The 57671-nt window shown below is 56.0% G+C and carries 53 protein-coding genes and 1 riboswitch (2 of these 54 running past the window's edge); of the genes, 22 read left to right on the top strand and 31 right to left on the bottom strand.

What is annotated here, in order from left to right; genetic code table 11:
* Both ACXI0A_RS07805 and ACXI0A_RS07800 read right to left on the bottom strand, forming a co-directional pair.
* A protein-coding gene (locus ACXI0A_RS07805; protein ID WP_224929839.1) for a methyl-accepting chemotaxis protein crosses the window boundary here: on the bottom strand, nt 1-685 show its beginning. Its footprint begins 1211 nt before the window's first position; the window shows 685 of its 1896 coding nt (coding positions 1-685); the start codon lies at nt 683-685; its stop codon lies beyond the left edge, outside the window.
* Between the two features lie 175 nt (nt 686-860).
* Nucleotides 861-1970 carry a suppressor of fused domain protein gene (locus tag ACXI0A_RS07800; protein WP_224929842.1) on the bottom strand — a complete coding sequence of 370 codons (1110 nt, stop codon included), beginning with the start codon at nt 1968-1970 and terminating at the stop codon, nt 861-863.
* A gap of 225 nt (nt 1971-2195) precedes the next feature.
* On the opposite strand from ACXI0A_RS07800, the gene ACXI0A_RS07795 reads away from it, so the two are divergent.
* A complete protein-coding gene (locus ACXI0A_RS07795; protein ID WP_476149528.1) occupies nt 2196-2489 on the top strand; it encodes a hypothetical protein in 294 nt (97 codons plus the stop codon).
* Nucleotides 2490-2491: 2 nt separating this feature from the next.
* On the opposite strand, the gene ACXI0A_RS07790 is transcribed toward ACXI0A_RS07795, so the two are convergent.
* Both ACXI0A_RS07790 and bglX read right to left on the bottom strand, forming a co-directional pair.
* Complete coding sequence (locus tag ACXI0A_RS07790) at nt 2492-3355, bottom strand: oxygenase MpaB family protein (protein WP_476149529.1); 864 nt, start codon at nt 3353-3355, stop codon at nt 2492-2494.
* Between the two features lie 170 nt (nt 3356-3525).
* Nucleotides 3526-5823 carry a beta-glucosidase BglX gene (bglX, locus tag ACXI0A_RS07785; protein WP_476149531.1) on the bottom strand — a complete coding sequence of 766 codons (2298 nt, stop codon included), beginning with the start codon at nt 5821-5823 and terminating at the stop codon, nt 3526-3528.
* A 155-nt stretch (nt 5824-5978) separates the two neighbouring features.
* On the opposite strand from bglX, the gene dld reads away from it, so the two are divergent.
* Nucleotides 5979-7688 (top strand): D-lactate dehydrogenase, encoded by a 1710-nt coding sequence (gene dld / locus ACXI0A_RS07780; protein ID WP_476149532.1) that lies wholly within the window; start codon nt 5979-5981, stop codon nt 7686-7688.
* Nucleotides 7689-7723: 35 nt separating this feature from the next.
* On the opposite strand, the gene ACXI0A_RS07775 is transcribed toward dld, so the two are convergent.
* The 3 genes from ACXI0A_RS07775 to ACXI0A_RS07765 form a co-directional block, all read right to left on the bottom strand.
* On the bottom strand, nt 7724-10168 hold the full coding sequence (locus ACXI0A_RS07775) for a DUF3772 domain-containing protein (protein WP_476149533.1): 2445 nt from the start codon (nt 10166-10168) through the stop codon (nt 7724-7726).
* 158 nt (nt 10169-10326) lie between these two features.
* Nucleotides 10327-11256 carry a D-alanyl-D-alanine endopeptidase gene (gene pbpG / locus ACXI0A_RS07770; RefSeq protein ID WP_224929862.1) on the bottom strand — a complete coding sequence of 310 codons (930 nt, stop codon included), beginning with the start codon at nt 11254-11256 and terminating at the stop codon, nt 10327-10329.
* 189 nt (nt 11257-11445) lie between these two features.
* Entirely contained in the window at nt 11446-12033 is a 588-nt protein-coding gene (locus ACXI0A_RS07765; protein WP_224929865.1) for a Yip1 family protein, read from the bottom strand.
* A gap of 168 nt (nt 12034-12201) precedes the next feature.
* On the opposite strand from ACXI0A_RS07765, the gene ACXI0A_RS07760 reads away from it, so the two are divergent.
* Entirely contained in the window at nt 12202-12777 is a 576-nt protein-coding gene (locus tag ACXI0A_RS07760; RefSeq protein WP_200538939.1) for a DedA family protein, read from the top strand.
* Here ACXI0A_RS07760 and ACXI0A_RS07755 read toward each other — a convergent pair.
* The gene (locus ACXI0A_RS07755; RefSeq protein WP_224929867.1) at nt 12774-13553 is read right to left on the bottom strand and encodes an SDR family oxidoreductase; all 780 of its coding nucleotides are present in this window, start codon (nt 13551-13553) and stop codon (nt 12774-12776) included. The genes ACXI0A_RS07760 and ACXI0A_RS07755 overlap by 4 nt on opposite strands.
* A gap of 118 nt (nt 13554-13671) precedes the next feature.
* Here ACXI0A_RS07755 and ACXI0A_RS07750 point away from each other — a divergent pair, with 118 nt between their 5' ends.
* Complete coding sequence (locus ACXI0A_RS07750) at nt 13672-15486, top strand: glycoside hydrolase family 15 protein (protein WP_476149535.1); 1815 nt, start codon at nt 13672-13674, stop codon at nt 15484-15486.
* A gap of 198 nt (nt 15487-15684) precedes the next feature.
* On the top strand, nt 15685-16767 hold the full coding sequence (locus tag ACXI0A_RS07745) for a L,D-transpeptidase family protein (RefSeq protein WP_476149537.1): 1083 nt from the start codon (nt 15685-15687) through the stop codon (nt 16765-16767).
* A 118-nt stretch (nt 16768-16885) separates the two neighbouring features.
* Here the strand turns inward: ACXI0A_RS07745 and ACXI0A_RS07740 are convergent, their stop codons facing one another.
* Nucleotides 16886-17911, bottom strand: coding sequence for a transporter (locus tag ACXI0A_RS07740; protein ID WP_224929876.1), 1026 nt, complete (start codon nt 17909-17911; stop codon nt 16886-16888).
* 165 nt (nt 17912-18076) lie between these two features.
* Between ACXI0A_RS07740 and ACXI0A_RS07735 the strand changes: the two genes are divergently transcribed.
* Together ACXI0A_RS07735 and ppk2 are read left to right on the top strand one after the other, a co-directional pair.
* Nucleotides 18077-19693, top strand: coding sequence for an inorganic phosphate transporter (locus tag ACXI0A_RS07735; RefSeq protein ID WP_476149538.1), 1617 nt, complete (start codon nt 18077-18079; stop codon nt 19691-19693).
* Between the two features lie 12 nt (nt 19694-19705).
* Nucleotides 19706-20626, top strand: coding sequence for a polyphosphate kinase 2 (gene ppk2 / locus ACXI0A_RS07730; protein WP_476149539.1), 921 nt, complete (start codon nt 19706-19708; stop codon nt 20624-20626).
* Here ppk2 and ACXI0A_RS07725 read toward each other — a convergent pair.
* Nucleotides 20623-21828 carry an MFS transporter gene (locus tag ACXI0A_RS07725; RefSeq protein ID WP_476149541.1) on the bottom strand — a complete coding sequence of 402 codons (1206 nt, stop codon included), beginning with the start codon at nt 21826-21828 and terminating at the stop codon, nt 20623-20625. The genes ppk2 and ACXI0A_RS07725 overlap by 4 nt on opposite strands.
* A gap of 543 nt (nt 21829-22371) precedes the next feature.
* On the opposite strand from ACXI0A_RS07725, the gene ACXI0A_RS07720 reads away from it, so the two are divergent.
* A complete protein-coding gene (locus tag ACXI0A_RS07720; RefSeq protein ID WP_476149543.1) occupies nt 22372-23502 on the top strand; it encodes a glycosyltransferase in 1131 nt (376 codons plus the stop codon).
* 7 nt (nt 23503-23509) lie between these two features.
* Here the strand turns inward: ACXI0A_RS07720 and dusC are convergent, their stop codons facing one another.
* The 3 genes from dusC to ACXI0A_RS07705 all read right to left on the bottom strand — a co-directional run bounded on the left by dusC (nt 23510) and on the right by ACXI0A_RS07705 (nt 26574).
* Entirely contained in the window at nt 23510-24466 is a 957-nt protein-coding gene (dusC, locus tag ACXI0A_RS07715; protein ID WP_224929893.1) for a tRNA dihydrouridine(16) synthase DusC, read from the bottom strand.
* Nucleotides 24467-24470: 4 nt separating this feature from the next.
* On the bottom strand, nt 24471-25880 hold the full coding sequence (gene rhlE / locus ACXI0A_RS07710) for an ATP-dependent RNA helicase RhlE (protein WP_476149546.1): 1410 nt from the start codon (nt 25878-25880) through the stop codon (nt 24471-24473).
* Between the two features lie 301 nt (nt 25881-26181).
* Nucleotides 26182-26574, bottom strand: coding sequence for a YbhQ family protein (locus tag ACXI0A_RS07705; RefSeq protein ID WP_034821088.1), 393 nt, complete (start codon nt 26572-26574; stop codon nt 26182-26184).
* Between the two features lie 178 nt (nt 26575-26752).
* Between ACXI0A_RS07705 and ACXI0A_RS07700 the strand changes: the two genes are divergently transcribed.
* From ACXI0A_RS07700 to ACXI0A_RS07690, 3 genes are read left to right on the top strand one after another with little or no spacing between them, the layout of a single operon-like run.
* Nucleotides 26753-27514, top strand: a complete 762-nt coding sequence (locus ACXI0A_RS07700; protein ID WP_224929898.1) for an endonuclease/exonuclease/phosphatase family protein — start codon at nt 26753-26755, stop codon at nt 27512-27514.
* Nucleotides 27511-28755: a cardiolipin synthase ClsB gene (gene clsB, locus ACXI0A_RS07695; protein ID WP_224929902.1), complete on the top strand. Its 1245-nt coding sequence runs from the start codon at nt 27511-27513 to the stop codon at nt 28753-28755. The genes ACXI0A_RS07700 and clsB overlap by 4 nt, the downstream gene beginning before the upstream one ends.
* Nucleotides 28755-29729, top strand: a complete 975-nt coding sequence (locus tag ACXI0A_RS07690; protein ID WP_476149548.1) for a lysylphosphatidylglycerol synthase domain-containing protein — start codon at nt 28755-28757, stop codon at nt 29727-29729. Before clsB ends, ACXI0A_RS07690 begins: the two co-directional genes overlap by 1 nt.
* 177 nt (nt 29730-29906) lie before the next feature.
* Here ACXI0A_RS07690 and ACXI0A_RS07685 read toward each other — a convergent pair whose 3' ends face one another.
* From ACXI0A_RS07685 to moaA, 7 genes are all read right to left on the bottom strand, one after another.
* A complete protein-coding gene (locus tag ACXI0A_RS07685; protein WP_034821101.1) occupies nt 29907-30614 on the bottom strand; it encodes a Bax inhibitor-1/YccA family protein in 708 nt (235 codons plus the stop codon).
* A gap of 57 nt (nt 30615-30671) precedes the next feature.
* Nucleotides 30672-31766 carry a DUF1615 family protein gene (locus tag ACXI0A_RS07680; RefSeq protein WP_476149551.1) on the bottom strand — a complete coding sequence of 365 codons (1095 nt, stop codon included), beginning with the start codon at nt 31764-31766 and terminating at the stop codon, nt 30672-30674.
* Nucleotides 31767-31848: 82 nt separating this feature from the next.
* Complete coding sequence (gene moaE, locus ACXI0A_RS07675; RefSeq protein ID WP_476149553.1) at nt 31849-32301, bottom strand: molybdopterin synthase catalytic subunit MoaE; 453 nt, start codon at nt 32299-32301, stop codon at nt 31849-31851.
* Between the two features lie 2 nt (nt 32302-32303).
* Entirely contained in the window at nt 32304-32549 is a 246-nt protein-coding gene (moaD, locus tag ACXI0A_RS07670; protein ID WP_224929914.1) for a molybdopterin synthase sulfur carrier subunit, read from the bottom strand.
* Nucleotides 32542-33027 (bottom strand): cyclic pyranopterin monophosphate synthase MoaC, encoded by a 486-nt coding sequence (gene moaC / locus ACXI0A_RS07665; protein ID WP_224929916.1) that lies wholly within the window; start codon nt 33025-33027, stop codon nt 32542-32544. The genes moaD and moaC overlap by 8 nt, the downstream gene beginning before the upstream one ends.
* Before the next feature lie 2 nt (nt 33028-33029).
* Entirely contained in the window at nt 33030-33545 is a 516-nt protein-coding gene (moaB, locus tag ACXI0A_RS07660) for a molybdenum cofactor biosynthesis protein B (RefSeq protein WP_476149555.1), read from the bottom strand.
* 17 nt (nt 33546-33562) lie between these two features.
* Nucleotides 33563-34549, bottom strand: a complete 987-nt coding sequence (gene moaA / locus ACXI0A_RS07655) for a GTP 3',8-cyclase MoaA (protein WP_224929921.1) — start codon at nt 34547-34549, stop codon at nt 33563-33565.
* A riboswitch (molybdenum cofactor riboswitch) is annotated at nt 34538-34673 on the bottom strand. It overlaps the preceding gene by 12 nt.
* A gap of 194 nt (nt 34674-34867) precedes the next feature.
* Here moaA and ACXI0A_RS07650 point away from each other — a divergent pair.
* Complete coding sequence (locus tag ACXI0A_RS07650; protein WP_476149557.1) at nt 34868-35767, top strand: uridine diphosphate-N-acetylglucosamine-binding protein YvcK; 900 nt, start codon at nt 34868-34870, stop codon at nt 35765-35767.
* Nucleotides 35768-35936: 169 nt separating this feature from the next.
* Here ACXI0A_RS07650 and uvrB read toward each other — a convergent pair whose 3' ends face one another.
* Nucleotides 35937-37958, bottom strand: coding sequence for an excinuclease ABC subunit UvrB (gene uvrB / locus ACXI0A_RS07645; protein WP_224929927.1), 2022 nt, complete (start codon nt 37956-37958; stop codon nt 35937-35939).
* 908 nt (nt 37959-38866) lie between these two features.
* Here uvrB and ACXI0A_RS07640 point away from each other — a divergent pair.
* Nucleotides 38867-39583 carry an ABC transporter ATP-binding protein gene (locus ACXI0A_RS07640; RefSeq protein ID WP_224929930.1) on the top strand — a complete coding sequence of 239 codons (717 nt, stop codon included), beginning with the start codon at nt 38867-38869 and terminating at the stop codon, nt 39581-39583.
* A gap of 134 nt (nt 39584-39717) precedes the next feature.
* Here ACXI0A_RS07640 and bioD read toward each other — a convergent pair whose 3' ends face one another.
* The 4 genes from bioD to bioB are packed head-to-tail and all read right to left on the bottom strand — an operon-like array spanning nt 39718 to nt 43307.
* The gene (gene bioD / locus ACXI0A_RS07635; protein ID WP_476149559.1) at nt 39718-40389 is read right to left on the bottom strand and encodes a dethiobiotin synthase; all 672 of its coding nucleotides are present in this window, start codon (nt 40387-40389) and stop codon (nt 39718-39720) included.
* The gene (gene bioC, locus ACXI0A_RS07630) at nt 40386-41141 is read right to left on the bottom strand and encodes a malonyl-ACP O-methyltransferase BioC (protein WP_476149561.1); all 756 of its coding nucleotides are present in this window, start codon (nt 41139-41141) and stop codon (nt 40386-40388) included. The genes bioD and bioC overlap by 4 nt, the downstream gene beginning before the upstream one ends.
* Nucleotides 41125-42276 carry an 8-amino-7-oxononanoate synthase gene (gene bioF / locus ACXI0A_RS07625; RefSeq protein ID WP_476149562.1) on the bottom strand — a complete coding sequence of 384 codons (1152 nt, stop codon included), beginning with the start codon at nt 42274-42276 and terminating at the stop codon, nt 41125-41127. The genes bioC and bioF overlap by 17 nt, the downstream gene beginning before the upstream one ends.
* Entirely contained in the window at nt 42276-43307 is a 1032-nt protein-coding gene (gene bioB / locus ACXI0A_RS07620; protein ID WP_476149564.1) for a biotin synthase BioB, read from the bottom strand. Before bioB ends, bioF begins: the two co-directional genes overlap by 1 nt.
* 87 nt (nt 43308-43394) lie before the next feature.
* Here bioB and bioA point away from each other — a divergent pair, with 87 nt between their 5' ends.
* Nucleotides 43395-44687: an adenosylmethionine--8-amino-7-oxononanoate transaminase gene (bioA, locus tag ACXI0A_RS07615; protein ID WP_476149566.1), complete on the top strand. Its 1293-nt coding sequence runs from the start codon at nt 43395-43397 to the stop codon at nt 44685-44687.
* A gap of 70 nt (nt 44688-44757) precedes the next feature.
* Nucleotides 44758-45234: a kinase inhibitor gene (locus tag ACXI0A_RS07610; RefSeq protein WP_476149568.1), complete on the top strand. Its 477-nt coding sequence runs from the start codon at nt 44758-44760 to the stop codon at nt 45232-45234.
* Nucleotides 45235-45278: 44 nt separating this feature from the next.
* On the opposite strand, the gene pgl is transcribed toward ACXI0A_RS07610, so the two are convergent.
* Entirely contained in the window at nt 45279-46274 is a 996-nt protein-coding gene (gene pgl, locus ACXI0A_RS07605) for a 6-phosphogluconolactonase (RefSeq protein ID WP_476149570.1), read from the bottom strand.
* Between the two features lie 149 nt (nt 46275-46423).
* Between pgl and ACXI0A_RS07600 the strand changes: the two genes are divergently transcribed.
* Nucleotides 46424-47242 (top strand): pyridoxal phosphatase, encoded by an 819-nt coding sequence (locus ACXI0A_RS07600; RefSeq protein ID WP_224929954.1) that lies wholly within the window; start codon nt 46424-46426, stop codon nt 47240-47242.
* 54 nt (nt 47243-47296) lie between these two features.
* Here the strand turns inward: ACXI0A_RS07600 and modC are convergent, their stop codons facing one another.
* From modC to ACXI0A_RS07580, 4 genes are all read right to left on the bottom strand, one after another.
* Nucleotides 47297-48355 carry a molybdenum ABC transporter ATP-binding protein ModC gene (gene modC / locus ACXI0A_RS07595; protein WP_476149572.1) on the bottom strand — a complete coding sequence of 353 codons (1059 nt, stop codon included), beginning with the start codon at nt 48353-48355 and terminating at the stop codon, nt 47297-47299.
* The gene (modB, locus tag ACXI0A_RS07590) at nt 48355-49047 is read right to left on the bottom strand and encodes a molybdate ABC transporter permease subunit (protein WP_224929960.1); all 693 of its coding nucleotides are present in this window, start codon (nt 49045-49047) and stop codon (nt 48355-48357) included. Before modB ends, modC begins: the two co-directional genes overlap by 1 nt.
* Nucleotides 49044-49817, bottom strand: a complete 774-nt coding sequence (modA, locus tag ACXI0A_RS07585; RefSeq protein WP_476149573.1) for a molybdate ABC transporter substrate-binding protein — start codon at nt 49815-49817, stop codon at nt 49044-49046. The genes modB and modA overlap by 4 nt, the downstream gene beginning before the upstream one ends.
* A gap of 129 nt (nt 49818-49946) precedes the next feature.
* Nucleotides 49947-50105, bottom strand: coding sequence for an AcrZ family multidrug efflux pump-associated protein (locus ACXI0A_RS07580; protein ID WP_013508338.1), 159 nt, complete (start codon nt 50103-50105; stop codon nt 49947-49949).
* A gap of 117 nt (nt 50106-50222) precedes the next feature.
* On the opposite strand from ACXI0A_RS07580, the gene modE reads away from it, so the two are divergent.
* The 6 genes from modE (at nt 50223) to gpmA (ending at nt 56951) form a co-directional block, all read left to right on the top strand.
* On the top strand, nt 50223-51005 hold the full coding sequence (modE, locus tag ACXI0A_RS07575) for a molybdenum-dependent transcriptional regulator (protein ID WP_476149575.1): 783 nt from the start codon (nt 50223-50225) through the stop codon (nt 51003-51005).
* A gap of 76 nt (nt 51006-51081) precedes the next feature.
* Complete coding sequence (gene modF, locus ACXI0A_RS07570; protein WP_476149577.1) at nt 51082-52554, top strand: molybdate ABC transporter ATP-binding protein ModF; 1473 nt, start codon at nt 51082-51084, stop codon at nt 52552-52554.
* A 271-nt stretch (nt 52555-52825) separates the two neighbouring features.
* Entirely contained in the window at nt 52826-53869 is a 1044-nt protein-coding gene (galT, locus tag ACXI0A_RS07565; protein WP_476149579.1) for a galactose-1-phosphate uridylyltransferase, read from the top strand.
* Entirely contained in the window at nt 53870-55018 is a 1149-nt protein-coding gene (gene galK, locus ACXI0A_RS07560; RefSeq protein WP_476149581.1) for a galactokinase, read from the top strand.
* Nucleotides 55012-56046 (top strand): galactose-1-epimerase, encoded by a 1035-nt coding sequence (galM, locus tag ACXI0A_RS07555; protein ID WP_224929981.1) that lies wholly within the window; start codon nt 55012-55014, stop codon nt 56044-56046. The genes galK and galM overlap by 7 nt, the downstream gene beginning before the upstream one ends.
* 152 nt (nt 56047-56198) lie before the next feature.
* Entirely contained in the window at nt 56199-56951 is a 753-nt protein-coding gene (gene gpmA, locus ACXI0A_RS07550) for a 2,3-diphosphoglycerate-dependent phosphoglycerate mutase (RefSeq protein WP_100702433.1), read from the top strand.
* 63 nt (nt 56952-57014) lie between these two features.
* On the opposite strand, the gene aroG is transcribed toward gpmA, so the two are convergent.
* Nucleotides 57015-57671: the 3' portion of a 3-deoxy-7-phosphoheptulonate synthase AroG gene (gene aroG / locus ACXI0A_RS07545; RefSeq protein WP_200538905.1), read on the bottom strand. It continues 396 nt past the right edge of the window; 657 of the gene's 1053 nt are visible here — the last part of the coding sequence; the start codon falls outside the window, past its right edge; it ends in the stop codon at nt 57015-57017.

Here is a 57671-nt window from a genome sequence, read left to right as displayed (position 1 = left end):
CGGCGTTACCCACCACTTTGCCATCCGCTTCGACGATTAACACGCGACCCTGAATCGCATCGCCCATCTGTTTCGCCAGCTGATTGAAGAAGCCGAGCGTCACGTCGATGGTCGCCACGCCCCATACGGTGCCGTCGCGATAAATCGCCATCGCACAGTTGGTACGCGGCTGCGGGCTGGCCGCATCCTGATAGGCTTTGGCCCAGGCACACTGACCTTTGGCAGCCGCCATGCCGTCTTTGTACCACGGCTGCTCCCAGTATTTGTCGGCCGCATCCGAATTCCAGTAGGTATTGACCTGCAACTGATTGCTGGCGTTACGGGCAAAGAATGAGCTGTCTTTCTCTTTCGCCGGATCGCGACGATTCGGCAGCGGCCAGATTCCGCCACCAAACACGTTACTGTCCTGATACTGGTTCACCAGCGCAGGCAGCAAGGTATCAATCGCCGCGCTATCCATCACGCCTGCGGCCTCGGTGATGGCACGCTGCTGCGCCTGCACGCGGTTCATCTGTTCAACGATGCGTCCTGCCAGGCCGTCCACTTCATAACGCACCAGACGGCTCTCATTTTGCGTTAACTGCGGAGCGATAAACTGATTGATCACCACCACGGTAACCAGCATCAGGACCACGAAAAATGCGACCAGCGTCGCGGTAAAACGAGATTGTGTAGTTTTTAACATCAGTGTGCCCTTACCCTGGTTGGCGAGTTGCCTGATCGAGGTTAACGGCGTGTTACAGAGGAACTTGAGGTGAGCAAGATCACAAAAATGCAAATAGTTGATTTAGGTGATCATTAGGAGGGTGACTAACGTTGCGCTTACTGCTCAGCGTGCGGGCAACAGCCCGCAAAGAGGACTATTGCGGCGGCTCCACCACTTCCTGACGTGGCCGAAACACATGGTCATTGCCCTCCGCCTGTAGGCGCTGCAGCAGCTGTTGTCCACCGCGATCGTCAGCCTGAGCAAACTGGCGTTCCGCTTCGGTGATCGGCGTCGCCCACAGCAGATTCGGGCGATCGCCATCGCGCTTGGGCAAACGGAACTGGGCCGCTTCCGGTGCCAGGCCATTGGCCAGCAGGAAACTCTCGAAGCCCACTGGCGCCACTTCTGATGCCAGCGTGTGCCCTTCGCCAATCCACGTCAGACGCGCCCACGGCAAGTGCGCGAACTCGGCCAGCGCGCTGGCCATCTGCACCGCGTTGGCTTCCGTCATCACTTCGCCGTCCACCGCCATCGCCAGTTCAACACGGCGGTATTGCGGGGCCAACTCATCAAACAGATAATCCACCTGCGGCATGGGCCGAATTCCCATACCGAGGGTGAGAAAATACCACACGCCATTATGCCAGTGCTGGGAAATGGCCATCGGCGGCCAGCTGCCTTGATCGATGGCGTAATACTTCACTGACTCACCAAACTGTGCCTGATAGCACTGTGTCAGCTCGCGCTGCACCACATCCCACAGATGGCCATCATGCCAGTCGCGCCAGAAATGGCGCTGCTGCTCGGCGCGCGCGTAGTAATCATTGGTGGAGGCCGAGCCGAGTGGTGCAGTCAGACGATTCTCTTTGATACAGGCTGCAGAGAAACTTACCTGCTTGTCCTGATACAGACTCCAGCCGGGGATCACCGCCAGCAGTTGACCGTAGTACCACAGCGCTGCACCGTCATCGCTCGGCTCCCACAATATTTGCAAACCAGCTGGATCGAGCATCGGTTCGGCTTCCAGCGTGCGGCAGTATTCTGCGCTCAACAGGGGTGCAATGCCCTGCTCCATCGCTTCGCGATCTTCACGCGCCGGTGCTGGCAGCAGATTGCGCAGCCAGCAGCCGCGCACCGCGTACTGGCTGCGAAACAGATCGTTCGGCCAGATGTAAAAGTAGGCCGTGCGCGCATCCTGTTCGACGATGGCGGTGAGTGTGTTTTGCTGATTTGGCACCTCAGCAATCAGAGGTTGGTGTGTCATAACGCCTCGACAAAGCCTTGAGGGATCCATTTTCCCTGAGAATAGAGCAGGATCGGCACTCGCACCACGTGACACAAGGGTAAAACTCTCAAAGTGCAGTCATGAAGCTTGAGAATGACTGATGAATGCCAGCACAACGCCCTGACAAACTTCAAATTAATTCGCGATTCATTTGCCGCTTCGCATGCTATTGTCTGCACATTCCTCCTTACGGAGCTGCCCAGCATGGTGTTGCAAAACCTCGATTTGAACCTGCGCGATGTCGTTATTTTCGCGATTTTGGTGTGGCTGTTTATCCGTTACACCTGGGTGATGTCGGCACTGACGATAATGCTGGCGGGGGGCGCACTGTTGCTCTTATTGCCTGTCGATATTTACTACAGCTTACTGCCGCTAGCCCTGCTGGGATTGGGTCTGGGAATGCTGTTCCACTATTATCAGCAGCGCCAGCTCACGCTAAAACGCGAAGCCCGCACGCCACGGACTTACACCAAAAAGCAAGACGAGCTGCATTTGTAGCCTTAGCGTCCCATACGTTGCATCGCGCGGGAATAAGCCCCGCGCTGAATCGACCAGCGCAGCAAACCGGCAATCACCGCCATTTCTTTATCCACGCGCCACTGCGTGAGCGGCCTAGTTGGCTGCTGAATTTGCTGTTGTGCCCAATCGGGTAGCAAGCCCATACCGGCTTTTAACATCGTCTTCATCGCCGGTTTGGCCTGCCAGCTGGGAGCCGGCGCGTTGATCAGCAGCTGCATCACTTCCTGCGTGCGTTCATCGCAGATTAATTCCGGGCGCATCGCCTGCAGATAATCTTCCACCGCCTGAACCGTTTTGGGCACTTTTTCCGCACCTAAAGCTTCGGCGATGATCGCCGCTTCCTCGTAATAACGATCCTGCTCGGCCAGCGAGAGCTGTGGATTTTTGTAGCGCAAATGGGCGGCGAGAAAACGGCTGGTTTCAGCGACGTGTACCCAGGTGAGCAGATGCGGATCGCTGGCTGCGTAAGGATGCCCCGCGTTATCAATGCCGGTGACACGCAGATGAATGCGTTTGACACGCTCAATCAGGATGTTGGCGTCTACCGTGTTACCAAAAGTGGTGACGGCAATAAACTGGCTGGTGCGCCGCAAACGGCCCAGCATGTCCTGACGAAAGTTGGAGTGATCCCACACGCCTGCCAGCGCGGCCGGATGCAGCATTTGCAACATCAAGGCGCTAATGCCACCGCACAGCATCGATGGGAAATCGCCGTGTACGCGCCAGATAACATGATCAGGCCCAAACAGGCCCGGGTCGCCCAGCGGTTGCGAGATATCGAATTCATTGAGTGCAAGGCCGTTAAGGCGAAAGACTTGCTGTTGGATGCGGTTACGGAGATTCATGTCGTCTGGATTATGTGCTGATTGACGTGGTCGGCATAAATGCCAACCCTACGAAACCTGGCAAGCTGAGCGTTGTAAGGTCAGCATTCCGGCCAACCCTACAAAACCCTGCCAGCATAGCACTGTAAGGTCAGCATTCATGCTGACCTTGTGCCAAATCGCACTCATGTTTACAGATAATCAAACTGCCCGTCTTGGGTGCGTACCGAATCGAGGCCAATCATCACGTTAAATTTGCCCGGCTCAGCCACTTGCTGCATCTTCTGATTCCAGAATTTCAGCGCATCCACGTCAATCTTAAAGCTCACGGTTTGCGATTCGCCGGCTTTCAGCATAATCCGTTTAAAGCCACGCAGCTCCTGCACCGGACGACTAATGCTGGCCACCGGATCGTTGAGATACATCTGCACCACCGTGGCACCATCACGCTTGCCGGTGTTGGTGACGGTAACGCTCGCTTCCACCGTGCCGGTGCGCGGCATGGTTTTCGCAGACATCTTCACCGGAGACACCGTAAAGGTGGTGTAGCTCAGGCCGTAACCAAACGGATAAAGCGGGCCGTTCACCGCATCGTAGTAATGCGAGGTGTACTTGTTTGGTTTAGCAAAGTTATACGGACGGCCGGTTGGCAAGTGGTTGTAGTAAATCGGCAGCTGGCCCACAGAGCGCGGGAAGGACATCGGCAGCTTGCCCGATGGGTTGTAGTCGCCAAACAGCACGTCGGCAATCGCGTTGCCGCCTTCGGTGCCGCTAAACCAGGTTTCCACCATCGCATCAGCGATTCGGTCTTCGTTCACCACCGTCAGCGGACGACCGTTCATCAACACAATCACCAGCGGCTTACCGGTGGCCTTAAGCGCCGCCAGCAGTTTTTGCTGACTTGGCGGGATTACCAGATCGCTACGGCTGGAGGCTTCATGCGCCATGCCCTGCGCTTCACCCACGGCGGCGACCACTACATCGGCCTTCTTCGCCTGCGCGACAGCCTCATCAATCAGCTCCTGCGGTGAGCGTTTATCCACGCTGACCGCCTGCTCATACAGGTTGAGGAAGTCCTGAATGCCTTTGTTATCGGTGATGTTGGCCCCTTTGGCATACAGCACCGTGCCTTTGCCGGCCATCGCATTGCGCACGCCCTGCAACAGCGGAATCGACTGTTTCGCTACGCCCGCGGCTGACCAGCTGCCCATAATATCGCGCTGGCTGTCGGCCAATGGCCCAACGAGCGCGACGGTGGCGTCTTTCTTCAGCGGTAAGGTTTCATGCCAGTTTTTCAGCAACACAATGCTCTTGCGCGCCACGTCACGCGCTTCGGCACGATGCAAACGGCTCTCGGCGTTGGTGTCCTGAGGATCGCTCTCTTTCGGCCCTAAATGGCTATAGGGATCGTTAAATAAGCCCATGTCGTATTTAACGTTCAGCACGTGACGCGCTGCATCGTCAATTTCCGCCATGCTCACCGCGCCGCTTTTCACCAGGCCCGGCAGATATTTGCTGTAGTACTCATCGCTCATGCTCATGTCGATGCCGGACTTCAGCGCGATACGCACCGCGTCCTGTGGATCGCTGGCCACGCCGTGTTTCAGCAGCTCTTTGATCGCACCATGATCGCTGATGGTGATGCCTTTAAATTTCCACTCACCGCGCAGTAGATCTTTCAGCAACCAGCCATCTGCCGTGGCAGGTGTGCCGTTGAGCGAGTTGAGCGCCACCATCACGCCGCCGCTGCCCGCATCCAGCGAAGCTTTGTACGGTGGCAGATAATCCTGGAACAGGCGTTGAGGACTCATGTCGACGGTGTTGTAATCACGCCCGCCTTCCACTGCGCCATAGGCGGCGAAGTGCTTCACGCTGGTCATGATCGAATAACGGTCGGCGGCGCTTTTACCCTGCATGGATTTCACCATCGCGCTACCCATTTGCGAAGACAAGAAAGTGTCTTCACCAAATCCTTCAGACACGCGCCCCCAGCGCGGTTCGCGGGTGACATCGACCATCGGCGCCCAGGTCATATTGAGACCATCATCGGCGGCTTCATAAGCGGAGATGCGCCCGACTTCGCCAATCGCATCCAGATCCCAGCTGGCCGCCAGGCCGAGCGGGATCGGGAAGATGGTGCGCTGGCCGTGTACCACGTCATAGGCGAAGAACAGCGGGATTTTCAGGCGACTGAGCTGCATCACCTGATCCTGCATCGCGCGGATATCCTGACGCGTCACGGTGTTGAATATTGCACCGACCTGACCGTGCTGGATCATGTCGCGCACCGCCTCTTTTGGCGTGTCTGGCCCCACACTGATCAGACGCATCTGCCCGATTTTTTCATCCAGGGTCATTTTGCCGAGCAGTTGGTTAACAAAGGCGTCGCGCGCCTGTTCTGTCATTGGATGGGGGCCAAACAGGTCATCTGCGAAGGCAGGCTGCATGGCAAGGGAAACAGCGAGGCTAACAGAGCAAATCCATTTCATCAGGTCGGGTTCTCTTAAGTGACTGCGCAATATCGAAATAACCGGGGCAGTGTGCCACAAGTTCAGGATAGCAGGTAGCCGCCGATGTCACACCGCGACCATGCCGTTGACGCGTGCTAAAGTAGATGCGCAACGTTAACGACAAGGACAGGTTCATGAATAACAACACCTCACACCCTACACTACTGGCTGAACTGCGCCGCCTCGTCGGCCCGTCACACCTGTTAACGGAGGCGGAACAGACCGCGCGCTATCGCAAAGGTTTTCGCTCAGGTGAAGGCGACGCACTAGCGGTTATTTTCCCTGGTTCACTGCTGGAGCTGTGGCGCGTGCTGCAGGCACTGGTGCAAGCCGATGCGGTGATCCTGATGCAGGCCGCCAACACCGGTTTGACCGAAGGTTCTACACCTAACGGCAACGATTACGACCGTCCGGTGGTGATCATCAGCACCTTACGACTCGATAAATTGCAGCTGATCGAAGGCGGCAAGCAGATTCTCGCCTTCCCCGGCAGCACGCTTTATCAGCTGGAAAAAGCCCTGAAGCCGCTGGGGCGCGAACCGCACTCGGTGATCGGATCCTCATGCATCGGCGCATCGGTGATGGGCGGGATTTGTAATAACTCAGGCGGATCGCTGATCAAACGCGGTCCGGCCTACAGCGAAATGGCGCTTTACGCGCAGATCGATGCCGATGGCAAACTGAAGCTGGTGAATCATCTCGGCATGGATCTCGGCCATTCGCCGGAAGAGATGCTCGGCCGACTGGATGACGATCGTTGGCAGCAGAGTGACGTGCGCTGGGACGAGCGTCATGCCTCCGACCACGAATACGCTGACCGCGTGCGCGATATCCACGCGGATACGCCAGCGCGCTTTAACGCCGATGAACGCCGCCTGTTTGAAGCTTCTGGCTGTGCGGGCAAACTGGCCGTGTTCGCGGTGCGCCTGGATACCTTCCCCACCGAACCGAAGCAGCAGGTGTTCTATATTGGCACCAACGATCCGGCGGTGCTGGGCGATCTGCGCCGCCATATTCTGGCCGAGTTTAACAACCTACCGGTGGCGGGCGAGTATATGCACCGCGATATTTTTGATATCGCTGAGGTGTACGGTAAAGACACCTTTGTGATGATCGACAAGCTTGGCACCGACAAAATGCCGCTGTTCTTTACGCTGAAAGGTCGCGTGGATGCCTGGCTTGGCAAACTGAGTTTTGTTAAACCGCACTTCACCGATCGCGTGTTGCAGCGCATCAGCGGTTGGTTGCCAGCCCATCTGCCGAAACGCATGAAGCAGTATCGCGATAAGTTTGAGCATCATCTGATGCTGAAAATGTCCGGTGATGGTGTGGCAGAGGCACAGGAGTATCTGCACGAATACTTCCGCGAAGGCGGTGGTGAGTTCTTTGCCTGCGACGGCAAGGAAGGCGCACATGCCTTCCTGCACCGATTTGCCGCCGCCGGTGCGGCAGTGCGCTATCACGCAGTACATGCGGATGAAGTGGAGGATATTCTGGCGCTGGATATCGCGCTACGTCGCAACGATCAGGATTGGTTTGAGCGCTTACCGGTGGAGTTTGATAACGACCTCAGTCATCGCCTCTATTACGGCCACTTCTTCTGCCACGTTTTCCATCAGGATTACATTGTGAAGAAAGGCGTCGATGCGCATGCGTTGAAGGAGAAGATGCTGGCGATCCTCAGCGAACGCGGTGCCGAGTATCCCGCCGAGCACAACGTCGGGCATCTGTATCAGGCGAAACCACAGTTGCAGGCGTTTTATCGTCAGCTGGACCCGACCAATACCTTCAATCCGGGGATTGGTAAAACCAGTAAGCAGAAAGGTTGGGCGGTGAAGGTTTGATAAAAAAATGGGCGGCTCCAGAGCCGCCCATGTGATTAAGGCAGTTGCTCGCCTTCATCCTGCGCTGCGGCAGGCATCGTCCGACGTTCAATGATCATCGTCTGCGGCGTGGAGAGCACAATGCCCTCTTTGCGCAGGCGCGTCAGAATATCGAACAGCAGGTCACTTTTGGCGCTGGAAATCTGGCGCTGGCCCGCCACGTTACCGGTGACACTCAACACGATACCGGCAGAGGTCAAATCCTTGAATGACACGGAAGGCTCTGGCGTTTCCAGTATGCGCTCGTTCTCCTCGTAAACCTCCAGCAGAATCTCACGCACGCGCACCGGATCGATATCCAGCGGGAAGGTCAACAGAATGGTCACCACCCCCTGCGCATTGCCCATGGTGGCATTACGCACGTTCTGCGAGATGAACTGCGAGTTCGGCACAATCACCGTGGATTTATCACTGAGTTGAATCTCGGTGGCGCGCACGTTGATGCGACGGATATCCCCTTCAATGCCGCTGATGCTCACCAGATCGCCCACTTTTACCGGGCGCTCGGTTAACAGAATCAAACCGGAGATAAAGTTCTTCACTATCTCCTGTAAACCGAAACCGATACCGACCGACAAGGCGCTGACGATCCACGCCAGTTTGTTCCACTGCAGGCCCATGATCGACAACGTCAGCAGGATAATCAGCACATAACCGATGTTGCTGAACAGCGTCACCAACGACACGCGCATACCAACATCCATGGTGGTTTTCGGCAGGAAATCTTTATCCAGCCAGCGACGCACCGAACGCAGCACGTAGATGCCCACCACCAGACACAGAATGGCATTGACCATATGCGCCGGCACAATGTTCAGCGACTCCAGCCCTTTGCCGCCCCAGAACTCAATCACTTTCTGAATCAGCTCGATCGGTGTTGACGAGGCAAAGGTGCCATTCAGCAGCGCCAGCGCCACAATACCAATCAGTGCGGTTTTGCCCACCGCGCCCAACAGCGTGGCCGCCTGTTGCAGATGGCGTTCATCAATATTCAATGACGTCTGCAGACGTTTGCCGGTGGCGTTGTTGGTGGAGAACAGGCTTTCACAGCCGTCATTGATCAAATGGCTGAGGAAGTAGAACGAGCCAAACAGAATGCCGCACCAGATCACTTCATAACCGAGGAAGCGCGCTAGCGTGACGTATCCGACGATCAGCGAAATCAGTATCGCCAGGGCAGTAATCGTCAGTGCCAGCTGTACCAGCCCGACAATGGTTGGACGCGCTTCCGGCGCATTGCCCTCTTGCACCATACGACGGCGTACGCGATTAGTACGCATGCTGATCGCCATACCGGTGGTGCCAATCAGCAGCGCCGTCAGGCCGTTCGCGAAGATAGTGGTGTTCAGGCTGGTGCCGACGCTGTAGTTAAAGGACTCTGCCGTCTGGAAAAGAAACACCAGTCCTGCCGTAATCGGTGGGAACGGCTTCAGCGCCTGCGCCACTTCATTGGAGATACTCGGCAAGCGCCAGCTCGGACGACGCGTGGACAGGAAGGCGCGGCCTAATCCGGCGATCAAACCGCAATAGACGCTGAGTTGCACCAGGCGCTCAACAAAATCCTGCACGTCAGTAGAAACTTCATCACGGCGAGTAAACGCCAGCGCGATAAAGTTGAAGGTCAGCACCACGGCCGCCAGGGTAGTCAAGGCAATTGCCGCAGCCAGGAAGCTACGACGCAAGCGCCCCTCTGGCAATTTGTTGATGCTCACCCAGGCCAAAAATTCTTCGCTGTAGCGACGACCCAGGGTCATCACCAGCATCGCCGCAATCAACCAGCCAATGGTGCCGAAACGCCAACCGGGTTCCCAGGAGAGCGCCGCCGTGTCCTGCAGTTCAGCGATAAAATCACTGATCTTTTCACCGTCCAAATCCTGACGGCTGACCATCGGTGCCCAAAAACGCGGCCCCAGGATACTGCCAGAATTGAGCGCCAGCTGGCTTTTCAACTGGTCACGACGCAGGTTGACGATCTGGGAGGAGAGCACCAGCGCACCATTTTTAATGCCGTCGGCCTGCTTGATCTGGTCATCCAGCTTGCTTTTCTGGCTCTCCAGCGAGGCGCGTTTGCGCGTCACTTCCGGCGTCTCTTTCACGCCGCTGTCCGGTTTCGGTGCCGGACCGAGTACCGCTAACTGTGCATCCAGCTGCTGCCCCTGGGGGATCAGCGCCTGGCTGAGGGTTTCGGCGTTTCCGGATAACTCCAGCGCCATTTCATTCAGCTGGTTCAGCTGGTTTTCATTGGTATCGCCAGAGACCTGACCTTTGATCTTGTCGAGAATTTTCTGCATTTTCGGCAGCTCAACCGCTGGGTTGACCTTCGGCGCAGCGTCTTCTTGCTGAGCCGCGGCGGCAGTGCTGTCATCCGCGTAGCTCAGTGCCGGGCTCAACAGCACCAGCAGCAGTAAAAATGGGGTAACGAGTGATCGAAGCTTGAACATATAAATGAGATTCCAGCGCAATTTCAGCCGATAAATGCCAGTTAACTTTGAATGGCGGCCAGTGTAGAGCGTAGCCGAAGCGGAAACTATAGGAATGAAGTGATAACTCACAGACGCACAATCCGTTGCGCATCTGTGAATTGACACAGACGTTGTGATTACTCGTTGCTGGCCGTCTGCGACGATTTCTGCTTCTTGTACGCCAGCGCAGCTGCCGGAACCGGCGCCGCTTTGCCGGTTTCCAGCCAGTCACGCAGACGATTAGCATCGGCAAAATGGGTGTACTTGCCAAAGGCATCCAGCACCACCAGCGCCACCGGACGATTATTGATCACCGTGCGCATCACCAGGCAGTGGCCCGCTTCGTCGGTATAACCGGTTTTGGTCAGGGCGATACGCCAGTCGTTTTTGTACACCAGATGGTTGGTGTTGCGGAATGGCAGCGCATAGTTAGGATGCTTAAACACCGCCGTGTCTTCTTTGGTGGTGCTCAGTTCACCAATCAAAGGATACTGACGCGTGGCCTTGGCCAGTTTGATCAGGTCTTCCGCATTGGAGACGTTTTGAATCGACAAGCCCGTCGGCTCAACATAACGGGTGTGCGTCATGCCCAGCGCGCGCGCTTTGGCGTTCATCGCGCGAATAAACGCATCGTAGCCGCCCGGATAGTGATGCGCCAGGCTGGCAGCGGCACGGTTTTCTGAAGACATCAGCGCCAGCAGCAACATGTTGCGGCGGCTGATTTCACTGTTCAGTTTGACGCGCGAAAACACGCCGCGCATCTCAGGCGTGTGGCTGATATCAACCGACAGCATCTCGTCCATCGGCAGCTTAGCGTCGAGCACCACCATGGCAGTCATCAGCTTGGTCAGTGACGCAATAGGACGCACACGGTCGGGATGGCTGGAGAACAGCACTTTGTTAGTTTCGAGATCGACAATCATGGCACTGCCGGAAGCGATTTGCGGTTGGGCAATCGGCGCCAGATTCGACAGCGCAGCAGGCGCGGCCAGTGCCGGAGTTACAGCTGCGGGCGCGGCGACAAACAGCGCCAGCGACAGCAAGGAAATACGCATTTTTACAGACATCGTGTCAAAAAAATCCGGTGAGGAGTTTTGCGCCGTGTTTGAGACACAGGCCGCGCGCATCAAACCAGACGGGATGCGGGCTGGCAGCAGCATAATACAAGTTTATCTGCGAAATTTCTTAGGTAGATTGTTTCCGGGCGTTAAAAAACCGGGGGCCAAATGACCACCCGGTTGATGTTTTAATGCCGACTAGAAAAGTCGCGGTCCGTAGCCCCACAGCACCACCGTCAGAGCCAGCAGCACTTCGAATACCAGCACACCAATCGCCAGGGTAGAACCTGAGAAGCGCATGCTCTCATCACGATCAATGTTGAGGAACACCGGAATGCCGACGTACAGCAGATAGCCGGTATAGAGTAACGCCACCGCGCCGGCTAACACACACAGCCACACCAGCGGATAGAGTGCCACCAGGCCGCTGATAAACAGTGGTGTCGCGACATAGCCGGCAAAAACGGTACAGCGCGGAACGCTCGGGCGCTGCGGATAATCGCGCGCCATCCAGTGAATGACGCGACCCATCACCGCCACGCCGCCTAAGATAATCAGGTAAAACAGAATGCCGAGACCGATGCCGGTCAGCAGGTTGAGTTGAACGAACTGCCCTTCGCCCAGATTCCAGCCCAGTTGTGTGGTACCGATAAAGGCACAGATCACCGGGATCGCTGCCATCATCAAAACATGGTGGGTGTAGTGGTGCGAAACGCTCTCATTTTCTTGCTTGATATCGCGCATTTCCTGGTTAGGATGCGCCAGAAGACCCCAGACATGATTCATAAAATCACTCCTCTGATGCGATGGGCTGCCCCTTCAGCGATCAGGCCATGCAACTCAGGCAGCTTCCCTTCAAGTATAATCGGGGCTGCTGTTTTTGCGGACAGCGGCACAAAAAAAGCTGCTGGCGTATAAACTGTTACCTGAATCACTCGCGACAGGGAGGAAAATTTGCATCTCGATATCAATGGATTAATTACCCAATACGGCTACCTCGCCTTACTGATTGGCTGTATCGCGGAAGGGGAAACTTTTACCCTGTTGGGCGGCGTGGCGGCCCATGAAGGCTTACTGCACTTTAGCGGCGTGGTGCTGGCCGCGATGATTGGCGGGATTATCGGTGACCAGCTGCTGTTCTGGCTCGGCCGTCGCTACGGCACGCGCATCCTGCGCCGTTTCCGTAAACATGAAGATACCATTCGTAAAGCCAATCGCCTGATTCAGAAGCGACCCAGCCTGTTTGTGATTGGCGTGCGCTTTATGTACGGCTTCCGCATTATTGGCCCGATCATCATCGGCACCAGCCGGTTAAAACCGCTGCGCTTCTTTGTACTCAACGTGATTGGTGCAGCACTCTGGTCGCTGATCTTTGTCACCCTCGGTTACTTCGCCGGGGAGATCATTACGCCGTGGCTGCATAAGCTCGACCAGCACCTTAAACATTTGCTGTGGTTGGTGGCGGCGATTGTGTTCGGCATCGCACTGCGTTACGTGATTCGCCGCTGGAACCGCCGCCGGGCGGACTAGTGGTGATAGCCTTTAAACTGCGGATTGGCCAGCATAAAACCACCATCGACAATAAACGATTGTCCGGTGGTGTAAGTCGCCCACTCCGAACACAGCCATGCCACTAAACTTGCCACTTCACGCGTATCGCCGGGACGCCCAATCGGGATTTCCGGCATACGCGTGCTGCGTGCCTGATCGTTAGTCAGGTGATTCATGGCGGTGGCAATCGCGCCTGGTGCCACGGCATTCACCAGAATATGATGCGGCAGCAAACTCAACGCCATCGATTTAGTCAGACCCCCAAGAGCGTGTTTCGCCGCCGTATAAGCAGTAGCATCTGGCAGCGGCGTATGTTCGTGAACAGAAGTAATATTGATAATGCGCCCGCCATCACCCTGATCGACCATGTGCCGTGCGGCGATTTGTCCGCAGACAAAGGATCCGTCTACATCCACGCTGAACGTTTTGCGCCAATCTTCGAAGGTCACATCGAGGAAATCGGCCTTTAACATCACCCCTGCGTTGTTGACCAACACGTCAATGCGCCCCAACGAGTTGATCAACTGCGACAGCTGTTTGCCACCCTCTTGCGGGTCAGAGAGATCAAGCTGCCGCACTTGCGCCGTTTGCCCTTTACTCTCCACCAGCCGTGCCGTTTCTTGTGCGCCCTCTTCATCTGAGCGCCAGGTAATGCCGAGGGTGAAACCTGCTTCTGCCAGCATCAGTGCACATGCGCGACCAATGCCGGAATCCGATGCGGTCACTACAGCCACTTTCTGTTTTCCGAGTGCCATAACATTCTCCTGCGTGATGGGTGTCTTCACAGTATAGAAGTTATCGATCTGTGCCTCGTGTCAGCCGAAAAAACCCTTTCGTCTATAGTTAACAATCAGATGCAGTCAAGGAGGCAGGATGAGCAAAATTAAACGCAGAATTGATGATCACGGCGTGATTGGGGATTTACGCACCTGTGCGCTCATCGCCAATGATGGCACCATTGATTACCTCTGCTGGCCCGAGTTGGACAGCCCATCCGTGTTTGCCGCCCTGCTGGATGGCGACGAAGCCGGTTTGTTCTCTCTGGCGCCCGACTGGAAAAATGCCCGTCAGCAGCAGCTTTATCTGCCGGACACTAATATTTTGCAGACGCGCTGGTTAGGCGATGCTGGCGTGGCGGAAATCACCGATTACATGCCGATCTGCGATCAGCCGAATAAAGTGCCGCGACTGGTACGTCGGGTCAAAATGGTGCGCGGTTCCGCGACCTTCAATCTGCTGTGTGCCCCGCGCCATGATTATGCCCGCGCTGAAACAAGCACCGAATTGCGTCCTGGCGGCATCGCGTTTCTGGCGGAAGGTCACCCCGCGTTACGCCTCAGCGCCACGGTGGTGATGACCCGTGAAAATCACAGTGCGGTGGCAGAATTTACCCTCAAAGCCGGGGAATCCGCTGAGTTTGTGTTCGGCAGCGATGAAGATCCCTTCGTCGCCGAGATCGCCACGGAGCAGTGCTTCAGTGAGACCCTGAGCTATTGGCGGCACTGGAGCAGCCACAGCACGTATCGCGGTCGCTGGCAGGAGATGGTGACGCGATCCGCCCTGGCGCTAAAACTGCTCACCTCCAAACAGCACGGTTCGATTGCCGCTGCCGCAACCTTTGGTTTGCCGGAAGAGTTGGGCGGCGAGCGTAACTGGGACTATCGCGCGTCGTGGATCCGTGATGCCTCCTTCAGCATGTATGCACTGATGCGGCTGGGCTACGTGGAAGAAGCGCGTGATTTCACTCACTGGGTTGGGCGCTGCGTTGAACATAGCCATGACGACACGCCGCATCTGCAGGTGATGTATCGTCTGGACAGCGGCACCGAATTGCACGAAACCGAGCTGCTCAATCTCTCTGGCTATGCCAACTCACGTCCGGTGCGCATCGGTAATGATGCGTGGCGACAGACTCAGCTCGATATTTATGGCGAGTTGATGGATGCCATTTATCTCGCCAACAAATATGGTGAAGCCATTTCTCAGCGCGGCTGGCGGCATGTGTCCGACATGATTGATTACGTCTGCGGCAACTGGAATCAGCCTGACGCCGGGATTTGGGAGATGCGCGGTGAGCCGGAACACTTTCTGCATTCACGCCTGATGTGCTGGGTGGCACTGGATCGTGCGCTGCGTCTCGGCCTGAAGCGTTCGCTGCCGATGCCGTATGAGCGTTGGGATCGTGTGCGCAGTGAGATCCGCGACGATATCTGGAAAAACTTCTGGAGCCCGGAACTGGGCCACTTTACCGCCACGCGCGGCGGAAAATTCCTTGATGCTTCCATGCTGCTGATGCCGCTGGTGCGCTTTGTCAGTTCAACCGATCCCGACTGGATTGCCACGCTGGACGCGATTAAAACGCATCTGGTGAGCGACGGTTTAGTGCGCCGCTATAACATTAGCGAGACGCCTGCCGATGCATTAACCGGAGGGGAAGGCTCTTTTGCCGCCTGCTCGTTCTGGTATGTGGAGTGTCTGGCGCGTGCCGGCCGCGTGCATGAGGCCCATTTTGAGTTTGAGAAACTGCTGAGTTATGCCAATCCCTTGGGACTGTACGCCGAAGAATTTACCACCCACGGCGAAGCGCTGGGGAATATGCCGCAGGCGTTATCGCATCTGGCATTAATCAGCGCCGCTTTTTTCCTCAACCGTAAACTGAGCAATGAAGTGACGCTGTGGCAGCCTTAAGAAAATTCACATTTTGGGCGGTACGACAACGAGATGGGTCGGGGAAAACGTGCTAATTGGGTAAAGTATCATCAGCTAGTGAAAATCATGATTCCCATCCTGACGCCTATGAACATATAATGCGCACCGGGTCATTGAGACCGAGATGGATTCGACACACTGACAAGCCTGAAACACGGCTGTAACGACTTGAAAAACATGAAAAAGAGCATTCGCGCGTTCGCTTCACTTGCTTTGGTACTGGCGGCATTCAGCCAGTCAGCATTCGCAGTAGTGTATCCGCTGCCAGCGGCTAACAGCCGTTTGATCGGCGAAAACCTTGAAATCACCGTGCCTGATGACAGCCGACTTCCGCTGGAAGCCTTTGCTGCACAGTACCAGATGGGCCTCAGCAACATGCTGGAAGCCAATCCGGGCGTTGATGTGTATCTGCCAAAAGCGGGCACCAAAATGGTGATCCCTCAGCAGCTGATCCTGCCTGACGCTCCGCGTGAAGGCATCGTGATCAACAGCGCGGAAATGCGTCTTTATTACTACCCGAAAGGCACCAAGACCGTGGTCGTGCTGCCAATCGGTATCGGCGAGTTGGGTAAAGACACCCCGGTGAACTGGACCACTACCGTTCAGCGTAAGAAAGCCGGTCCAACCTGGACACCGACCAAAGGCATGCACGCGGATTACGCGGCACGTGGCGAAACCATTCCAGCGGTGTTCCCAGCTGGCCCGGATAACCCAATGGGCCTGTATGCGCTGTACATTGGTCGTCTGTATGCGGTGCACGGGACTAACGCTAACTTCGGTATCGGTTTGCGCGTAAGCCACGGCTGTGTGCGTCTGCGTGCTGACGACATCAAGTGGCTGTTCGACAACGTGCCAGTGGGTACGCGCGTACAGTTTATCGATCAGCCGGTGAAAGCCACCGTTGAGCCAGACGGTTCTCGCTATGTTGAAGTGCACAATCCACTCTCAACCACCGAAGAGCAGTTCAACTCGCGTGAAGTGGTGCCGATTACCCTGACCGCAGCCGTGACCAAAGTGATTGCCGATGGCAGCACCAACCAGGATGCGGTGAACAATGCTATCCAGGCGCGTAACGGTATGCCGACTAAAATCAATGGTCCACAGGGTGAAGTGATGCCTGCTCCGGTGCCGGTACAGGAATCTTCTGACGCAACGCCGAAAGAAGAGCCAATGACCCCGCAAGGCGCCAGCGCCGTTGCACCGCAGGGTGACGTAGCACCGGTTGCTCAGCCTGCGCCAGCGACCGGCAACAGCCTGTAATTGCTGATTAGCATGCAGTAAAAAAGCCAGCCCATTGCGGCTGGCTTTTTTGTGGGCGTTTGCCATAAATGGCAACCCTACGTTGATAATGCGCGGTGTTCGCCGTGTGCACGCGGCATCATTCCCGCCGCCGTCTTAGCGCCAGCCAGCCCGCCACCAGGGTAAACACCAGCACCACAATCACCAGCAGTAAAAAACCGTGCGGATTACTGGCCAGCGGAATGCCGCCTACGTTCATGCCGAAAAAACCGGCAATGATGTTAATCGGCAGCGCCAGCACGGTGATCACCGTCAGTAAAAACAACGTGCGGTTACTCTGCTCCATCAAGCTGGCAGCAATCTCTTCCTGCAACAGACGAATGCGCTCCATCAGCCCTGCCAGATCATTTAATGCCACGCTGAACTCTTCCGTAAAAATGCGCAGTTCACTTAGCGGTTCACGTTTGAGCCATTTGGGTGGCCGATTCAACAAACGGAACAACGCGGCGGGTTCCGGTGCCAGCAAACGCTGCACGCGCAGTAGCATGCGGCGCAGATGGCCCAGTTCAGTGCGGTTGGTTTTTATCGCCGCACTGAGCAGCCGTTCTTCAACGGCGTCCACCGCCTGACTGGAACGACGAACCACCTGCTCAAGCTGAGCCTCCTGCTCACCCAGCAGCCACAGCAACATCGCATCGGGTTCAGCAAAAGAGAGGCGATCGATTTGCTGGTGCATACGTTCAATCATTCCCACAGGCCGATAGCGTGCGGTGACGATAGTGTGTTCACAGCACCAAATCCACAGCGTGGCGTTCTGCGTGCTGCGCTCTTCTTTACTGAAAGTCACGTCATTCAGCACCGCCAGCAGCGCATCGTTTTGATGAGCTAAACGGGTGCGGGGTGAAGCAGAATGGATCTCGTCGAAAAAATCATCATCTACACTAAAGTGGTCCTGAACCCAGCGCTCGGCACGCGCATGGTTGAGGTTGATGTGTAGCCAAAGAAAATAGGATTCCGGCAAATCTTGCTGTGCAAGCTGGGCAGCTTCACGGGCGTTGAGCCGCTGTGGTGCTGCTTCCGGCGTGAACAGATACCCATGAATAAGACCGGCCACTTCATTATTGAAGTCCGGTAACGAGGCAAACGGCAGGACAGGCTGGAGCATGGCAGCGTGATGATCCCGAAGCGGTCAGATCCACAGACTGCGACAGGTGTGTTACAGCAAGATGACAGAGCGTGATCGCGATCATCATTCTGTCATACAAACCCCGTATCACACTGCAAGTAACGGGTGCCATTCGAGCACCGTCAATCCACACCGGGGTGTGTTATGGCTGAAAACAGTTTACCTGCATCAACATCGACATCATCGTCCCAAAATGGACGTCCGAATCTTAACCAAGGCAACGGTCGCGTCTCACGTATCATCTTCCTGATCCTGCTATGCGGCGGCTTGCTGTTCACCGCTATCAACCTGTTTAATGACGTTGAAGAAACGGGCGCGCCGGTCACCAGCTATACGCCGTTCCTGCTGCTGGGCGTGGCATTAGTGATTGCACTCGGCTTTGAATTCGTCAACGGCTTCCACGATACCGCTAATGCGGTCGCCACGGTGATTTATACCCATTCCCTGTCGCCGGGTGTAGCGGTGGTGTGGTCGGGCTTCTGCAACTTCCTCGGCGTATTGCTCTCCAGCGGCGTGGTGGCATTTGGCATCATCTCGCTGCTGCCGGTAGAGCTGATTCTGCAGGCAGGTAGCGGCAACGGCTTCGCCATGGTGTATGCGCTGCTTTTCTCGGCCATCATCTGGAACCTGGGCACCTGGTATTTCGGCCTGCCGGCGTCATCTTCACATACGCTGATCGGTTCGATCATCGGCGTGGGTGTGGCGAATGCCCTGCTGCACGGCCGCAGCGGCACCAGCGGTGTGGATTGGGATCAGGCGATTAAAGTGGGTTATGCCCTGCTGCTGTCACCGGTGGTGGGCTTTATCTGTGCCGCGCTGCTGTTGCTGGCGATGAAAGCTTTGATCCGCAACCGTCAGCTGTATGAAGCACCAAAAGGCAACCAGCCACCGCCACCGTGGATCCGTGGTTTGCTGATCCTGACCTGTACCGGCGTCTCCTTTGCGCATGGCTCGAACGATGGTCAGAAAGGCATGGGCCTTATCATGCTGATTCTGGTTGGCACTATGCCGATTGCTTACGCCCTGAACCGTTCACTGCCGCCGGACCAAATCCCGCGCGTGGCAGCACTGACTCAGGTCACCGAACAGCAGTTGCTGACGCTGCAACCGGCACCGGCTGCAATGCCTGCACCGCGTGAAGTGCTGACCGAATTTGTGCGCACCAGTCAGAACCGTCCACAGGTATTGCCTGCCCTCGGCATGATGCTGGGCGACATCGGCGATCAGATCCGTCGTTATGGTGCGGTGGAGAATATCCCGGCCCAGGCGGTGACCAACACCCGTAACGATATGTATCTCGCCTCCGAAACCATCAAACATCTGCAAACCGCCAAAGTGGCGCTGCCGGAAGAGATCGCCAGCAATCTTTCCGCCGTGAAGAAAGAGCTGGATGCCGCCACGCGCTTTATCCCGATGTGGGTAAAAGTGGTGGTCGCGATTGCCCTTGGTCTTGGCACCATGGTGGGCTGGCGCCGCATTGTGGTCACGGTGGGTGAACGCATTGGTAAAACCCATCTGACCTACGCGCAAGGTGCCAGTGCCGAACTGGTGGCGATGGCGACCATCGGCGCAGCGGATATCTTCGGTTTACCGGTCTCCACCACGCACGTCCTGTCATCAGGCGTGGCCGGTTCGATGGCCGCCAATAAATCTGGCCTGCAGCTCTCAACGATTCGTAACCTCGCGCTGGCGTGGGTATTGACGCTGCCGGTCTCGGTCTTACTTTCAGGGCTGCTTTACGCTCTGTTTATTCATCTGTAACGGGGAAAAGTCATGGCGACACACGACAATAGCTACCACAGCGAGACCTTCAATGCGCGTCTGCTGCAGGAGTTTTACGACAGCTACGACGAAGAGCTGGAAATGGAGCTGGACGATCTGCGCTTCAATGATAACGGTGAACCGCAGGAAGAAGGTGATAAGGCCTTCCGCCGCCGCTACTTCCGTGAGCTGCTGCATCTGCAGGGTGAACTGGTGAAGATGCAGGATTGGGTGATGCGCACCGGACATCGCGTGGTGATTTTGTTTGAAGGCCGTGATGCCGCCGGGAAAGGCGGGGTGATCAAACGTATCACCCAACGTTTAAACCCTCGCACCTGTCGCGTCGCCGCCCTGCCCGCGCCGAACGATCGCGAGAAAACGCAGTGGTATTTCCAACGCTATATCGCCCATCTGCCTGCAGCCGGTGAAATTGTGATGTTTGACCGTAGCTGGTACAACCGCGCAGGCGTTGAGCGTGTAATGGGCTTCTGTAACGAAGCCGAAGTGGAAGAGTTTTACCGCAGCGTCCCGGAATTCGAAAAAATGCTGACGCGTAGCGGCATTCAGATCATCAAGTACTGGTTCTCGATTACCGATGAAGAGCAGGAGCTGCGCTTCCTGAGCCGCATCCACGATCCGTTGAAACAGTGGAAATTAAGCCCGATGGATCTGGAAAGCCGCCGCCGTTGGGAGGATTACACCGAAGCGAAAGAAGAGATGCTGGAGCGCACCCACATTCAGGAAGCGCCATGGTGGGTTGTGCAAGGTGTGGATAAGAAACGTGCGCGTCTGAACTGCATCAGCCATCTGCTGCAACAGGTGCCGTACGAAGAGAGCGAGTCGAAGACGATTATGTTACCGACGCGCGAACGCAATGAAGATTATCGCCGCGCGCCAGTACCTGAAAACATGGTGGTGCCAGAGAAGTATTAATTAACAGTTTGCACGGCTGCCTGGCGGCCGTGCTGCTGTTGCAGACGCAACGTTATCGCAAATGCGCCCAGCACCATCAGGGCCGCCGCCAGATACACTGACTGCATCCCCCAATGACCAATCAGTAATCCTGCCACCGGACCGGTTAATCCCAGCCCTAAATCAAGAAACGCCGAGTAAGTCCCCAACGCCGATCCCTGATCCTGCTGCTGCACGCGTTTAACCGCTTCCACGCCCAGCGCCGGGAACACCAGAGAGAAACCGCCCCCAGTCAGGAACGCGCCGATATCCACCAGCCAGCTGCTGTCAGCCTGCCAGATTAACAGCAGACCCGCACACTCCAGCACAAACGACACCAGCGACACTTTCAACCCGCCGAAACGGGTGATGTAGCGGCCACCGGCCAGACGCACCAGCACAAAGCCGAGACTGAACAATGTCAGAGCAAAGGCGGCGCCGCTCCAGTCGCGGCTGGCAAAATAGAGGGTGATAAACGTCGAGATGACGCCAAAACCGATGGTGCCGAAGCCCAGCGCCAGCCCAAACAGCCAGACGCGGCTGACCACGCGATGAAAAGGAATGCGCACGCCAGCGGTAACGCTGACCGCCGCCTTACGGCTCGCCATGCAGAAACCGATGATGCCCATCACCGCCACGAGCCCGGCAAAGCCGCTGATGCCGAACATTTGATTGAGCAGCACACCCAGCGGTGCACCTATCGCCATGGCAAAATAGGTGGCGACGCCGTTCCATGAGATCACGCGCGCTGTTTGCAGAGGCCCGACAATGTTCATCCCCCATAGCGTTGAACCGGTGCTGCTAAAGCTCTCTCCCACGCCCAGAAACAGCCTTCCCACCGCTAATAGCGCCAGACTGAGCATCGGCGCATCGGTGAACATTGCAGCGAATAGAGAGAGCACACCGCTCATGCCGCAGCACACCAATCCCATCATCACCACGCGTTTTGGGCCATAGCGATCGGCCAGGCGACCCGAATGCGGACGACTGAGCAGCGTGGCGAAGTACTGCAGGCTGATGATCAATCCGGCGATGAACGAGCTGAAACCCAGCTGGTTATGCACAAATCCCGGCAGCACCGCGAGCGGCAGCCCTACTGAGAGGTAGCAGAAAAACGTGAAGACAATAACGGAGATGATGCGTTTATTTAACTGAGCATGACTCAGTACAGCGGCGTCAGACATAAGTGATGGCATTACAAATGAATGTGAAACGCTACTATAGCGCAAATAGCGTTGAGCTTGAACCTGACTTTACGTGGAACTGTGTCATGGCTTAATTCTGCATAATTCTATTGTCGCGCTCATTTAAATTCCGCCGCTGTAAGTTCACTTCTCATTAATAACAGGACTTAATGCAATTTTATTTACGCATTGATCTGACAAATCCGAAAAAAATCAATAATCGGAAAACGATTAACAAAAAACATTTAATAAAATAGCAGCAAAACCAACTGTTAATCTTTCCAGGCCGTGGTAAAGCTAAGAGAGCCACGCGCAATCATTCACATTAAGCCATAGATTCCGCCCCTGATTGCCTTTAGGTTACAGATTATTCAATCAATCTTTGATCGTTACTTTCGGTGCGTAACCTACGCAGCGTCAACGTGTAGCCTGCACACCTGATTAAGCCAATCTCTGACCTCTGTTAATTCTGTTCCCTACCTGCCAGGAGAGATTATGAAGATAATCACCAGTGGAAGCGGATATCCTGAAAAAAGAAATATCATGACCAGCCCACATAACAAATATATTGATTGTCGCAAAAAGAATATCTACTTCTATTTAAATGCTGTCAAAGCAAGAATCTTACATAAAAATAAACAATTTATTTTTCTCCCGCTACCTGGCTTACTGCCACATGATGCGGATGTCATCCATCTTTTCAATGAAGTGGCCGACACCAAAAGGAACTGGATCGCCACCTTTGAAACCGAAATCCCGCGTGTGCTGCCGGTGCCGGGTGTGGCGAAGTTCGACAATCCTCAACTAAAGTCGCAGCTGCAATTAATCGCCAGGTCGGAATGCCTGACGTTGATTGCGATTTCGCAAGCCACTCTCGACATCCAGCTGAAACTGCTCGACGCGTTTCCCGCGATCAAAGCCGCTGTCAGGCACAAACTCCATATCCTGCATCCGCCGCAGCCGCTGCTGTGCGTAAAGCCGCGCCTGATCTCGCCGGGAGAAATTCGCTTCATCTTTGTCGGCAGCGAGTTCTATCGCAAAGGCGGCGCGGAAGTGGTGCTGGCCATCTCGCAATTAACCGAAGAGGATGTGTTTACACGCGGCCAGATACAGGTCACGCTGATCGGTGACATCACGCAGCGGCACAATATCGCCCATCGGCAATTCCAGGATGATGAGGCGTTCTATACGCGCATTGAGCACTTAATCAAAACCTCGCCTCACATCCAGCATTTCACCACCCTGCCCAACAATCAGGTGCTGACCTTACTGCAACACTCGCACGTGGGATTGTTGCCCAGCTGGCAGGATACTTACGGCTTCTCGGTGCTGGAGATGCAAGCCAGCGGCTGTCCGGTGATCACGACCAACATTCGCGCCTTACCGGAGATCAATCCACCCGGTGCGGGATGGCTTATTCAGCAGCCGGTGAATGACGAATATGAGTATGTGGTTGATTCTCAGGAGAGCAAACTGCAGATACGTCGACAAATCGTGCAGCAGCTTAAAACGCATATCATTGATATTTTGCGGAATCCGGGCGTAATCACGCAATATTCTGCACAATCACTGAAGAGAATTGCTGAGCAGCACGATCCGGGAAAATTCAGCGAGCAGCTTGCCCACTTCTATTCAGCCAGCAAGCAGATGCACTACACAACGGCGTTTAAATGAGGAAGGGTTATACCGGTACGGTTAACTGAAGGGCGTGGCGTTCAATTGCCGTGGCGATCTCGGCTGATACGCGCAGAGTGCGGATTTCACTGAACAGCCCATCGGCTTCGTTATAGGCTTTTCGCAGATAACCGAGCCACTGTTTGATGCGTGCGACGTGGTACATGCCGGTATCGCCCTGCTTCTCAAGTTGCGTGTATTTGAGCAGCAGTTCGACCACTTGCGGCCACGGCATTGGCGCTTCGTTGTATTTCACCACACGACCGAGATTCGGGATATTGAGCGCACCGCGTCCCAGCATCACCGCATCGCAACCCGTGATGCGCATACATTCTTGCGCATCCTGCCAGCTCCAGATCTCACCGTTGGCGATCACCGGAATTGACAGACGCTGGCGAATTTCGCCAATCGCCTGCCAGTTAATGCTCTCAGCGCGGTAGCCATCTTCCTTGGTGCGACCGTGCACCACCAGTTCACTGGCACCCGCCTGCTGTACCGCATCGGCAATTTCAAAACGACGCTCACCCGAATCCCATCCCAGACGCACTTTCACCGTGACGGGAAGGTGATCGGGTACGGCTTCGCGCATCGCTTTGGCGCCGCGATAAATCAGCTCAGGATCTTTGAGTAAGGTGGCACCGCCGCCGCTGCCGTTCACCAGCTTCGATGGACAGCCGCAGTTGAGATCGACGCCCCAGGAGCCGAGTTCCACTGCACGCGCGGCGTTTTCTGCCAGCCACTCAGGATATTGCCCGAGTAGCTGCATACGCACGCGCGTGCCGGAAGCCGTTCGGCTGCTGTTGTGCAGCTCGGGACACAAACGGTAGAAGGATTTTACTGGCAGTAGCTGATCGACCACGCGCAAAAACTCGGTGACGCACAGATCGTAATCATTTACCCCGGAGAGCAGTTCGCGTACCAGCGAATCCAGCACGCCCTCCATCGGCGCCAGTAACACCCTCATCGCGTTAGATGTTCCCGCTCTTTTTCGCTGCCGGACGACGTCGACCGCTGTTAGCGGCTGGCGCATTCTGAACGGCACTGCTGCCCTGACGACGTGCAGGACGCGCTTCGCCCTGTGGACGTGCGCCATTGCTAGCTTGTGGACGCTGACCGTTGCCGCCGTGCGGACGAGAAACGTTACCGCCCTGTCCACGACCCTGGCTTTGACCACGACCCTGGCCCTGACCGCGACCCTGCTGCTGGCGACCGTTCTGGATCGGTTCCGCTTTGATGCTAGGGTCCACTTCGAAACCTTCCAGCTCAATGCGCGGAATCTCACGCTTCAGCAAGCGCTCAATATCACGCAGCAGTTTGTGTTCATCGACACACACCAGTGATAGGGCGGCGCCGGTTGCCGCAGCACGACCGGTACGGCCAATACGGTGTACGTAATCTTCCGCCACGTTTGGCAGCTCATAGTTCACTACGTGTGGCAGTTCTTCGATGTCCAGACCACGCGCGGCGATATCCGTTGCCACCAGCACACGAATGCCACCGGATTTGAAGTCAGCTAACGCACGGGTACGCGCGCCCTGGCTTTTGTTACCGTGGATAGCCGCAGCGGTGATGCCATCTTTGTTCAACTGTTCAGCCAGATGGTTAGCGCCATGTTTGGTACGGGTGAACACCAGCACTTGCTGCCAGTTATCGCGACCAATCATCAGCGACAGCAGTTCCCGCTTACGCTTCTTATCAACGAAGTGTACTTGCTGTGAAACCTGTTCAGAGGCGGTGTTACGACGCGCCACTTCAACCTGCTCTGGGTTGGTCAGCAGTTTTTCCGCCAGGGTTTTGATCTCATCAGAGAAAGTGGCAGAGAACAGCAGGTTCTGACGTTTCGCCGGCAGACGCGCCAGTACACGGCGGATGTCGTGGATGAAGCCCATATCGAGCATACGATCCGCTTCATCCAGCACCAGAATTTCGACCTGTGACAGGTCAACCGCATTTTGATGCGCCAGATCGAGCAGACGGCCAGGGGTCGCCACCAGCACATCCACACCACCGCGCAGTTTCATCATCTGCGGGTTGATGCTCACGCCACCGAAGACCACCAGTGAACGGATATTAAGATACTGACTGTACTCACGGACGTTCTCGCCCACCTGCGCCGCCAGTTCACGGGTTGGGGTGAGGATCAACGCACGTACCGGACGACGGCCGCGCGCGTTAGCAGGATTCGCAGTGAGACGCTGCAACAGTGGCAGCGTGAAACCGGCGGTTTTACCGGTACCGGTTTGGGCGCTCGCGAGCAGGTCACGACCCGCCAGCACCACGGGAATGGCCTGACGCTGAATCGGCGTCGGTTCCTGGTAGCCTTGTTCCGCTACCGCACGCAAAATATCGGCACTTAAGCCGAGAGAGTCAAATGACATGCAGGTGTATTACTCCGAACCGCCCTGTTCGCCGTCAGCGATGTAGTTTTCAGGGGGTATATGACGCAAGCCTGGTGGGCTCACGTGTGAAAAGGGCACAAACTACCATGCGTAAGGGCGGGAGTTTAGCAGGTTTCCGCTGCCACCGCGACTGAGAATAGTCACGGCGCTGTAACATGATGTTGGTAGTCTGCCTGACGTGGCATGAGTCGCGCCGTTGCTCACTGCGCCTGTTATTGCGCTGCGCATAACAAAAAAGGAGCCGCATTCGGCTCCTTTCTGTTCGCAACTGAGCTTTCGCTTAGCTGCGCTTTTTCTCCACGCGATGCGCGGGTTCTTTCGCCAGCAGTGACACCAGCGCCGGACCCACCAGCATTACCACGCCCAGACAACCGATCAGCAGGTTGTTGTGGATGAAGCGGGAGATCAGGAACAGCGTCAGCATCGCCGCGCCGAAGTAGTACGTTGTCGTGACTTCTTCCAGCGCGTCACCCATGCGACGTAAACGGGCACTACGCTGCAGAGCCAGCATGGCGATAAACACCACCGCATAAGCTGCTACCAGGGTACTGCTCACTTCAACCAGCGCTTTGTGCTTCCAGCCCCAAACCAGCGCGGCGATCACCAGCAGGTGCATCGCAATATGCAAACAGGTTTGACCGGTAACGATCTGAACACGATTAGACCATTTCATTCTTTTCTCCTGGCAGACCCAACAGAGGTCGCCCAAGTGTATCTGGCTGCGGCCAGACGGATTTCCTCAATGTAAAGCAAATTTCGGATAACGCCCTAATTTTCTGCAACAGTCACCATCCATTTGTGACAAAGACTACACTTTGTGCTGTTGATGATGAAAAGGAGCGCGTCGCAGTATGCCACAAAACAGCCAGGGATTTTCATTTAAAGTCCTGACCATCAATACCCACAAGGGGTTCACCAGCTTTAACCGCCGCTTTATCCTGCCGGAATTGCGTGACGCTGTCCGTGCCACGTCGGCGGATATTGTCTTCCTGCAAGAGGTGATGGGCACTCACGATATCCATTCGCTGCACATTGAGAACTGGCCGGAAAACTCTCACTACGAGTATCTGGCCGATACCATGTGGCATGATTTTGCCTATGGCCGTAACGCAGTTTATCCCGAGGGACATCACGGGAACGCGATATTGTCACGTTTCCCCATTATTGAATATGAAAATCTCGATATTTCTGTGGCCGGAAGTGAAAAGCGCGGCATGTTGCACTGCCAGATTCGCCTGCCGGATCGGCCCGAACCGCTGCATGTCATCTGTGTGCATTTAGGGCTAAAAGCGCAACATCGTCAGGCACAGATGAAGATGATGTGCGATCGCATCAACGCCCTGCCGCACGATGCCCCACTGGTGGTGGCCGGAGATTTCAACGACTGGCAGGTGCACGCCAACCGCTTCCTGAAACGCAGCGCGGGTTTACAGGAAGTGTTCAGCCTGAAAAACGGTCGCCCGGCGCGGACTTTTCCAGCCCGTTTTCCGCTGCTGCGACTGGATCGTATCTATATCCGTAACGCCACCGTAAGCCAGCCCTGGGCGCTGCCGGTCAAACCCTGGTCACACCTTTCCGATCATGCCCCTTTGGCCGTGGAGATTTTCCTATGAATTTCAGCTGGCGTGAGGGCAACCAGTTGCGGTTGCTGGAGAACGGCGAACAGTTCTTCCCCTGCGTTTCAGCAGCGATTCAACGTGCCGAGCGTTCGCTGCTGCTGGAGACGTTTATTCTGTTTGAGGATGACGTTGGCAACGCGCTGCATAGCGATCTGCTGGCGGCCGCACAGCGCGGCGTGAAGGTCGAAGTGATGGTGGATGGCTACGGTTCACACGACCTCTCTGACGCCTATGTGAACACGCTGACCGAAGCCGGCGTACGCTTCCTCTATTACGATCCGCGCCCGCTGGTGATGGGCATGCGCACCAATGTTTTCCGCCGCCTGCACCGTAAAATTGTGGTGGTAGATGATGCCCTCGCCTTTGTTGGCGGCATCAACTTCTCCGCTGAGCACAACACAGATTACGGTCCGGAGGCAAAGCAGGATTATGCGGTTGAAGTTAAGGGACCGGTGGTGCTGGATATTGCTCGCTATGTGCAGCAGGCCATCGGCAGCAAACAGACCACACGGCGCTGGTGGGGAGGACGTTCGCAGCGGCTGGCGGTCAACGCGATGCCCGGCGAGGCACAGGTGCTGTTTGTCTATCGCGATAACGATGACCATCGCGACGACATTGAGCAGCACTATCTCGATATGCTGCGCAAGGCAAAGCGGGATGTGATCATCGCCAATGCCTATTTCTTCCCCGGCTATCGCCTGTTACGTGAAATGCGCAGTGCCGCACAGCGAGGTGTGCGCGTGCGGCTGATCGTGCAAGGTGAACCGGATATGCCCATTGTTAAAGTGGGCGCCGAGCTGCTTTACAACTATCTGGTGGATGCCGGGGTTGAAGTCTATGAGTATTGCCGCCGACCGCTGCACGGCAAGATTGCGGTACAGGATCAACACTGGGCCACCGTGGGTTCCAGCAATCTTGACCCGCTGAGCTTGTCGCTCAATCTGGAAGCCAATCTCATCGTGCACGATCGGACTTTCAACCAGACGCTGCGTGACAATCTGGAAGCCCTGCTTCAGCACGATTGTGTGCGCGTGCAGGATGACAAACTGCCGCCGCGTACCTGGTGGCATCTCACCAAAAGCGTGATTGTGTTCCATTTCCTGCGTCACTTCCCGGCCATTGCCGGTTGGTTGCCCGCGCACACGCCGCTGCTGGCGCAGGTTGATCCCCCCGTGCAACCGGAAATGGAAACCCAGGATCGGGTCGAAACCGGCAACGAAGGAGCGAAACCCTGATGAGAAAAAAACATTCGCGCTGGCAATGGATAAAGAAAATCCTTACCTGGCTGTTCTTTATTGCGGTAATCGTGCTGCTGGTGATCTATGCGCGCAAAGTGAACTGGCAGGACGTTTATCAGGTGATCGTCGGCTATAACCGCTACGTGGTACTGGGCGCTGCGGCGCTGGTAGTGGTCAGCTATCTCACCTATGGCGTGTATGATTTAATTGGCCGCGCCTACTGTGGACACAAGCTGGCGAAGCGTCAGGTGATGCTGGTGTCGTTTATCTGTTACGCCTTCAACCTGACGCTCAGCACCTGGGTCGGCGGCGTGGCGATGCGTTATCGCCTCTATTCCCGCCTCGGCCTGCCTGGCAGCACCATCACACGCATCTTTTCCATGAGCATCGCCACCAATTGGCTGGGCTATCTCCTGCTGGCGGGCGTAGTGTTTGTCGCCGGCATGGTGCCGATTCCGCCGCGCTGGTTCATCGGCGAAAACACCCTGCGCATTATCGGTGCAGTGCTGTTAGTGCTGGTCGCGATTTATTTGTGGGCCTGTGCTTTTGCGAAAAAACGTCACTGGACAGTCAAGGGTCAACACTTACAGCTGCCGTCGCTGCGCATGGCGCTGATTCAGTTTGCCGTCTCCAGCGCGAACTGGCTGGTGATGGGCACCATTATCTGGCTATTACTGGCGCGTCAGGTGGATTACCCGCAGGTGCTGGGGGTGTTACTAATTAGCAGTATCGCTGGGGTGATCATTCATATTCCGGCAGGCATCGGGGTGCTGGAAGCGGTGTTTCTGGCGCTACTGGCTGGCGAGCACGTTTCGCACGGCACCATCATTGCCGCCCTGCTGGCCTATCGCGTGCTGTACTTTATTTTGCCGCTGCTGCTGGCGCTGGTGTTGTATCTGATGCTGGAGAGCCGCGCAAAACATCTGCGGCAGAAGAATGAACAGAAGATGGCGAAATCGGACGCGGGATAAACCGGGGAGAAAGCACTCGCGCTCGGTGGGCGCCATCAATGGCGCACCCGAAAATTCTTTGCAAATTGATACGGTCGACATTGGTGCGCTGGCCAAAATCAATTGCGCCCCCTACAAGCATCCTGTTCGGATGTTGTAGGGGGCGCATTCATACCCGCCAGAAGCGGTACTTCAGGATTAACGGCGGTTACCGAAAATACGCAGCAGCATCAGGAACAGGTTGATGAAATCGAGATACAGCGTCAGCGCACCCATGATCGAGTAGCGACGCAGATTCTCTTTGTCATTGACGTTGATGGTCTCGCCAATCGATTTCAGCTTTTGGGTGTCATACGCAGTCAGACCGACGAACACCACCACGCCGATATAGGTGATCGCCCACATCAGCGCCGGGCTTTTCAGCCAGAAGTTCACCAGTGACGCCAGTACAATACCAATCAGCGCCATAAACAGCAGGCTGCCGAAGCGGCTGAGGTCGCGTTTGGTGGTGTAGCCGTAGAAGCTCATGGCACCGAACATCCCTGCCGTCACAAAGAAGGTGCTGGCGATAGAGGAATAGGTGTAGACGAGGAAAATACTCGCCAGCGTCAGGCCCGTCAGCGCCGAATAGAGCATAAACAGCCCGGTGGCTAAGGTACTGCTCAGACGATGCACCATGCCCGACAGCACAAACACTACCGCCAGCTGCACAATAATCAGCCCGAAGAAGGTGATGCGATTAGCAAACACCAGCTCCATCACCGCAGGTGTGCGCGCCGCAAACCAGGAAACAAAAGCGGTCAGCAGCAAGCCGCAGGTCATCCAGCCGTAAACCTGTGCCATATAAGTCTGCAGCCCGGTTGACGCCTGCTGCACGATTGAATCATTACGTGGATATCGGTCCATGATGCACCTCTTTAAGTTAGACAAACGCTCTAAGTGTGGAGTCTACACCGCATTGCGTCAACGGCGCGTCAAGCACTGCTGATATCGGCCATTCACGCGCTGGGCAAACCAGGCCGTGGTCAGGTTGCGGGTGATTTTCGGGCTCTCCAGTTTAATGCCAGGCAGCATCTCGCGCTGCAGGCGTTTGCCGGCCATTTTATCGGCCAGAATAAACGTCTGTTTCCAGAGTGTGCTGTTGCTGAAACTTTCCGTATCGCCCTTCTCCAGATCGCGACGGATTTCCCGGTTGCTCATATCCAGCTGCTTGCTCAGCGTGCGCACCGCCAATTCGGTAGAGCCCGCTTGCTCGCTGTCGTACATAATTAAGTCGCCGTCCAGTGCCAGTTTGATGCCACTGGCACGCGCCACTGCCGCCTGGAAGGCCGCATTGCGGCTGGCGTACCATCCCGCATTGAAATCGGCAAAGCGGTACAGCATCTGGCTGTAATCCGCCGGATAGCCGAGCAAATGCAGCGTACCGAAATAGATGCCGCCGCGACGCGTGAACACTTCACGACGAATCGAGCCATCGATCGAATACGGGTAGCCTTTGGCATGCGCTTCGGCAAATTCGATACTGACCTGCATTGGCCCGCCGGTGTGAATCGGATTGAGATTGCCAAACAGCTTCTGCCCCATCGGCACCATATCGATAAAATCATCGAAAATCGCGCTCAGCTCTTTCTCACTGCGCACTTTATCAAGACGCGCGGCGTAGCTTTCACCGGTGGGAGATTTAATCAGTAAGGCGGTGCGCACCAGGAATGCCGGAACGTGCACTTTGGCGGCGCGGCGATCAATTTCACCCCAGGCGATTTTAGGTAAACCGGGCACCGGCGCATCGGCATTAAAATTGGATTCCTGATCGGCCACGGCGATCACCGCACAGACGTTACTGGCGCTGGGATCGATCTGCTGGACGCGAAACGCGGTATAGATGTCATCCGCCCAGGTGCTTTTTTGGCTGACATCGCCTGGCAGTAACTTTTGAATTTGGGATTTGACGTCGGCGGGTTGACGCGCAGGTGCCTGCGGTTCTTTTTTGGTACTACATCCGGCCAGTACCAGCGCGGTGAGCAGCGCCGCGCCTTTGAGCATTTTAGTGGTATTCATCTTGTTCCCTGACAGGCCAGCAAAACCCGTACCTTAACGTTTTCAGCTAGCTGCGGCTATCAGAGCCTACGGATTTTACGCGTTACTTCCAGCGTTCGGCGGCTTGATGATCGCTGTCACGTGCATCGACCCAACGATCGCCCTGTTCGGTAGCTTCACGCTTCCAGAAAGGTGCACGGGTTTTCAGGTAGTCCATGATGAACTCGGTGGCGGCAAACGCACTGCTGCGATGGGCGCTGCTGACCCCCACAAACACAATTTCATCACCGGGGAACAACTCGCCCACACGATGAATCACCGTCACCTGCTGCAACGCCCAGCGCTGACGCGCCTCTTCAACAATTTCCGCCAGCGCCTTTTCCGTCATGCCCGGATAGTGTTCCAGCGTTAAAGCGGCCACGCTATCACCGAGGTTGTGATTGCGTACTTTGCCGGTGAAGGTGACGACCGCGCCGTCACTGTCATGCTCAGCAAGCTGCCGATATTCTTCACCGACATCGAAAGGGTCAACGCCGACGCGAATGCGAGTGGTCATGTTCATCCTCCGGTCACCGGCGGGAAGAACGCCACTTCATCGCCAGCACGCAGCGGATGGCTCATTGGCACCAGCGTTTGATTGACCGCTGCCAGCAACTTCCCGGACTCCAGCGCCAGCGCCCAGCGGTCGTTCTTCTCCGCCAGCGCCGCACGTAAGGTCGCCACATCCTGATATTCCGGTTTCAGCTCTAACGCGCTGGTGCCGGTCAGCTCGCGTACCTGGGCAAAAAACAGCACTTTAATCATGCATCACCGCCTGGAAATCGCCGGATTTACCGCCGCTCTTGGTGAGCAAACGTAGCTGATCGATGACGATGTCTTTCTGTACCGCTTTGCACATGTCGTAAATGGTCAACGCGGCCACCGATGCGGCGGTCAGCGCTTCCATCTCAACGCCGGTTTTACCGGTCAGACGGCAGCGTGACGTCACGCGCACACGGCTGTGCTCAGGCTCCGCCACCAGCGTGACTTCCACTTTGCTCAGCATCAGCGGATGGCACAGCGGGATCAGTTCCCAGGTGCGTTTTGCGGCCTGAATCCCGGCAATGCGCGCCGTGGCGAACACGTCGCCTTTATGATGGCTGCCGTCGATGATCATCTGCAGCGTTTCCGCGCTCATCAGCACCAGCGCTTCGGCCTGGGCTTCGCGAACCGTTTCATTTTTGCCGGAGACGTCCACCATATGGGCTTCGCCAGCGGCATTGATATGAGTGAGTGATGACATGCTTACAACTTCTTCAAATGAGAGACAAAATTACAGGGACGCGTGCGTGCATCCAGCTGTTCTTCAATGATGCGTTCCCAGCCGCTGCGACAGGCGTTGGTCGATCCCGGCACGGCGAAAATTAGCGTCTGATTCGCCAGCCCGGCGACCGCACGTGATTGCAGCGTTGAGCTGCCAATCTCTTCGTATGAGATCATGCGGAACAGTTCTCCAAAGCCGTCAATTTCACGGTCGAACAGAGGCAGCAGCGCTTCCGGCGTGCTGTTTTTGCTGTTGAAGCCTGTGCCGCCGTTGACGATCACCACCTGCACATCATCGCTGGCAATCCAGCGCGACACCGTGGCGCGAATGCGATAACGGTTATCTGGCACAATCGCGCGATCCACCACCTGATGCCCGGCTTCCGCCAGCGCCTCACGCAGAAAATCCCCTGAGCTGTCATTGCTGGCATCGCGACTGTCCGAGACGGTCATCACCGCCACATTCAAGGCGACAAACTCGCCGGTAGGTTTACCCATGGCTGTAACTCCTGTGTTTAGCCGCCAATGAAAGAGAGGTTTTGTGTGATGCCGGTATTGCCCTGATGCAGGAAATGCGTCTGCTTTTTCTGGCCGAGACTGTGGGCAATCCGCGCCTGTAATTCATCCTGCTGATCGTCCGATGCCAGTAAATCGCGCAGCGAAACACCGCCGTCGCCAAACAGGCACAGATGGAGGTTGCCCATTGCCGACACGCGCAGACGGTTGCAGCTGGCGCAGAAATCTTTTTCGTAGGGCATGATTAAACCGACTTCGCCCTGATAGTCAGGATGGCGGAACACCTGCGCCGGACCGTCACTGCGTCCACGCGGCTGAAGCTGCCAACCCTGCAGGATCAGCTGATCGCGGATCACTTCACCTGAGATGTGATGACGACGGAACAGATCGCCACCCTCGCCGGTTTCCATCAGCTCGATAAAACGCAGCTGAATCGGACGGGTGCGAATCCAGTCTAGGAAAGTCGCCAGGCTGTGGCTGTTGAGATCGCGCATCAGCACGCTATTGATTTTGACCTTCTCGAAACCGGCGTCAAATGCGGCATCAATACCGGCCATCACTTCCGCGAACTTGTCCTGCCCGGTAATGGCGTGGAACTGGCGTGCATCGAGGCTATCAACGCTGACGTTAATGTTGGTGAGCCCGGCATCACGCCACGCGCGCACGTCACGCGCCAGTCGGTAGCCGTTGGTGGTGACAGCTATCTGGCGAATGGCATCGTTTTCACGCACCGCTGCAATGATATCGGTGAAGTCGCGGCGCATAGAAGGTTCGCCGCCGGTCAGGCGCACTTTTTCCGTGCCCGCAGCCGCAAAGGCACGCGTCACGCGACGAATCTCGTCCAGCGAGAGGAAACTTTTATTGTGATTACCGTTCGGTTTGTAGCCGTCCGGCAAACAGTAGGTACAACGGAAGTTACACACATCCGTGACCGACAGGCGCAAGTAGTAGAAGCTGCGCGCATAGGCATCTGTAAATTGTGGCACCTGAACACCTTTCCAAATACGGGAGATGCAGTCATTTCTTTCTGCACCCTGGCAGCGATGCTGCGGCCAGGCATCCATATCGTTATGACTTAGGCATGCCAGGCTTTGGGAGTCTGTTGTCATTGTGGACAACACGGTTAATTCGAATGGTAGCGCGAATTGTCCCTCGCATCCATCAGTGAATTTCGCTATATATATTGATACATAACGTTTTTTCACCGCATTTTCGCCGCAGGATACGGTAAAATGCGCGACAGATATTGATACACATCACTTCAACTGCACGACAACCTGCAGTTGTCAGTTAAAAGGAACAGCATGAATTGTACCCTGGCAGATTTGGATCGTGTGGTGGCACTCGGCGGCGGGCACGGCCTGGGTCGCGTGATGTCCGCGCTGGCACCGCTGGGCTCGCGCCTGACCGGCATCGTGACCACCACCGATAACGGCGGATCCACCGGACGCATTCGCCGTTCAGAAGGCGGTATTGCCTGGGGTGATATGCGCAACTGCCTGAACCAGCTGATCATGGAGCCGAGCGTGGCGTCGGCGATGTTTGAATACCGCTTTGCCGGTAACGGCGAACTGGCCGGACATAACCTCGGTAACCTGATGCTTAAAGCGCTCGATCATCTCAGCGTGCGCCCGCTGGAAGCGATTAACGTCATCCGCAATCTACTGAAAGTCGATGCCTTTTTGATTCCGATGTCGGAGCAGCCGGTGGATCTGGTGGCACAGGATTGCGAAGGCAATATGGTGTACGGTGAAACCGCCATTGATGAGATGAAGCAACCGCCACAAGAGTTGATGCTGCATCCCAATGTCACTCCCACCAAAGAAGCCCTGGATGCGATTGCGGAAGCAGATTTGATCCTGATTGGCCCTGGCAGCTTTTACACCAGCCTGATGCCGATTCTGTTGATGGAAGAGATGGCGCGCGCAATGCGCCGCACGCCGGCCACCATGGTATTTATTGGCAATCTGGGACGCGAGTTAAGCCCGGCCGCCAGCCTGACGGTGGCCGATAAACTGGCGATGATGGAGAAAGCGATCGGCAGGCGAGTGATTGATGCCGTTGTCGTGAGCCCGTCAGCAGACGTCAGCGGCGTGGAAGATCGCCTGATTGTGCGCGAACCGCTGGAGGCCGCCGATATCAAGTATCGCCACGACCGCCAGCTGCTGCGGATTGCGTTGGAACATGCCATTCAGGCAGTTTAACCTCGAGAAGGCAGTGCGCATGAATGCGCACCCTACGAGGGCGAACGTTAAGGATTTTACGTAGGGTCGCAATTCAGATACGACCGGGCACCTAGGTAATAGATTAGATCGGGCACATAGGTAACACATTTGTGCCCAGTCGCTCCGGGTGATACCTCTTTCTGCACGGTCAGGAGGCGGCGATAAACAACTCGCGCAGCTGGTGTAACTGGTCACGCACGTTGGCGGCCTCTTCAAACTCCAGATTTTGCGCATGCTGCTGCATCTGCCCTTCCAGCTCACGGATTTTCTTCTGCATCGCTTGTGGGGTAAGTGCCAGATAGTTAGCCTCTTCTTCTGCCGCCACGCGTGAAGTGGTTTTGCCCTTACCGCGTGTTTTCACCACGTTTTTGCCCAGCTCAAGAATATCGGTAATTTTCTTGTTGAGGCCCTGCGGCACAATGCCATTCTCTTCGTTGTAATGCTGCTGCTTCTCGCGACGACGCTCGGTTTCACCCATCGCACGTTCCATCGAAGGCGTGATCTTATCGGCGTACAGAATGGCCTTGCCGTTGATGTTACGCGCCGCGCGGCCAATGGTCTGGATCAGTGAACGTTCAGAGCGCAGGAAGCCCTCTTTATCCGCATCAAGGATCGCCACCAGCGACACTTCCGGCATATCTAATCCTTCACGCAGTAAGTTGATGCCGACCAGCACATCAAACTCACCGAGACGCAAATCACGAATGATCTCCATGCGCTCCACGGTATCGATATCAGAGTGCAGATAGCGCACCTTCTCGCCGTGTTCCACCAGATATTCGGTGAGATCTTCAGCCATGCGCTTGGTCAATACGGTGACTAACACACGCTCGTTAATCTCCACGCGCTTACGGATTTCAGACAGCAAGTCATCTACCTGAGTGGCCACCGGACGCACTTCCAGAATCGGGTCTAACAAGCCGGTGGGACGCACTACCTGATCAATGACATCGTCACCGGATTTTTCCAGCTCATATTTACCCGGCGTTGCCGAAACATAAATCGTTTGCGGTGCGGCTGCTTCAAACTCTTCAAAGCGCATCGGACGGTTGTCCAGCGCCGACGGCAGGCGAAAACCATATTCCACCAGCGTCTCTTTACGTGCGCGGTCACCGCGATACATCCCGCCAATCTGCGGAATAGTAACGTGGGATTCATCCACCACCAGCAAACCATCGGCTGGCAGGTAATCAAATAAGGTTGGCGGTGGCTCGCCCGGCCCACGACCCGAAAGGTAGCGCGAGTAGTTTTCGATCCCCGAGCAATAGCCCAGCTCATTCATCATCTCAAGATCGAATTGAGTACGCTGGCTAATACGCTGCTCTTCCAACAGCTTGTTGTTGTCCATCAGCGATTTACGGCGATCCACCAGCTCGACTTTAATATCTTCCATCGCCTGAAGAATACGCTCGCGCGGGGTCACGTAGTGGGTCTTAGGGTAAATGGTAAAACGCGGGATCACCGACTCAATCTGGCCGGTCAGCGGATCGAACAGCGACAGGCGCTCAACTTCCTCATCAAACAATTCCACACGCAAGCCGATGTCGTCGGATTCAGCCGGGAAGATATCGATCACTTCGCCGCGCACGCGGAAGGTGCCGCGCTGGAACACCTGGTCGTTGCGGGTGTATTGCAGCTCCGCCAGACGGCGCAGGATACTGCGCTGATCGATAATCATGCCGCGCGTAAGGTGCAGCATCATTTTCAGATAGAGATCGGGATCGCCCAGGCCGTAAATCGCAGAGACCGAGGCCACCACAATCACATCACGACGCTCCAGCATCGCTTTGGTCGCCGAGAGTCGCATCTGTTCAATGTGCTCGTTGACCGCCGCATCCTTCTCAATAAAGGTGTCGGAACTCGGCACATAGGCTTCAGGCTGGTAGTAATCGTAGTAAGAGACAAAAAACTCCACCGCATTATCCGGGAAGAATTCTTTCATCTCACCGTACAACTGCGCCGCCAGCGTTTTATTCGGCGCCATCACCATCGTCGGGCGATTGAGGTCGGCAATCACGTTGGCGATGGTAAAGGTTTTGCCCGATCCGGTAACCCCGAGCAGGGTCTGATGTGCGAGCCCATCCTCCAGCCCTTCTTCAAGACGACGAATGGCCTCAGGCTGATCGCCTGAAGGTTTGAAATCAGAATTGAGTTTGAAGGCTTTACTCATGGTTTTGCGGTTCCTGCGGAAGAAGTCAGCGAGCAGGCTGATAATTCTACTCTGCTATGCCGAATTTGCCAGAAAAAAATACTGGATATATTTACAGATATCTTGCACGATGACGGGGAAAGCACTTGTTTCGCTTCAGTGCAATTTAAGCGGCAAAAGGCAAAAGCGTGTTGCGCAATGTTATCCCCAAGGCCGAGACGCTTTTAACATTTGTCAAGAGACCGTCATTAAATTGCAGTCCGATGACAAGGCAGAAAAATCTCAGGCTTGCTTTTAACTAACCTGCTGATTTTGTTCATAATGACTCTAAAGTCCAGTTTCTCAGCATAATGTATGCAGGCCGCGTATTTCCTCGCTTCCAACCGGTTTTCAGTCGCTAATGCACAAGGTTATCCACAGGAATAGTGGATAACTGAATCCAGCCCCGAGCCCATCAGCTGTGTATAATTTTCCCCGCACTTATCCAGGCGTGCGAAATATTTTTTTTTGCGTTTTTTTTCTGCCTGCCTAAAACCGCTTTAACTATCCTTTTTACAAGTCAAGCACCATTGTTGTCGTAAAAACCGTGCCTTAAGACCACTTATTTCTTCAGTGATTGCCTTATCAGTGAACAGATGCACCAGAAACGTTAAGCATTCAGCACCGTCAAAGTGCAGTCAGGTTATTACTCAGTGGAATTATTAAGCATTGCTCACCTTTTAAGCCCGTTTTTACCTGATTCTGACTCAGAATATCCCGTTCCACTAACCTGGCCTGGGAATTGCAACAGATCAACGATGGAGTGACGAGTCCATACGGCTTGCCTTGCAGGCCATCAACAGCAGTGTCCACCTTAATCGTGCACGACTGTATGCCAGACGACACAGAGCGGGAGCATTCAGGCAAATAATCTGGAAGGAGTATGTCAGATGCTGAGTTTACGTTCGGTGAATCAGTTTTACGGTCACAACCATATCCTGTGGGATGTGGATCTCGATCTGCCACCAGGCACCTGTACCGGTGTGCTGGGCAGCCCTGGCATGGGTAAAACCACGCTGGTGAACTGCATTATGGGTCGCTTGCCTATCAATAGTGGCTCGATGATCTGGCAGGAAGATGGCTCGCCACCGGAGAATTTGTTGCTGCAGCCCACTGAGCAGCGTGCGCGCATGGGGATCGGCTACGTGCCACAAGGTCGCCATATCTTTTCGCAGATGAGCGTGGAAGATAATTTAATGATTGCGCTGATGGCCGCACAGGACGGTCGCAGCCGCGCGATTCCTGAAATGGTGTTCGATCTGTTTCCGGCGCTCTATTCGTTACGTCATCAACGCAGTGGCGAATTGCCGATGGATCAGCAGCAGCATCTGGCCCTGGCGCGCGCCCTGGTGCTGCAGCCTAAACTGCTGATTCTGGATGAGCCGACTGAGGGCATGTCACCCTGGCTGGAAGAGGAGATGGGCAATTTAATCCGTCGCCTTAATCGTGACTATGGCTTAACCATTTTGCTGCTGGAGCAGCATGTCTCCTTTATCCGCCGCGTGGCTGATTATTTCCTGCTGCTGCACCGTGGTCGCAATGTGGCGCAAGGTAAAGTCGCTATGCTGGATGATGTGACGGTGAATAAGTGGCTGACAGCGACTTGATGCTCTGCATGACCTGATGCGGCGTAATGCCTTGCGCGTACCTGAAAGCCTGACGATGGCTAACAGATATGCAAGACATTGCGCCGCTACCGCTTAGCGAGTGGTTCGCCAGCACCGGTCAATGCGAAAGGCATTCACTGCGGCAAGGTCAGATACTGCCCGCACTCAGCCTGCTGTGCTTCGCTGTCCAGATGGGGAATTTCTCCGAGGAACGGCGCATCGATACGCTGACGCAGCGTCGCCATATACTCGGCATGTCGCTTACCCGGCGGCTGAATATCATTGGCGATCCAGCCTGCTAACCGCAAACCACGCGCCTTCACCGCTTCCGCCGTCAGCATCGCATGGTTGATGCAGCCAAGCTTTACGCCCACCACCAGAATCACCGGCAGCTGTTCAGCTTCGACCCAATCGGCATAGGTCTGCGTGTCGGATAACGGCGTGAACCAACCGCCCGCCCCTTCTACTAACACCCATTCGGCCTGCTGCTCCAGCGCGCGCAATCCGGCTGATAAAGCAGAAAAAACGATTGGCCTGCCCTCTTCCGCACTCACAATATGCGGTGACGTCGGCTCGACAAACGCCAGCGGATTCACCTGCTCATAACTGAGTGTCAGGCTGCTGTAGCGCTGCAACGCCAGTGCATCGCTGTTGCGCACACCCTCTGGAGTGATCTCACAGCCCGAGGCCACCGGTTTGTAACCTGCGGTGCATAAACCCGCCGCGCTTGCCGCCTGAAGCAGTGCGCCACTGGCGACCGTTTTTCCCACTTCGGTATCGGTTCCGGTAATAAACCAGCGTGTCATTTGCTCAAAACTCCGTACATCAAGTGATAACTAAGACGATAACCCTGCGCATCCTGCGGCCAGTGCTGCTCCAGTTGAGTGAGCTGCGAGCGTGTGAGCGGTTGTGCGCCACGGCCGTCGTGCAGATGCGTAGCACCAATGCCTTTCAGAGAACGCATGGCGCTCAGCGCGCTAGGGAAATGCAGCGTGATAACCTGCAACTGACTGTGCAGTGGCAAGCCAGTGGTTGCTGCGGTGAATTGCGCTTCACTGAGAAAACGATTGGCATGCTGGCGACCATCCAGCCGAGCCCAGGCTTCATGCACTTCATGCAGTGATCCATCGAGCAAGGTGGAGAACAGCACGCTGCCGCCCGTCCGCGTGACGCGCAAAAACTGCTGCAACGCCAGACGCAAATCGCTGCTCCACTGCACCGCCAGATTGCTCCACACGCCATCGACGCTGTTATCGGGCAGCGGCAGATCATCAATATCGCCATGCAGATAGTGTTGCGCCGAGCGCTGCTCACGCGCGGCGTCCAGCATGTCGCAGGAAAGATCGAGGGCCGTCAGTTCGCGTCCACGATCGCGCCAATAGCGGCTGTACCAGCCGGTGCCGCAGCCCGCATCCAGCAGATGCGGCCCGAAACCGGCAGGCGCCAGCGCCAGTAGCGCATCGCCGCTCTGGCGTTGCAGCTCGGCATGCTGCTCATAATGCTGTGCCGCACGACCAAAGGCTTTGGCGATAGCCTGCTTGTTAACCTGCAGCGTCATACAGCGCCTCCAGCAGACGATCAATATCGTCAGTGTGATGGGCAGCGGTGAGCGTGATGCGCAGCCGCGCCGTGCCCGGTGGTACCGTTGGCGGTCGAATGGCGCTAACCCAGCATCCCGCCTCAGCCAGACGCTGCGATAACGCCAGCGCCGCGCTATTTTCACCGACGATCAATGGCTGGATCGCACTGGCTGATGGCATCAATTGCCATGGCAAATCCGCGGCAGCCGCCCGGAACCGCGCAATGTGACTATTCAACCGCTCACGCAGCGCATCGCCCTGCTGAATTTGCTGCAATGCCGCCAGCAACGCGCAGCATTGTGCCGGTGGCATCGCGGTGGAGTAGATCAGATGGCGAGAGAACTGCTCGACGTAATCCGCTGTGGCATCGTCACACAGCAGCGCGGCACCGCTGACGCCGAAGCCTTTGCCAAAAGTGACAATCAGCAATTCGGGCTTCACGCCTTGCTGCCAGCAGCTGCCGCGCCCCTGCTCACCGTGCACGCCAATGCCGTGCGCATCATCCACCAGCAGCCAGCCGTTGGCGCGGCGCGTCTCTTCCGCGAGGGCGGCGAGCGGTGCGCTGTCGCCATCCATGCTGAATACGCCTTCCGTCACCACCAGCGTGCCGCCCTCTGACGGCGAGGCCAGCAGCTTCGCCAGGCTCTCTGGTTGATTGTGAGCAAAGCGGCGTAACGTGGCCGGGCTATGGCTGGCGGCATCCAGCAACGAGGCATGCGCCAGCTTATCGGCGAGGATACGATCCTGCTTTTCTGCCAGCAGGTGGATCACCGCCTGGTTGGCGGCAAAACCGGAGATAAACAGCAGTGCGCGTTTGTAGCCCAGCCAGTCAGCTAACTGCTCTTCTAACTGCGCATGATGGCGGCTGTAACCGGTCACGTGACCCGATGCGCCCGCTCCCGCGCCCGCCTCGGCCGCGCCCTGTTGCCAGGCCGCAATCACCGCCGGATGCTGGCTCAGCCCGAGATAATCATTGCTGGAAAAGTGACGATATGAACGTCCCTCCAGCGTTATCTCACGCACGCTGTTGTGTTCAACCCGGCGACGCAAACGCCAGCCATCGGCATCACGTCGCGCCGCCAGCGCCTGTTCGATGCGAGATGACCAGCCCATCACACCGCCGCGTTGTAGAACTGCTCGGTATCCGCATACACCAGTTGCTCGCTGAGCTGATACTGCTGCTCATTGTCACCGGCGGTAGTGGCGGTATGCTCCGGATTGAGGCCCAGCTTGCGGAACAGGATCAGATCTTTGTCCTCTTCCGGGTTCGGCGTAGTCAGCAGTTTGCAGCCGTAGAAAATCGAGTTGGCACCGGCCATAAAGCACATCGCCTGGGTCTGTTCGCTCATCTGTTCACGACCCGCGGACAGGCGGACGTGCGACGATGGCATCATGATGCGCGCCACGGCGATGGTGCGGATAAAGTCGAACGGCTCGACGTCATCGTTATCAGCCAATGGCGTGCCTTTGACTTTGACCAGCATGTTGATGGGCACGCTCTCGGGCGGTGTCGGCAGGTTGGCCAACTGCACCAGTAAGCCAGCACGATCCTTCACCGTTTCACCCAGACCAACGATGCCGCCAGAACAGACTTTAATGCCCGCCCCGCGCACTTTATCCAGCGTATCCAGACGTTCCTGATAGCTGCGGGTGGTGATGATGCTGCCGTAAAATTCCGGCGAGGTGTCGAGATTGTGGTTGTAGAAATCCAGTCCGGCGGTGGCGAGACGCTCCGCCTGAGTGTTATCCAGCGTGCCGAGCGTCATGCAGGTTTCCATGCCCATGGCTTTGACGCCCTGCACCATCTGCTCAAGATACGGCATGTCACGTTCGTGCGGGTTTTTCCACGCGGCGCCCATGCAGAATCGGCTCGATCCTGCCGCTTTGGCTTTGCGCGCCGATTCCAACACTGCGTCGACTTCCATCAGACGCTCAGACTCCAGCCCGGTTTTGTAGCGCGCACTCTGCGGGCAGTATTTACAGTCTTCCGGGCAGGCACCGGTTTTGATCGACAGCAGCGTACTGACCTGCACCTGACGCGGGTCAAAATGCTGACGGTGAACTTGCTGCGCTTCGAACATCAGCTCAAGGAAAGGTTTATCGAACAGAGCCTGGGCTTGTGTCAGTGTCCAGCGGTTTGCCATTGCTTACTCCAAAAAAAGGGGTTCATCCCGACGATTAACGTGGTTATACTTGTAAACTAAATCTTTTCAAAATGGTTTACAAGATCGATGTTCACCCAAGACGACCTCAACTTTGACCGCCAGCATATCTGGCATCCCTACACGTCAATGCGCGATCCCCTGCCCTGTTATCCGGTGGTGGCAGCGCACGGTTGCCAGCTCCAGTTGGCCGATGGACGTGAACTGGTCGACGGTATGTCGTCGTGGTGGGCAGCGATTCACGGCTATAACCATCCGCGTCTGAATCAGGCGCTGACGCAGCAAATGTCACAAATGTCCCACGTGATGTTCGGCGGCATTACCCATCCAGCGGCGGTGGCGTTAAGCCGTCAACTGGTTGAAATGACCCCTGAGGCACTGGAGTGCGTGTTCCTCGCCGATTCGGGGTCGATTGCCGTCGAAGTGTCGATGAAAATGGCGTTGCAGTACTGGCTGGGACGCGGTGAAACGCGCCAAAAATTCCTGACACTGAAACGTGGCTATCACGGTGATACCTTTGCTGCCATGTCAGTGTGCGATCCGGAAAATTCGATGCACAGCCTGTGGCGCGGCTATCTGCCGGAACATCTGTTTGCGGAAGCGCCTCAGTGCGGTTTTGATGATGAATGGAACGAAGCGGACTTCGCAGATTTCGCCCGCTTAGCCGAGATGCATCATCGCGAAATTGCCGCCGTGATCCTTGAACCGATTGTGCAAGGTGCAGGCGGCATGCGCTTCTATCATCCGCGCTATCTACAACAGGTACGCGAGTTATGCGATCGCTATGGCATCTTGTTAATTGCCGACGAGATCGCCACCGGATTTGGTCGCAGCGGCAAGCTGTTCGCTTGTGAACACGCCGGGATTACGCCAGATATTCTCTGCCTCGGCAAAGCGCTGACCGGCGGCACCATGACGCTTTCCGCCACGCTGACCACGCGTGAAGTGGCCGATACCATCAGCCGCAGCGCAGCCGGCTGCTTTATGCATGGCCCGACCTTTATGGGCAATCCACTGGCCTGTGCGGTGGCGGCAGAGAGCCTGACGATGATCAACGAGGGTCACTGGCCCGCGCAGGTGGCGGCGATCGAACAGCAACTGCGTCGTGAGCTGCTGCCGTTGCGTGAGCATCATGCAGTGGCAGACGCGCGGGTGCTGGGCGCGATTGGTGTGATTGAAACGCGTTTACCGGTGAACATGGCGGCGCTGCAGCAGTTCTTTGTCGAACGTGGCGTGTGGATCCGTCCGTTCGGCAAGCTGATCTATCTGATGCCACCTTATCTGATTTCTGCAGCCGAACTGGCGCAGTTAACCCAGGCAGTCCGTGCGGCGTTGGACGTTGAGGCCCATTTCCTGCCCTAAGCTGACTGGAAGTGCTGGGCATTTTCCACCATGATGGAGAGCACACTGCATAACGGATAAAGGAGAGGTCATGCGCGTAGTTAGCCAGGATTTTAAAGACGGCGATAAAATGCCCGAACGCCACGTTTTCAATGGGATGGGACGTCAGGGTGATAATCTGTCGCCACATTTGGCGTGGGATGAAGTGCCTGCAGGAACGAAGAGTTTTGTTGTAACCTGCTTTGATCCAGATGCACCCACCGGTTCTGGCTGGTGGCACTGGGTAGTGGCAAATATTCCGGCTGACGTCACCGAGCTGCCACAAGGTTCCGGTTCAGGCGTGGTCGAGCTGCCGCAGGGTGCGATTCAAACCCGTACTGACTTCGGTCAAACCGGCTACGGTGGCGCAGCGCCGCCACAAGGTGATCCGCATCGCTATATCTTTACGGTACACGCGATGGATGTGGACAAAATCGATGTGGATGAAGGTGCGAGCGGCGCGATGGTTGGTTTTAATGTGCACTTCCACGCGCTGGCAAGTGCCTCGATCACGGTGAAATACTCCTGATCAAAAACGGCGCCAACAGGCGCCGTTTCTTAACTGCATTCAAATCAATCCAGTGCGTGGATCACCACCCACATCGGGCCCTGTCCCACTGCGTAACGCGCCAGCGGTTGCAACAGACCGCGATCGGCAATCTTGTACACTTCGATATGATGCGACTTCTGCCCTGCCGCCACCAGATACTGACCACTGTTATCGATATTGAAGCCCCGCGGCTGAGTTTCGGTCGGCTGGTAACCTTCGATCGCCAACACTGAGCCATCTTCGCTGATACTAAACGCGGTAATGGTGCTGCTGGTGCGGTCACAGGCGTAGAGGAAACGGCCGTCTGGCGTGATATGGATATCGGCCGCCCAGCGCGTATCGCTGAAATCTTTCGGCATCATATCCAGACTCTGCACGCGCTCAACCTGATCGTGCACGTTGTTCAATGCCCACACATCTACGGTGCTGTCGAGTTCATTTACCACATAGCCGTAAGCACCGTTCGGATGGAATGCCATATGGCGCGGGCCTGCACCTTCAACCGTGGTGACCTGCGCCTGCTCGCGCGGCGCCAGAGTGCCATCCGCATTCAGCTGGAACAGGCAGATACGATCCTGCTTCAGTGCTGGCACAAACAGCGTCTGATTGCCGAGATCGATATTGGCTGAGTGGCAGCCATCCATCCCGCCAATCACCTGGCTTGGTGCTTGCGGCAAACCTTCACTGTCAATCGGGCTGATGCTGACACACGCATCGTTGTAAGAACCGCAGAAAATATATTTGCCCTGGCGGTCGGTGGAGATGTGGGTTGGGCTGCCTGGCAGTGGCGCTTCACCGGCCAGACTCAGGGAACCGTCGGCCGCAATGCGATACGCCAGCACGCGAAAATTAGGACGGACGCCGACGTAGAGGAAATCTTTCTTCGGGCTCACCACCATCGGCTGCACCTGGCCGGCCACATCCGTGACCTGCAATAACGTCAGTGCGCCATCTTCCTGCAACTGCCATGCATGGATCTGCTGGCTCTCGGGACTGGCGGTATACACGACTTGTTTCATGCGGTTTTCCTTATTCGCTGCCTGATGAAAGGGATAACTGTAGCGCGTTTCATTTTGCCGCGCTGGATTCATTTGTGCCCTGTTTTTTGTCTCAGGGCCGCTGCCGGGTGTAGACTCAATACTTTGCTAACTCCCGGACGGAAAGTGTAATGAGCTACCGCGTAATCGCCCTTGACCTCGACGGCACCCTGCTGACCCCCACCAAAACCATCTTACCTGAATCGATCGAAGCGCTTGCCCGCGCGCAACAGGCGGGTGTCAAAGTATTGATCGTCACCGGTCGCCACCACTGCGCGATTCATCCTTTTTATCAGGCGCTGCAGTTGGATACACCCGCAATCTGCTGTAATGGGACCTACTTGTACGATTATGCAGCGAAGAAGGTGCTCGCATCCGATCCACTGGAGAAAAGCCAGGCGACCCGTGTCATTGAGATGCTCGATCAGGAGAACATTCACGGGCTGCTGTATGTCGATGATGCCATGCTGTATCAGGAACCCACTGGCCACGTGACGCGCACCCTGAACTGGGCACAATCTCTGCCGGAAGCGCAGCGTCCCCTGTTCCTGCAGGTGCCAAGCCTGGCGCAGGCAGCGCTGGATGCGCAATCCATCTGGAAGTTCGCCCTTTCCCATCCTGACACCCGCGCATTACAGCAATTCGCTGAACGCACTGAAGCCGAACTCGGGCTGGCGTGTGAATGGTCATGGCACGATCAGGTGGATATCGCGCAGGCAGGCAACAGCAAAGGCAAGCGTCTGGCGCAATGGGTAGAGAGTCAGGGCTTTAGCATGCAAGACGTGCTGGCGTTCGGTGATAACTACAATGACCTAAGCATGCTGGAACAGGTGGGCTTAGGTGTGGCGATGGGCAATGCTGATGACGCCATTAAAGCGCGCGCCAAAAAAGTGATTGGCACCAATCTGGAGCCGGGTATTGCCGAAGTGATTTATCAAGAGGTTCTGTAACCCTTTGATGTAGAGGGTGCGTATCAATGCGCACCCTACAAATGACTCCGTTGATTACGCCGTGATCGCCACGCTCTTAATTTGCGCATACAGCCACTGATCCGGCCGAATGCCCAGTTCATCACGCGCCCAGGGCGAAATCCGCGCCCACAGCTCGCTAATGCCAATGCGCAGCTTCACTTCCACCTGATCGTCAATTTCTAATAACTCGACCACCTGAGCAGGCAGGATATTGCGTACCGAGGTGTTCTGCGGCGGCTGCAAGGCCAGCGACACATCCCCGGACGCGATACGAATGCGCAGTGCCGTTTTCAGCGGCTGGTTAACCCGGCTGACCCAAATATGTTGATCGCCCAAAGACAGTGCCGTCATCGGATAATCGGGATGCTGCTCCAGCACCTGCACCCGCAGCACGCTGGATCGATCGGCAACCGGCAGCCATGGCCGCATGGCCGCACTGCTCCACACCTTCTCCAGCGAACCAAAGGCTTTGACTTTGCCGCTGTCGAGCACCAGCACGTTCTCGGCCAGTTGCAGAATTTCATCCAGGCTGTGTGAGACGTAGAGTATCGGAATATCGATCTGTTTCGCCAGCTTTTGCAGATACGGCATCAGTTCGCGTTTGCGTGGCAAGTCCAGTGACGCCAGCGGCTCATCCATCAATAAAATGTCTGGCGCACTGAGCAGTGCGCGACCAATCGCCACGCGCTGTTTCTCGCCGCCTGACAGCGAGGCCGGAAAGCGACTCAGCAGCGGCTCAAGACCGAGCAGCGCTACCAGCGCGTTGAACTGCGGCTTCATCGCCGCCGCCATGCCATATTGCAGATTGCCGCGTACCCGATAATGCGGGAACAGCCGTGCATCCTGGAACACGTAGCCGATGCGACGCTTTTCCGGTGGCAGATTGACCTGCGAGGCCGAATCGAAAAGCAGACGATCGTTTAGCTGAATCTGGCCACTCTGCGGTTGTGTTAAACCGCCAATCGCGTTAATTAACGAGGTTTTGCCCGCGCCAGACACACCGAAGATCGCGGTAATGCCGCTGCCGGGGATCTGCACGTTGACGTCCAGTTGGTGATCGCCCAGCAACTGGGAAATATTGAGATTAAGCATCAGGCTGCACCCAACCGCTTGCGGCCCCAACGAGCCAGCAGCTCGGAAGCCACCAGCGATAATAGCGCCAGCGCAATCGCCACCGCACACAAGCGGGCGGCGGTGCCTTCTGCACCGGGCGTTTCAATCAGGGTAAACATCGCGGAGGGGATGGTGCGCGTCTCGCCGGGTATATTCGAGACGAAGGTAATCGTTGCGCCAAACTCACCCAGTGAGCGGGCAAAGGCCAAAACGGTGCCAACAATGATACCGGGCAGCGTCAGCGGCAGAGTAATAGTGAAAAATACCCGCCAGCGGCCGGCACCCAGCGTGCGCGCCGCCTGCTCCAGTTTGGTATCCACTGCTTCCAGTGCGAGACGAATGGCGCGTACCATCAAGGGGAACGCCATCACTGCCGAAGCCAACACCGCGCCCTGCCAGCTAAAGGCAAAGGTGAAGCCAAACCAGTCGTAAAGCCACTCGCCAATAAATCCGCGTCGGCCTAGCGCAATCAGCAACAGATACCCCACCACCACCGGCGGTAAAACCAGCGGCAGATGAATGACGCTATCGAGCAGAGTTTTGCCCGGAAACCGGCAACGCGCCAGAATCCAGGCCATCATGATGCCAAACGGCAAGCTAAACAGCACCGCTACGCTGGACACTTTTAAGCTGAGAAAAACGGCCTGCCATTCGGGATCACTGAGTATCATTTCTTCGGCGCAAATCCATACTGTTTAAACACTGCAGCGGCGTCCGGCCCCTGTAAGTACTTGTAGAAGGCCTCTACCGTTGCGTTCTGATGCTCTTTAACGACCGCCATCGGATATTCCACTGGTTTGTGGCTATCCTCTGGGAAGCGTCCTACCACCTGCACTTTGTCGCTGGCAACCGCATCAGAACCGTAAACGATGCCGTACGGTGATTCATTGCGTTCGACCAGCGCCAGTGCGGCACGGACGTTGTTGGCCGGCGCCAGCTGCGGCGACACGGTATCCCAGGCGCCCAGCTTTTGCAGGGCTTCTTTGGCGTAAATCCCAGCCGGAACATGATCCGGATCGCCCACCGCCAGACGTTCGCCTTTCAGCAAACTTTTCCAGTCAGTTTTTGCATCGATGGTCACCGATTTTGCGCTGTCGCTTTTCGGTGCCACCAGCACTAAATCATTGCCCAGTAGCGTGTAGCGCGTATTTTCCACCACACTCTTTTTATCCACCGCATAGTCCATCCACTGCTGGTCAGCTGAGATAAACAAATCGGCCGGCGCACCTTGTTCGATCTGGCGTGCCAGGGTGGATGAAGAGGCGAAGGACGATACCACTTCAACGCCGCTTTTTTTCTGATATTGCGTGGCAATATCCTGCATTGCATTGGTTAACGATGCCGCAGCGAACACGGTGATCTTCTCTGCAGCCACGGCGTGACCCGCCATGGAAACAGTGAGTACGGTAACAGCAGCCCAGCGGTAATTGATTTTCAGCATTTTTTACTCCTTGTTACGTTATATATTTGATAATACAACGTAGGAACAAATGCTGTCATGAACTTAATATCGGCAGGATTGAAGGGAAGTTAAAGAAAAAACGCCCGCTGAGTGCGGGCGCTTATAAAATCAGTGTTGCGAGCTGTTGGCAGGACGATCGTCGCGGCGGCCAAATTTGGAGATGACGTTGAACACTTCACCCAGGCCGTAAATCAGACCGAGCATAATGGCCATCACAATTGGCACCATGATGACAGCCACAGCCAGGCTTTTAAGCAGTTCCAGCATGGAAACCTCACGCAGAAAATAAAAAAGTGATTGTAACGGTTAGGGAAAAAAACGCACTGCCCTTTTCGTGCTTTTACTTTTGGCCTTACACTTGTCGTACTCACTTAAGGAGCTGACATGCAGGCAGAACTTTCTCTTCACATTCGTCTTCAGCAGAAGCTGTTTGCCGACCCACGCCGCATCGAACTGCTGAAACGCGTGCAGGAAACCGGCTCCATCAGCCAGGGCGCTAAATTAGCGGGCATCAGCTACAAAAGTGCCTGGGACGCCATCAACGATATGAATCAGATGGCTGATCAAACCTTAGTCGACCGCGCCACCGGAGGCAAAGGCGGCGGCGGCGCGCAGCTGACGCGCTATGGCGAGCGTCTGATTCAGCTGTTTCACCTGATGGAGCAGATCCAGCAGAAAGCTTTTGATGCGCTGCAAAACGACAGCCTGCCGCTCGACAGCTTACTGGCAGCCATTGCCCGCTTCTCACTGCAAACCAGTGCGCGCAATCAGCTGTTTGGCACCGTGATGGCGCGCGATCACCATCAAGTGCAGCAGCATATTGAGGTTCAGCTGGCCGATGGCGTCACTCGTTTGCAGGTGGCGATCACCGAACGCAGTGCCGAACGTCTGCAGCTCGACAGCGGCAAAGAGGTGCTGGTGCTGATTAAAGCCCCGTGGATTCAGGTGAGCCGTGATGCGGTAAACAGCAATAATCAATTGCAGGTGACGATCAGCGCGATCGAGCCCGGTGAACAGGTTAGCGAAGTGTTGATGACATTGCCGAGCGGTGAAACCCTGTGCGCAACGATGAATAATGCGCAGGTGCAACAGCAGAATCTGCAGCCAGGCGACAGCGTGACCGCCAGTTTTAATGCTGAACACGCCATCATCGCCACACTGCTCTGAAATCCAGGCCATGATTTGACTTCGTCTGCGTCGCTCGCTACAACTGAGCAACACGATGCATAAAACGGAATGAATTATGGCTTCATTGCAAATTTCGCAAGGCATATTTCACCTTAGCGACACCCGAGCACTGTCCCTTAACGATCTGACTCTCAATAGCGGCGAAAGCTGGGCCTTTGTCGGTGCCAACGGCAGCGGCAAATCCTCACTGGCGCGCGCACTTTCTGGTGAACTCTCGCCGGGGAAAGGCACGGTTACGCAGGACTTTCAACGCCGCACGCGCCTCTCGCTGGAACAGTTGCAAAAGCTGGTGGCGCAGGAGTGGGAACGCAACAATACCGATCTGCTGAGTGAAGGCGAAGACGATACCGGTCGCACCGCCGCGCAGATTATTCAGGATGAAGTGAAAGATGAAGCGCGCTGTCAGGCGCTGGCGCAGCAGTTTGGTATCACTTACCTGCTCGATCGTCGCTTCAAATACCTCTCCACCGGCGAAACCCGCAAAACCCTGCTGTGTCAGGCGCTGATGGCGCAGCCGGATTTATTGATTCTCGATGAGCCTTTCGATGGGTTAGATGTCGCCTCGCGCGCCAGCCTGGCGGAGACGCTGAGCGATCTTCACCAGCATGGCTTCAGCGTGGTGCTGGTTCTCAACCGCTTTGACGATATTCCTGACTTTGTGCAACAAGTCGGTGTGCTCGCTGAGTGCACCCTCACCCACGTCGGTGAACGTCAGGCGATTCTGGCGGAAGCCCTGGTGGCGCAGCTGGCGCACAGCGAAAAGCTTGATGGCATGGCATTGCCGGAAGCCGATGCGCCGGACCAGTTGCCGCAGCTGGCGGAAGATGCACCGCGCGTGATTTTGCGTAATGGCGTGGTGTCGTATAACGATAAAGCGGTGATCGATGGACTGAACTGGCAGGTGAATCCTGGTGAGCACTGGCAAATCGTGGGACCCAACGGCGCGGGTAAATCCACTCTGTTGAGTCTGGTGACCGGCGATCATCCGCAAGGCTACAGCAATGATTTGACGCTGTTTGGTATTCGTCGGGGCAGCGGTGAAACCATTTGGGACATCAAACAGCACATTGGCTACGTCAGCAGCAGTTTGCATCTCGATTACCGTGTCAGCTGTAACGTGCGCACCGTGGTACTGTCCGGCTTTTTCGATTCGATTGGTTTGTATCAACCCGCTTCGGACCGGCAGAAAGCGCTGGCGCGGCAGTGGCTGGCTTTACTCGGCATGGACAATCATCTGGCCGATGCGCCGTTTCACGGTTTGTCATGGGGACAACAGCGGTTGGTGCTGATTGCTCGTGCGCTGGTCAAACATCCTACCCTGCTGATTCTCGATGAGCCGCTGCAGGGGCTGGATCCGATTAACCGTCAGCTGGTGCGCCGTTTTGTCGATGTGCTGATTGGTGAAGGACGGACTCAGTTGCTGTTTGTCTCGCACCACGCCGAAGATGCGCCGCAGTGTATTACTCATCGTCTGAGCTTTGTGAAGCAGGAGGAAGGGTACGGATTTCATCAGGAAGATTTGCGCTAATTTCATCCCTCGTGGCGCAATGAATTGCGCCGCTACCCTTCTCTGCACACATTCGTAGCGGCGCGATTTATCGCGCAACCCTCTGGAATGTAACCGCTACCATTTACTCGCCTGGTATTTCAGCAAACGCACCGCATAACCCCACAAAATGAGAATCGTCACCTTGTGTAAACGATACCATTTATCCAGACTGGATCACGCTTTGGGGCTGGCCTTTGTGCTACCTTGATCGCAGTGATTTTGATCCGTTTGCCGTTTACCAGGACTCGTTATGGAAAAATTTAATCCGGTTGATCATCCGCATCGCCGTTATAACCCATTGATCGATCAGTGGGTGCTGGTCTCGCCGCATCGCGCTAAGCGTCCGTGGCAGGGTGCACAGGAAACGCCTGCGCTGGAACAACTGCCTGCGCACGATCCTGACTGCTTCCTGTGTGCCGGCAATACTCGCATCACCGGGAATAAAAACCCTGACTATAAAACCACCTATGTCTTCACCAACGACTTTGCCGCGCTGATGACCGATACTCCCGATGCGCCGCAAAGTGACGACATGTTAATGCGCTGCGAGAGCGCTCGCGGCACCAGTCGCGTGATCTGCTTCTCGCCCGATCACAGCAAAACGCTGCCAGAACTGCCGCTGAGCGGGCTGGAAGATATCGTGCGTACCTGGCAGGAGCAGACCGCCGATCTCGGTCAGCACTATCCGTGGGTGCAGGTTTTTGAGAACAAAGGCGCGGCGATGGGTTGTTCAAATCCCCATCCGCACGGCCAGATTTGGGCCAACAGTTTTCTGCCAAATGAAGCGCAAAAAGAAGATGATAATCAGCGCCGCTACTTTGACGAAAAAGGTTCGCCGATGCTGGTGGATTACGCCGCACGCGAGCTGAAAGATGGCAGCCGCACCGTAGTGGAAACCGAACACTGGCTGGCCGTGGTGCCGTGGTGGGCGGCGTGGCCGTTTGAAACCCTGCTGCTGCCTAAAGCCCACATCAAACGCATCACCGATCTGACGGCTGCTCAGCGCAGCGACCTGGCACTGGCGCTCAAGCAACTGACCAGCCGCTATGACAACCTGTTCCAGTGCTCCTTCCCCTACTCGATGGGCTGGCACGGCGCGCCGTTTAACGGTGAAGCCAACGATCACTGGCAGCTGCATGCTCACTTCTATCCACCGCTGCTGCGTTCAGCCACGGTGCGCAAATTTATGGTTGGCTATGAAATGCTGGCCGAAACCCAACGTGATTTAACGGCGGAACAGGCAGCAGAACGTCTGCGTTCTGTCAGCGATATCCATTTCCGCGAGGCGCAATAAATGTCATTAAAATCCATTACTCAACAGGTTTTCGCTGACACCTTTGGCTATCAACCGACGCACAGCATTCAGGCGCCGGGCCGCGTGAATTTGATTGGCGAGCATACTGATTACAATGACGGCTTTGTGCTGCCGTGCGCCATTGATTACCAGACGGTGATTGCCTGCGCCAAACGTGACGACCGCCAGGTGCGCGTGGTCGCTGTTGATTATGACAATCAGCAAGACAGCTTCTCGCTGGATGCGCCGATTGAAGCGTTAAAAGAGCCGATGTGGGCCAACTACGTGCGCGGCGTGGTGAAACATCTGCAGAAGCGTGATGCGAGTTTCGGTGGCGCAGATCTGGTTATCAGCGGCAACGTGCCACAGGGTGCGGGTCTGAGTTCATCGGCGTCGCTGGAAGTGGCAGTCGGCACCGTGTTCCAGCAGCTGTATCAGCTGAAGCTGGATGGTGCAGCCATTGCGGTTAACGGTCAGGAAGCGGAAAACCAGTTCGTCGGCTGCAACTGCGGCATTATGGACCAGCTGATTTCTGCGCTGGGTCAACCCGATCACGCCATGCTGCTGGATTGCCGCACCCTCGGCACTCGCGCGGTTTCCATGCCAGAAGATGTCGCGGTGGTGATCATCAACTCTAACTTCCGCCGCAGCCTGGTGGGCAGTGAGTACAACACCCGCCGTGAGCAGTGTGAAACCGGTGCGCGCTTCTTTAACAAACCGGCACTGCGCGATGTGACACTGGAAGAGTTTTCCGCGTCGGAATCTCAGCTGGATGCGCTGGTGGCAAAACGTGTCCGCCACGTGATCACCGAGAATGCCCGTACGCTGGAAGCCGCTGATGCCCTGAGTAACGGCGACCTGAAGCGCATGGGTGAACTGATGGCAGAATCACACGCCTCAATGCGTGATGATTTCGAAATCACCGTACCGCCTATCGACCAGCTGGTTGAGATTGTTAAAGCAGAAATCGGTCCGCGTGGCGGTGTGCGCATGACCGGTGGCGGCTTTGGCGGCTGCATCGTGGCACTGATGCCTACCGATTTGGTGGATCAGGTGAAAGCCGCCGTGGCGAAACAGTATGAAGCGCAAACCGGTATTAAAGAAACCTTCTACGTATGCAAAGCGTCAGCAGGAGCGGGCCAATGGTAAGTGACGTCAATTCTCATGCGCCAGACGGGCAACCGTGGCGCATCACCGTGCTGCGCAATCAACACGGCATGGTAGTGACTTTTATGGATTGGGGCGCGACATGGCTCTCCGCGCGCGTGCCCATGCAGGATGGCAGCGTGCGTGAAGCGCTGCTCGGCTGCGCGACACCATCGGATTATCTGCATCAGGATGCTTATCTCGGTGCCACGGTTGGCCGCTACGCCAACCGCATCGCTTCGGCTGAGCTGAAGCCGCTGAATCTGCTGCTGGCGGCCAATCAGGGCGCGCATCAGCTGCACGGCGGCCCGGAAGGCTTCGATAAACGCCGCTGGCAGATTGTTCGTCAGAGTGAAACCGAAGTGCACTATCGCATTGATTCACCCGATGGCGATCAGGGTTTCCCTGGCAACCTGATTGCCGATGTGATTTACCATCTCGACGATGATAACTGCCTGTCGATCACTTATGACGCGCAGACCGATAAGCCGTGCCCGGTGAACCTCACCAACCATGCTTACTTTAACCTTGATGCGCATCATGGCGATGCGCGCCAGCATCGCTTACAACTGCACGCGGATCGCTACTTGCCGGTCGACAGTGAAGGCATCCCTAACGCGCCACTGAAAGCCGTGGCCGGTACCAGCTTCGATTTTAATCAGCCGAAGCCGGTGATGGATGACTTCCTCGCCGATGACGATCAAAAAGCGGTGAAAGGCTATGACCATGCGTTTCTGCTTAACACCGCAGGCGACAGCAGCCAACCCGCCGCCCAGCTGTGGTCGGCCGATGGCAAGCTGGCGTTGACCGTGTTTACCGCCGCACCGGCGCTGCAGTTCTACTCCGGCAACTATCTGGATGGAACACGCGCCCGTGAACAGGGCAGCTATACTGCTTTCCAGGGCATCGCGTTGGAGAGTGAATTTTTACCGGATTCGCCCAACCATACCGAGTGGCCGCAGCCTGATTGCTGGCTGCAACCCGGCGATCGCTGGCAGTCTGTGACGCGTTATCGCTTCACACCGCAGTAAGCCAGCGGATGAAAAACGCGCACTGCGTTAGCGACAGGCTTACGCCGTGCGATGTTTTCCGCTATGGTATGGCGCTATCAGTGTGCCGCTTTTCAGGTGGCCGCAGCCGGTTTCTATAATCATCGAAACATCAAGCATTAAGGAGTTAAGCTATGGCCGTAACTAAGCTGGTTCTGGTGCGACACGGCGAAAGCCAGTGGAACCAGGAAAACCGCTTCACCGGATGGTATGACGTGGATCTGTCAGACAAAGGTCGCACTGAAGCCAAAGCAGCCGGTCAGCTGCTGAAGAAAGAAGGTTTCGTGTTTGATTTCGCCTATACCTCCGTGCTGAAACGTGCCATCCACACCCTGTGGAACGTGCTGGATGAGCTGGATCAGGCCTGGCTGCCGGTTGAGAAAACCTGGCGTCTGAACGAGCGTCACTACGGTGCGCTGCAGGGTCTGGATAAAGCCGAAACCGCTGCTAAATACGGCGACGATCAGGTGAAACAGTGGCGTCGTGGCTTTGCCATCACCCCACCGGAACTGGATCGTGCCGATGAGCGTTTCCCTGGCCACGACCCACGTTACGCATCACTGACCGATGCACAGCTGCCAACCACCGAAAGCCTGGCACTGACCATCGAACGTGTGATCCCTTACTGGAACGAAAACATTCTGCCGCGCATCAAAAGCGGTGAGAAAGTGATCGTTGCTGCACACGGTAACTCACTGCGTGCACTGGTAAAATACCTCGATAACCTGAGCGAAGATGAAATCCTCGAACTGAACATCCCAACTGGCGTGCCGTTGGTGTATGAGTTCGATGAGAACTTCAAACCGCTGAAGCGTTACTACCTGGGTGATGCAGACGAGATTGCCGCGAAAGCCGCAGCCGTTGCTAACCAGGGTAAAGCCAAGTAATTCCCGGCTTAAAAACAAAAAGGCCAGACGCGAGTCTGGCCTTTTTTATTGCGCGTTAAGCGATTAGCCGCGGCGCTGCTTGATCGCCTGCGCCAGTTGGCGCAACGCTTTCTCGGTATCGTCCCATCCAATACAAGCATCGGTGACGCTCTGGCCGTACACCAGCTCTTTACCGCTGTCGAGACTCTGATTCCCTTCCACCAGATGGCTTTCGATCATCACACCGGTAATCGCCTGCTCACCGCCCGCAATCTGCTGCGCCACGTCATCAGCTACCACCATCTGACGCTGGAACTGCTTGCTGCTGTTGGCATGGCTAAAGTCGATCATCACCTGTGGACGCAAGCCAGCTTTCTCCAGACCGGTTTTCACCGCTGCCACGTGTTCTGCACTGTAGTTCGGCTCTTTGCCGCCGCGCAGAATGATATGGCAATCCTCGTTACCGCTGGTTTCAACAATCGCCGAATGACCGAATTTGGTCACGGAGAGGAAGCAGTGCGGCGCGCTGGCAGCACCAATCGCGTCGATAGCCACTTTGATCGTGCCATCCGTGCCGTTTTTAAAGCCGACCGGGCAGGACAAACCGGAAGAGAGCTCACGGTGCACTTGCGATTCGGTGGTACGCGCACCAATCGCGCCCCAGCTCATCAGATCCGCCATGTACTGTGGCGTGATCATATCCAGGAATTCACCTGCCGCTGGCAGACCGATGTCGTTGAT

Source organism: Pantoea sp. C1E2 (assembly GCF_056491465.1).
This window is presented reverse-complemented; position numbering and strand designations above follow the sequence as displayed.

Excerpts from the sequence above, each read along its gene's own strand:
- ACXI0A_RS07800 (WP_224929842.1), bottom strand. The coding sequence starts at position 1,970 with ATGACACACCAACCTCTGATTGCTGAGGTGCCAAATCAGCAAAACACA.
- ACXI0A_RS07795 (WP_476149528.1), top strand. The coding sequence starts at position 2,196 with ATGGTGTTGCAAAACCTCGATTTGAACCTGCGCGATGTCGTTATTTTC.
- ACXI0A_RS07790 (WP_476149529.1), bottom strand. The coding sequence starts at position 3,355 with ATGAATCTCCGTAACCGCATCCAACAGCAAGTCTTTCGCCTTAACGGC.
- bglX (WP_476149531.1), bottom strand. The coding sequence starts at position 5,823 with ATGAAATGGATTTGCTCTGTTAGCCTCGCTGTTTCCCTTGCCATGCAG.
- dld (WP_476149532.1), top strand. The coding sequence starts at position 5,979 with ATGAATAACAACACCTCACACCCTACACTACTGGCTGAACTGCGCCGC.
- ACXI0A_RS07775 (WP_476149533.1), bottom strand. The coding sequence starts at position 10,168 with ATGTTCAAGCTTCGATCACTCGTTACCCCATTTTTACTGCTGCTGGTG.
- pbpG (WP_224929862.1), bottom strand. The coding sequence starts at position 11,256 with ATGTCTGTAAAAATGCGTATTTCCTTGCTGTCGCTGGCGCTGTTTGTC.
- ACXI0A_RS07765 (WP_224929865.1), bottom strand. The coding sequence starts at position 12,033 with ATGAATCATGTCTGGGGTCTTCTGGCGCATCCTAACCAGGAAATGCGC.
- ACXI0A_RS07755 (WP_224929867.1), bottom strand. The coding sequence starts at position 13,553 with ATGGCACTCGGAAAACAGAAAGTGGCTGTAGTGACCGCATCGGATTCC.
- ACXI0A_RS07750 (WP_476149535.1), top strand. The coding sequence starts at position 13,672 with ATGAGCAAAATTAAACGCAGAATTGATGATCACGGCGTGATTGGGGAT.
- ACXI0A_RS07745 (WP_476149537.1), top strand. The coding sequence starts at position 15,685 with ATGAAAAAGAGCATTCGCGCGTTCGCTTCACTTGCTTTGGTACTGGCG.
- ACXI0A_RS07740 (WP_224929876.1), bottom strand. The coding sequence starts at position 17,911 with ATGCTCCAGCCTGTCCTGCCGTTTGCCTCGTTACCGGACTTCAATAAT.
- ACXI0A_RS07735 (WP_476149538.1), top strand. The coding sequence starts at position 18,077 with ATGGCTGAAAACAGTTTACCTGCATCAACATCGACATCATCGTCCCAA.
- ppk2 (WP_476149539.1), top strand. The coding sequence starts at position 19,706 with ATGGCGACACACGACAATAGCTACCACAGCGAGACCTTCAATGCGCGT.
- ACXI0A_RS07725 (WP_476149541.1), bottom strand. The coding sequence starts at position 21,828 with ATGTCTGACGCCGCTGTACTGAGTCATGCTCAGTTAAATAAACGCATC.
- ACXI0A_RS07720 (WP_476149543.1), top strand. The coding sequence starts at position 22,372 with ATGACCAGCCCACATAACAAATATATTGATTGTCGCAAAAAGAATATC.
- dusC (WP_224929893.1), bottom strand. The coding sequence starts at position 24,466 with ATGAGGGTGTTACTGGCGCCGATGGAGGGCGTGCTGGATTCGCTGGTA.
- rhlE (WP_476149546.1), bottom strand. The coding sequence starts at position 25,880 with ATGTCATTTGACTCTCTCGGCTTAAGTGCCGATATTTTGCGTGCGGTA.
- ACXI0A_RS07705 (WP_034821088.1), bottom strand. The coding sequence starts at position 26,574 with ATGAAATGGTCTAATCGTGTTCAGATCGTTACCGGTCAAACCTGTTTG.
- ACXI0A_RS07700 (WP_224929898.1), top strand. The coding sequence starts at position 26,753 with ATGCCACAAAACAGCCAGGGATTTTCATTTAAAGTCCTGACCATCAAT.
- clsB (WP_224929902.1), top strand. The coding sequence starts at position 27,511 with ATGAATTTCAGCTGGCGTGAGGGCAACCAGTTGCGGTTGCTGGAGAAC.
- ACXI0A_RS07690 (WP_476149548.1), top strand. The coding sequence starts at position 28,755 with ATGAGAAAAAAACATTCGCGCTGGCAATGGATAAAGAAAATCCTTACC.
- ACXI0A_RS07685 (WP_034821101.1), bottom strand. The coding sequence starts at position 30,614 with ATGGACCGATATCCACGTAATGATTCAATCGTGCAGCAGGCGTCAACC.
- ACXI0A_RS07680 (WP_476149551.1), bottom strand. The coding sequence starts at position 31,766 with ATGAATACCACTAAAATGCTCAAAGGCGCGGCGCTGCTCACCGCGCTG.
- moaE (WP_476149553.1), bottom strand. The coding sequence starts at position 32,301 with ATGACCACTCGCATTCGCGTCGGCGTTGACCCTTTCGATGTCGGTGAA.
- moaD (WP_224929914.1), bottom strand. The coding sequence starts at position 32,549 with ATGATTAAAGTGCTGTTTTTTGCCCAGGTACGCGAGCTGACCGGCACC.
- moaC (WP_224929916.1), bottom strand. The coding sequence starts at position 33,027 with ATGTCATCACTCACTCATATCAATGCCGCTGGCGAAGCCCATATGGTG.
- moaB (WP_476149555.1), bottom strand. The coding sequence starts at position 33,545 with ATGGGTAAACCTACCGGCGAGTTTGTCGCCTTGAATGTGGCGGTGATG.
- ACXI0A_RS07650 (WP_476149557.1), top strand. The coding sequence starts at position 34,868 with ATGAATTGTACCCTGGCAGATTTGGATCGTGTGGTGGCACTCGGCGGC.
- uvrB (WP_224929927.1), bottom strand. The coding sequence starts at position 37,958 with ATGAGTAAAGCCTTCAAACTCAATTCTGATTTCAAACCTTCAGGCGAT.
- ACXI0A_RS07640 (WP_224929930.1), top strand. The coding sequence starts at position 38,867 with ATGCTGAGTTTACGTTCGGTGAATCAGTTTTACGGTCACAACCATATC.
- bioD (WP_476149559.1), bottom strand. The coding sequence starts at position 40,389 with ATGACACGCTGGTTTATTACCGGAACCGATACCGAAGTGGGAAAAACG.
- bioC (WP_476149561.1), bottom strand. The coding sequence starts at position 41,141 with ATGACGCTGCAGGTTAACAAGCAGGCTATCGCCAAAGCCTTTGGTCGT.
- bioF (WP_476149562.1), bottom strand. The coding sequence starts at position 42,276 with ATGGGCTGGTCATCTCGCATCGAACAGGCGCTGGCGGCGCGACGTGAT.
- bioB (WP_476149564.1), bottom strand. The coding sequence starts at position 43,307 with ATGGCAAACCGCTGGACACTGACACAAGCCCAGGCTCTGTTCGATAAA.
- bioA (WP_476149566.1), top strand. The coding sequence starts at position 43,395 with ATGTTCACCCAAGACGACCTCAACTTTGACCGCCAGCATATCTGGCAT.
- ACXI0A_RS07610 (WP_476149568.1), top strand. The coding sequence starts at position 44,758 with ATGCGCGTAGTTAGCCAGGATTTTAAAGACGGCGATAAAATGCCCGAA.
- pgl (WP_476149570.1), bottom strand. The coding sequence starts at position 46,274 with ATGAAACAAGTCGTGTATACCGCCAGTCCCGAGAGCCAGCAGATCCAT.
- ACXI0A_RS07600 (WP_224929954.1), top strand. The coding sequence starts at position 46,424 with ATGAGCTACCGCGTAATCGCCCTTGACCTCGACGGCACCCTGCTGACC.
- modC (WP_476149572.1), bottom strand. The coding sequence starts at position 48,355 with ATGCTTAATCTCAATATTTCCCAGTTGCTGGGCGATCACCAACTGGAC.
- modB (WP_224929960.1), bottom strand. The coding sequence starts at position 49,047 with ATGATACTCAGTGATCCCGAATGGCAGGCCGTTTTTCTCAGCTTAAAA.
- modA (WP_476149573.1), bottom strand. The coding sequence starts at position 49,817 with ATGCTGAAAATCAATTACCGCTGGGCTGCTGTTACCGTACTCACTGTT.
- ACXI0A_RS07580 (WP_013508338.1), bottom strand. The coding sequence starts at position 50,105 with ATGCTGGAACTGCTTAAAAGCCTGGCTGTGGCTGTCATCATGGTGCCA.
- modE (WP_476149575.1), top strand. The coding sequence starts at position 50,223 with ATGCAGGCAGAACTTTCTCTTCACATTCGTCTTCAGCAGAAGCTGTTT.
- modF (WP_476149577.1), top strand. The coding sequence starts at position 51,082 with ATGGCTTCATTGCAAATTTCGCAAGGCATATTTCACCTTAGCGACACC.
- galT (WP_476149579.1), top strand. The coding sequence starts at position 52,826 with ATGGAAAAATTTAATCCGGTTGATCATCCGCATCGCCGTTATAACCCA.
- galK (WP_476149581.1), top strand. The coding sequence starts at position 53,870 with ATGTCATTAAAATCCATTACTCAACAGGTTTTCGCTGACACCTTTGGC.
- galM (WP_224929981.1), top strand. The coding sequence starts at position 55,012 with ATGGTAAGTGACGTCAATTCTCATGCGCCAGACGGGCAACCGTGGCGC.
- gpmA (WP_100702433.1), top strand. The coding sequence starts at position 56,199 with ATGGCCGTAACTAAGCTGGTTCTGGTGCGACACGGCGAAAGCCAGTGG.